Below are 57671 nucleotides of genomic sequence, written 5' to 3' on the forward strand. Positions count from 1 at the left end.
CATCCCGGTTAATAAGGACTACACCAGAAACGAAGGAGATGTTCGATATGAGTAATTCAACTGGCGACAAAATCAAAGCAGGCGTAAATAAAGCCAAAGGCGAAGTGAAGGATCAGATCGGTAATGCAACCAACAACAGATCCCTTCAGGCTGAGGGCAAAAAAGACAAAGCCAAAGGTGCTGTACAGGATAAAATTGCCGACATTAAAAAAGATCATCACTAGATCCTTTTAATGTGAGGTCCAACAGCACGAACATTTCGTGCAATAGATTATTTTAAAATAGCCTGACCGTCCGTGTTCGGAAGCTATCCGAAAATGAGACGGAGGCGCAAAAAAGCCAAGGAAGGTGTTACTCAATACACCCTTCCCTGGCTTTTTTTGTGCATTTTATACTGCTGGAACTGCGTATCTTGCCATATCGATAATGAAACTGCGCGTTTCCCTTGTTGTATGGTATTCACGGCTGAACTGTCTGACCCATTCGGGATGTTCCCGATACCAACGGAAGGTTTTTTCCAATCCCTTTTCCAACGTGGTTTGTGGTAACCAACCCAATTCCGCTCGCAATCTGCCTGAATGTACGACCAGACTGGACCCTCTGGACTGGGTTGGTTCTTGCTCCCGGATCTCTACTGCAGCTACGGATCGATCCATTGGTTTCAAGATCTCCCCGATCTCCTGCATGGTTGTTCCAAGCCCTGTTGATATGTTGTAGACCTGTCCGTCTTTGCCTTTCAGCATGATCTGTTCAATGGCCCGGAGGGCATCATCTACATACAAGAAATCACGCACTGCCGATCCCTGAATATCCAGAGGCAGTCCGTCCAACATCCGACCAAAATTTCGGGGAATAATACGGTCTGGCAACTGCCATGGACCATAGAGGTTGGTCAAACGAAAGAGTTTGACTGGAAGCTGGTAACATTGAGCATAGGAGTGAGCCAGCATTTCACACGCAACTTTGGACGCGGAATAAGGAGAGACGGGTGCATACGGATCTGATTCATGATAGACTCTGCCCCAATCGCCGCCATACACTTCAACGGATGAAGCCAGCAAGACTGGAATGTGATGTTCCGTAGCATATTGCAGGATAGACTGTGTGCTGAGTGTATTATTGCGGAAAACTTCCCCTGGCTGATGATACGAATAATCCACGTGTGGCATGGCAGCCAGATGGATAATGTAATCTGTTCCTGGAGGTAGATGAATCCGGTCCGATGCAAGGTCACAACAGATGAACGGCATCTCATGCAGAGGAGAGACATGAACAAGCCTCTGACAATAATCATCCCGATCCAGAAGGGTAATTCGATGCCCCTTTTGCGCCAAATACTGTGAAAGATTAAATCCCACAAATCCAGAAGCCCCTGTAATCACAATGTTCACACACGATTCCCCCTTGCGATTTATACAACCAGTGCATTGAAGAGAGTTTATGTACTGAGTATACCCTTAAAATGATACATTTTGTATCATTTTACAATTGTTTTTTGTTCGTCCTTGAGGTTATCGGGTAATTTATAGTGAGGTGATGTGAGATGAATGAACGGAAAAAGGACATAGAGACGTTATTCCTTCAGGATGACGGTGTAATTCCCAATCATCCGACCCTGCCTGTGCTTTTGTATAAGAATGTATGGGCTGAAGAGGCCCTTCACGCAGAATCGTTGCTGAACCGTAATGGATGGGGAAATAGCTGGTTGAATGGTGTGTTCAATTATCATCATTATCATAGTAATGCTCATGAGGCTCTTGCTGTGGTGAGTGGATTCGTGAAACTGATTTTAGGCGGAGAAAACGGTCAGAAAGTTTACCTTCAAACAGGCGACGTTGTCGTTCTTCCTGCTGGAACAGGGCATAAACGTCTGGAGTCCAGCACTGATTTTCGTATTGCAGGAGCTTATCCAGGCGGCATGAGTTACAACACACGCACAGGTGAGGAAGGCGACCGTGCCAAGGCTCTTCAGGAAATCCGAGAGGTTCCGATCCCGGTTACCGATCCGGTCTATGGACAGCACGGACCGCTACTAGAAATCTGGAATGGGAAGAAATCATAATACAAATGAAGATCATTAAGATGAATGTTATTGGACAATGCACTAGCGAAGCTGGTTCGGTACTTAACGAGAAAAAATAGACTGTTCCCCGGAAAAGTAGGAGTTACTCACCGATGGAACAGTCTATTTAAGTGTTAAGTCTGAACAGCTGGTATCGGGAACACTTCGTGATCATCTTACTATATGGGCAAGGAACTGCTCAAATTTTCCGTCTTATTTCAAACTTCGCGATCTCGTCGCTTGTTTTTCTATCCGTGCGTTTCAGCCTTAGTCCCTTTCAGCGCTCGGCAAGCCGAATACTGTAATACCTCATTGCAAGTGGCTTTCCATCCATTTCAAGTTGGCCTTGCAGCACCAGTTGTCGTAGACGGTACTCCACGAACGCATCACTTATATGCTGGCTACTTGTACCAATCACTTCACCCACAATACGAGCTGCTCGGATATACTTGCCTGGCTCCCAGTTCGGTGTCAGTTCCCTCACCTTCTGCATAATGTACTCGTCCAACGCATCTTCAGTTAAGCTCCGAATCACGCCATTCTCCATCATACGTAATAGCCCAGGCTGTACCGAAAGTTCCAGCCAATCCTGTTCCAGTTGGCGGCGTTCTCCCTTGGACAGCGGCTCTTGCTCAGAGCAGACGTGCCACATCGCCAGAAGCTTTTCCGGAAGAATCTCGCCTGTGTGGAGCACATCGTATTGAACGTCAGGTCTATCAAATAATTGCTTATATAAGCCACTCGTTTCGATAAGATATATGGGACTCTCGGTGTTCCGCAATAGATACATGGCATAGAGTAGTCCCGTCTTCTCCCGTGCATTATTCGCATACCAGATAATGATCGACGTCTTGGAATCAAAGGACTGTATTGTGGCGTTGAGCTCAAATAATGATTCCAGTTCATGCATGCCATATGCCTCACGGTCATTGAGACACATTCGTTCGGTCAGCCAGAGATGCCTGCGTTGCAAGTCTGCACGCCGGGTCAGATCACCTAACGGCCCTACCGCATAATTATCATCTATAGAAAAAAAACTCCGTTTTTCCTGATCAGGTAATGTACTCATTCCCATTTTCAGACTACTCAGAGGTGATTCTCCAAACGTAATATGAATTTCATTTGGCTTGTCGACCTCGGAGAGAGCTTGTTGTTCCAGACGCCCCAGATCAAAAGGGATATCCATATTCCGAAACAGTGACTGTACCGCTTCCGCAAAATCCACCTTTTCGCCTTGCTCTTCCTGCCGCTTGACCACTTGTGCTGATTTCATATAGAGCACACGCAGTACTGAACGAAGTTCATCTTCACTCATACGATTTATCGTTCGGCTGAATGCATAGATATTATCATTCATGCTGGGTCCTCCTTCGAGCTAACGAGATTACTGAAATCCTATATCTTCGCACTGATCATTCTTTTATTCATGAAGAAATCGATTTTCCAGCGGGTTGATTCAGATCATGTAGATCTTCACCATCTGACGATGACCGGGTAAAGTGTCGCTCCAGTTTGCGGCTTGCCCACAGGGATACCGCAATGAACAGTAATACGCCTACCCAGCGTATTGGGTGCTCCAGAAATTGTTCCACATTGGAACCGATATACGTAACAGAGAAGATCATGATCGCTTTACCACAGCCCACCGCAAGCAGGAAAGATAATAATCGCATTCGCGCGATACCTGCCGCCACATTAATAATGACAAACGGACCTACCGGGAAGATACTCAGCAGAAAAACATAACTGAATGCATTCCTACGAATCCATACCATGCTGCGTTGCACACGAGGTTTGCGTGCCCATCGCTCTACAAAAGCGGATTTCCCAATCTCCCGTACGATCAGGAACGTAACGGTACAACCGAGGACCATACCGATCCATGAATATATAAATCCTGCCCACAGACCGTATACCGCACCGTTTACGCCCACAATCAACAGCGTTGGAAGCGGTGGTACAAATGATTTCATAAACGTAAGCAAAATTCCCGGTAACGGGCCCAGGGAGCGAAACTTCTCCAGCCAGAAACGAATATTTTCTTCCGTAATATATGACATAATGTCTAATGCTGCCGGGGTCATCTGCATCCATCCAATCTATACAGTCTAAGTTCTCAGGCTTGATGCTCACTATACATTTCATCATTCATATGGATGATGAAGCTTCTTTAGTAACTCCCTCCCAGTATAACGTACATCTTCGATGAACACCGTTGTCAATTTGAAGAAATTATTGCACAGCGAACTGACTTCCCACCCAAATCAGAATTAAATCAAAAAAGCACACCTCGACCTCTGTGGTCTTGGTGTGCTCTTTATATCAAAACCCCGATTCCATCTTCGGGGCATTTATCCTTCTTCCAGCTGTGCTTCCTGCATGGCCAGTTCAATCAATTCTGCCTGGTGGGCAGCATTCCATTCGGGAATACCGGAACGCATGAACTCTTCGGCATCCATCGCTGCTTTGGACTGGTTGCACAGATTACAGGCGCAGACACAGTTGAGCGGAGTGGTATGTCCACCTTTAGCACGCGGCAGCAGATGGTCAATCGTATCTCCATACGATCCACAGAAGTAACAAGTGTACTGATCCCGGGTTAAAATATACCGCTTGAAATCCTTGTTGCTGAACAATCGGCGAATCGTGTACCGATTTACCACCACAGCGGCTTTTTCCTTGACCAGCGTGACCGCAAGCTCCATGTCCACTTCCTGATGCCAGCGTCTGCCCTTGTCCGTCTTGCCCCTCATCCGTACCATGCCTTGTCGGTTGGTCCGGAGCGAAGCCGGATCTTCCGGGTCGATGGCTACCGGGGCCGACGGCGTCTGACGGCGGGGACGGCCATCCGTGCCAGCACCGTGGCTGCGGCTGGCATGCGCGGGTCGCTGCCCGGATGCAACGCGGGCAGCGTCTTCGCCGCTCGCCTTGGGCGCACGCTCTTTGCGCGCCTGGCGCGGCTTAGACCCTGGCGAGCCAGGCTGGCGCACGGGCGCAGGAGGCCCTGCCTCCGTAGCGGCCCCCGGCGCTTGCCCAGGCTCGCGCCCGGTGGCGGCAGGCTGTGCCTCCGCCGCCGTAGGTGCAGCGACCGTGGTGGCATCGCCACGGTCGCTCAGGGCCGGCGCATGGGCCTCAGCAGCTACGCTGCGGGCCTGCCCTGCGCCCGGCGCTAGCGCGGCAGCACGCTTGCGGCGCCGCTTGCGCTTGCGTTTGGCTGCGGTCGGTTGATCCGCAGCCATGGGCTCTGCTGCCGGGCCTTGCGGCTCAGCCTGCAGCAGAGCCTGGTGGGCCGCCGCAGTCTGCTCGGCGGCCTGCACTGCAGCGGCTGCTCGCGCGCCAGCCCGCTGTGCACTGCCTTTTTCATTCGCAGCAGCATGCCCCTGCGAATGCCCTTCTTCCCCACGCCAGTGCTCACCTGGCTGTGGCTCATCTCCTACCTCACCCGCCAAACCATCATGCTCCAGACTCGTCTCTCTCAGCTCATTGCCCGTTATGCTCTCTGAACGCTTGCTCTTCCTCCGTCTTCTCCTCTTCTTCCGAATACCTGAAGAAGAGGGTGAAGAGGGTGAAGAAGTCACCAAGTCAGCACGTTCATCGTCATTCGAAGAATTCGAGTCTACTGAAGGTTGAGACACCAGACTTCTTTCAGACTCAGACACCGTAGCAGATCCCTGCTCCATACCATGGGAGGTAAGACCTGCTTCATTTCTCGCAGATGCAGAGGGTCTGGCAGTAACAGCACGTGTCTCCAAGCCATCCCGTTGATGCTCAATCCGTTCATTCGTTCGTCCGCTCACGCTTGAACCTGACTCGTGGTCAGCCTGTCCACCAAGCTGGCGACAGCTGCGGCAGGCTCCACGCCTGGCTCCGGGACCTGCCCGCTTTCCGGTTCTGCGCCGGAATTCGGACATCGGCCGCTGTTGTCCGCAATACATACACGTTTTGCTCAGTCGCGCTTCTTGTTCCGTCTTTCCTTGCCGGAAAGGGGCTGGACCCGTCTCCATGTTGTCACCTCGGTTCCGTATGAATCCGGTTTCTTTCTATTGTATCACATCTGCTCGTGAACACCCTCATGGCCATAGGCCTGATAATCTTTTGAGTTGTACTCCTGTGTCTGTTCACTGCATTCGTGAAGAATGTGTTCCACATATTCCAATATATCCTGCATCGGTCTCCCGCATTTTTCGCATGTTGTCATTATATTCACCTTAATCCTGTTATCCATAATGTATTATCGTTCCGCCTTATGATTACCCCTCTTACATGAAAAAGAAACACTCGTTCCCCATATTACACATATCTGCATACATCAAAAAAACCGCTTCCTGCTCTTCCCTAAGGTCGACCAAGAAACGGTTTATTATTCCTGTGTTGGAAATGTATCTTAACGAACGTCCAATTGCCCCGAGTTCTGTTGTGGGACGAGACGTGGTTTGGGTTTTGGCAGATTGCCAAAGATGACCCATGCATATGGAACAAACCTTGCCGTCAATCCAACGACGATCCACGAAGCGATTAGAGCTACACCGAATCCTCCGGCATACCATAGATGCACTAACCACGATACTCCTGTTTGAGGTGGATAATTCCGATACACCAACAGGAAGAATGGATGAATCAGATAGATGCCAAAGGACAATGCCCCAAGCCGATTCAGCGGCTTGACGATGAGTGACGGCCCTTTGCGATAGAGCAGATAGGCAATCTGGATAAGCACCAGCGCACAAGCAAAGGTATGCACATTCCAGAAGAATTCATACCACAGTGTGTTATACGTTGCGATCTTCAGACGCAGCAGGTAATAGATATACACATGGCCAAGTCCGGCAATGATCCATACCGCCCAGAGCAGAATCCATGAAGCTACGCGTCCTTTGGTTGCATTGGCTCGACTGATGACAAACCATTGCTTGATTTTAGGGAAATATACCCCGATAAAAGCACCCAGCATGAAATAGGAGAAGTACGAGAACGCCCAGCTTCCCTTGTTGGGTACCTGGAATCCATATTTATTACTTACGATGAATGCCCATTGAATCAATAGTCCAATCGGAACAGACCATTTCACCACAGAAGGATATTTCTTAAGCAACCATAACACCAATGGGAATAACAGATAAAATTGCATGTTAATAAACACAAAGTACAGATGTGTATAGGCCTTACCTGTAAACAATTTCGTGATAAAACTTACTGCCGATTCGCCGAAAGGTCGGCCCTGATAATGCGTGAAATGCAGCAACACAAAATACATTAATGAAAAAAGGAAATACGGAAGCAAAATATACACAAATCTTTTCTTGTAGAAGTTACTCACGAGTTTCTTATCCAGTGGACGGGAATAATAGTTATAGAACAGTACGAAACTGCTCATAAAAATAAAGGTTGGCGTACCATATTTCATAAAGATATTAATAAAGTTGTACAGCCAGTAGTAGCCTGAGCCCGTCATGTCCACCGTCGCGTAGGACGTAGAATGCACGCTGAGTACGCCGATAATTGCCAGGGCACGCACCAGATTCAGCTCTGGAATTCGCTCTCTTTTCAGTGTTTCACTCATGTTTACGTTTCTCCTTAATGTGTTCGTCAATATGTCAGATATGACTTAATACAATAAAGCTCTCTATCTATTAAAAGCCATAATGCTTAAGATGGATAGTCCATTTTCTTAACAATTCCTAAATTTCCAACACATTTCACACTATTTTCATGTCTATATATGTAAAAAAGACCGCGAGTACGCGGTCTGTGGAACATCCTGCTCTCAACCAAATGAATATTGGATCAACCGGATGAGAATGGTAAATTTGGGTTTGGGCATGCATCCCGCCCTGACTGAGTCTACTTCGCACGACTCGCCAGAATCTGTTTATACACGTCAATAGCTGCCTGTCTCGATGCCTTCAGATCAACAATGGCATCCTTGCGCGGCTGATGGATGTCCTTGCTATGCAGATCCTTCAATTCAGGCAACCACTTGCGAATATAATCACCTTGCGGATCATATTTCTCGGATTGTGTTACCGGATTGTTCACGCGAAAATACGGAGCCGCATTCTCACCAAGCGAGGCACACCATAACCAGTTACCACGGTTTTGAATGTTATCATAGTCACGCAGCTTACGCCTGAAATAAGCTTCGCCCAGGGTGAATGGGCATTGCAGGTTTTTGGTGAGAAACATCGCCGTGAGAATCCGCAGCCGGTTTGGCATATGTCCGGTTTCATTCAGTTCCGTCATCGCTGCATCAATAATCGGAATGCCTGTCTCCGCCTTGCACCACCGTTCAAAGTAATCATCATGGAGAGCCGAGAGATCGTACAGCTTTTCATATGTAAAATAGTGACTCTCATAGACCGCTCGATACAGATAGAAGTCGCGGAAGCACAACTGCCTGATCCATTCCCCAGCCTCAGCCGTGCGACTCGCCGCATCATACATTTTGCGAATGGATACAGCTCCCACAGCTACGTAAGAACTGAGATGACTCGGCTCGTACGCCTCATATTCATCCCGATGATCTCCGTATTCAGCAATTCGATCCGACAAAAATTGATCCAACAGCAGATGCGGGTCCTCGTCATTCGAACCACTGCCCTCCAGCAACTCCGGAGGTACCTGCATTGCATCCGGCCATTCAATCTGACGATCACTCACCTTCAACGCTGCAACCGTTGTTGCCGAAGGAGGGTTGGGATGTTCATTCATGAATTCCACCCACCGCCGATGGAAAGCCGCAAATACCTTATATGGCTCCGACTTGCCTGTAAAATTGGCAAATCCATTCAGATCCATCAGCAGATGATCCGTCAGTTGTGTGAACGTAACCTCGTGCGCCTCACTGACTTTGCGTATGGCCCTATCCCGCTCGATTGCATATGGCGTCATGTCCCGATGGACCACAATCTCGTTAATCTCACCTTTGAATTCGTTCAGGATGAATTTAACCACTTCAGCCGGTTTGCCATAAGCAACATGCAGTTTTCGATTGGCTTCAAGATACTGTCTGCCTAATTCCGCTGCGTGCTGCCTGAAATTCACACCGCTGTGTTCCTTCTCTCGGCCTTGCCGCAGGAGGAATGAATCATAGATGAGAACATGCACACTCTTTTCTTGGTGTTCCCGCAAATAATCGAATGCGGCCAGATCATCCGTACGCAAATCTTTGCGGTGTATAAATAGCTTCATGCTCACCCTCCTGTCTGAACTTACATTACATACGTTTATTTGTCCGTCAGGTTCTTATATAACCTGCTTGTTTCGGGCTCGGGCTGATACCCCAGATCCTCATTTAATGTCAATGTAAATGAATGATACAAACGAAGTATGCCTTGCTGATCATCCATGGATGCATACACTTCCATCATGAGTCGGCAGATCTCTTCCGAATAAGGCTCCCGTTCCTGTAATATCGTTAATTGCTCAATCGCTTCCTTGCCACGACCATGCTCCATGTCCCATCTCGCGATATCCATAACTAGCGCTGTATACTTGCGTCTGAGTTCCCTTGCTTTGGCCTGTGCCCAATGATAATCATGCTCTTCCAGATAATCGCCACGATAAAGCGGAATCATATGCCTCAAGTCATCGACATTGTCGGATGTGATGACATGGTAAACCATGGATTTTTCAAATTGATCCACATCACTTACCAGATTGCCTGATAACAGACGATAACGGTTCATATTGTACTCCAGCTTGCCTGTCATGTTCCATTCCTTAAGCAGCTTTCGAATCTGGTACACGGAAGTATGTAGATGGGTTAATCCCTTTTCCTGGGAAACATCACCCCATAGCTTATCCAGCAGAATCTCCTTGCTTACCCATTCTTCCCTGTGATGAAACAAAAAAGCAAACAATTCCTGTGATTTGGTTGTGCGCCACTTATGTTTCTTGGCTCCCTGATCCAGACTTCTGTAGATATCCAGATGTTTGAACGTAAGCAGCCCCGGAACTTCAGTATCCAACTCCACAGTTACAGGTTCCGATCCCTGTACCTCGGCGGTGGCTGCAACTTGGGAATTATGCGACATTATGCCCGCGATTCGATCAACGGTTTTGGCCAATCGAGTGGAACTTACCGGTTTTAGTACATAATCCAGTGCATGCAGCTCGAATGCTTCCACTGCATGGTCCGCATAAGCCGTAACAAAGATAATACGAATACTCTGATCCAATTGCTGTATATATTCAGCCGCTTCCAGGCCATTCATCTCGGGCATTCCAATGTCCAAAAATACAACATCTACACGTTCCTTTGCCAGAAAATGAAGACCATCACGAGCTGTTGAAAAACATTGCACGGGTGTAATTCGTCCGTCCGTTCGTAGTAGTCGCTCCAGATGAAGCTGCGCTGGCTTCTCATCATCGATCACAATGGCTCTCACCGTTCTTTCAGCCTCCTGCCATGAAAGATTCAATAGGAATACCGATTTTATCGGCACCCCCTAGTCTGTTAACCATAATTGCTTCACTCGGCACACTAATTGGAATAATCCACCTTTTGCACAGGAATACGGAATCGGATCTGCGTGCCTTTACCCACATGGCTATGAATCTCCAGTCCCTGTCCATAGAGAGACATCAGGCGACGGTTTATATTTTGCAGCCCCACACCTCCCGGACCTTCGGTGCGCCCAGACTTGACCTGAGCCATACGCTCAGGAGGGATACCTACACCATCATCCTGGACCTGGACGACTACATGCTCGCTCTCTTGGAAAATCCTAAGATGAACTGTCCCGCCAGCTGCCCGCTCCATCACGCCGTGGCGAATGGCATTCTCCACAAGAGGCTGAATACTGAGTGGTGGCAGATATAGATGCACGTCCGATTCCACCTCATACTCAACCGCCAGTCTTTCCTCAAATCTCGCCTGTTCCAGATGCACATAAGACTCCACCAATTCCAGCTCTTTGGTCAAAGGTACAAGCTGCTCCCTGTTCTGGAAGTCAAAACTTCCGCGCAGGTAATGACTCAATTCAATCAGCAGATCCGTTGCCTTGTCCGGATTCACTGCACAGGTCGCAATAATGACATTCAGTGCATTATATAGAAAGTGTGGCTTGATCTGGGCCTGCAAAAAGGCCATTTCGGTCCGAATAGCCTCCTGCACAGAACTCCGCATCTCAATTAACGTCCTAACCCGGGCACGCAATTCACCGGCATCCACCGGTTTGCTCAGGAAGTCATTGGCTCCCGCCTGGAATCCGTGTTTGATATCCTCAGGCAACCCGCGAGCGGTCAGCATCAGAATCGGTAACTCTGACAGGGAACTGTGCTCGCGCAGTTTGCGACATAACTCAAGCCCGGACATCTTAGGCATCATCCAGTCCGTAATAACAAGATCAATGGACGGGAACTCCTCACGGAGTTTCAACGCAGTGGACCCGCTGTCCGCTGCAATCACACGATACCGCTCCGTCGACAATAGGTTAAGCAATACCTGTCGATTCACGGGGTCATCGTCCACAATCAAAATCGTATACTCCGCTTCCGTAAGATCATCCTGCTCATCTGACTCTCTTGTAACAAGCTCCTTCGCCCCTGCCCCCTGTGCAGCAACATATCGGGCGGCAGCTGGTTTCGAATGAGTTTGCAGCAGCGGCATCTTCATAACAGGCAGGGTGAAATGAAAGGTCGAACCTTGCCCCGGCTCCGATTCAACCCAGATCTCACCACCGCCAAGCTCAACGAGTTTTCGCGTAATACTCAGACCCAGTCCGGTTCCATTATTCAATCGCTCAATCGTGCCGTTACTCTGCTCATACGCCTGGAAGATATCCTCCTGTTTGTCCAAGGCAATGCCTACCCCTGTATCAGCGACCGATACCTTCACCCAGTCCCCTTCAACGCTGGCGTACAATCGAATCTCACCCTGCTCAGTGTACTTATAGGCGTTACCCAGCAAGTTATACAGAACTTGCCTTAGGCGATCTTCGTCTGCCTCAACAAGTGGCAAGGACTGGGGCCATTGTTGAATCAATATAACCGGCTTGTCCTCAAACGTGAAACCCGAGACTTCAACCACAGTACGAGCAACGGATTCCAGATCGACAGCTACCCGTTTTAACTCGATCTCACTATTTTTTAATTTGGCAAAATCCAAAATATCGTTAACCAGCAGTGAAAGGCGCTTCCCGGTTGAAGTAATCATGGAGAGATTTTTCGCTTGCTTGGGCGTGACTGCTCCAGCCGCCCCTTCCAGCATGGATTGCGCAATATTAATGATGCCGTGCAGGGGCGTTCGCAGCTCATGAGACGTATTCGCCATGAACTCGTCCTTCAGGCTGTCGATGGCCAGCAAACGCTCCGACAGGGCTTCCACGTCTCGGAATGATTGTGCAAAGCGGAATGCGGTCACAATCATCTGGGCAAATACAAATAATAAAAGTTCAATCAGCGCAAAGAACGCTGTGTCTAGGGTAGTGAACGCACCAAGCGTATATAACACAACAACCATGAGTATGCTCATCATACTCACCAGTGCAAAGTGGCTGTCATTCGGCCGTCCTTTCAACCAATAGAAAATGGCTCGCAGCGTATAGAACATGACAACAAGTGAGATCAGCAACATGGGAAGCTCAAGAGACGAGAAAAGCGTTGGAGGAAGCGTAAGACCCACAATAGTCTGGGTAACGATTAGCACTACAGCCAGACGAACAAACCACTGATGAACTGCTCCTGGTACACGGGCATCCATATACCGAAGCAAAAAATAATAGGCAAAGGCTGAACTAAGGAGCTGAATCCGAAGTATCTCATTATTGGTCAGGAACGGTACAAACGTACCCAGTAACTTCTCCCCATGTGTCAGAGCGTACACCGCACCAGAAAGGCTGAATAATCCGAGAAAACGAAGTTCCTTCTCCGTACGTCGTAATCTGAACAGAAGTAGAAAAAAGGCGGCTGGCAAGATAAAACCAAATAAGGCCATCAGATCCTTGAGCCAACCTTGTTGCTGGCTTTTCAGAATACTATGCTCGTCTCCAAACAAAATGGGCGCTACAATGCCCCCAGACGAGTAACTATAATTCGATACCTGGATGATAATATCAGCCGTGTTGCCCTCAATGGACGTGAATCCTGTAAAGGGCAGATTTAATTGTATATCTGTCGCCTTGGTCTTTCCTGGCAGGCCTTTGCCGCCAATCTCTTTACCATCAATAAATACCCGGTGGGCCATGCGTATATTCTGCGTGCGTATACCATAATCGTTTTTCATCGTTTGGGGTGTAAGCTGAACTTGCAAATGATAGGTTCCATACCCATGGGCCTGCCCCAAAGATTTGTTCCATCGGGCAGGAACTTGAGTGCCCGACGAAGCCGGCAAAGGCTTGCGACCGGATACACTTGCTTCAATATCTGCCGGGCTCAGCAACTGCCCAGGGTAGAAATCCCAGACACCCTTTAGAGACGCTGCACCCTTGCGATCAAAGTCCCATTGGGTCAGGTCAATTTTCCCATCTGTAGCCTGGGGGTTAATCCGCTCGCTAATTAACGTCTGGGCGATCCAACCCAGTGGAACAATGACAATACATATGAAGCTTATGGTCAGCATAATCCAGTGTTTTCTCATCTATGTATTCCTTCCATCCACAATGGCGAGAGACGTCTAATTCTGTCGATTTATCACTATAATTCATGTTACACGTTTCTGGTGCTCACGGAAATAGTTTCCGTATCATAATCGGTCAAATTCGTTATAATTTGAAGGATCTCTATCTGTTTCCGTCAGCTCTTGGTACACCAAGGAACCCCATGCCGAATTTCACCGGAATGAACGGGCGAAATGGCCTGGGGTTGATTGAATGGAGATTTATTTAACAACTTGGGCAAGCTTCTGAACGATTCCGGCCCATCCCTGTTCCATACGTTCGCGTACGATAGCGTGGGCCTGTCCAAACTCGGTCAGTTTATCCGCATCCCAACCGCTGTGAATCAGTGTGAAATCCGTACCTTCGGGCTGTTCATTCAGTTCGAACGTCAACGTCCAGTCCTTCCCCCAGCGGAATGACAGCTTGTGCAGCGGAAGAACTTCCGTCACCTGACATGGTGATTGGCCGAAGGGGCCTGCTTCCAATATAAACTCGTGACCTTCCACGGGTTCCAGATTGCCTGGCATGAACCAGGTTCTCAGTCCCTGCTCGGTCGAGACCATCTCCCACACTTTCTCTACAGGTGCATGGAGCATAAGTTTCTGCCGGATATCTGGCAGTGCACTTGATGAACTTGATGATGAATCCATTCGAATCACCTCCTTATACATTTCATTTCGTATAACTACCCGAATAGAAGTTGACCTCCGCTTTATCCCCACCCTATAATTGGAACATATTACATAAAAGGTGCGTGATTCCTATGATAGTCTGCTCTGAAAATTCCAATTCCAACCGTTGTCGGAAGGGATAATCCTGCTCACTCCCCTTCCACGTTTTCATTTTAATACATTTACATGTGGGGGACACCTATACTATGTCATTCAGTTATTACGGTCCATTATGCACCGCCGTTTATGATCTCACGAAACCTGTGGGACACTCCTTGGGAGGAGACATTGAATTCTATCGCCATTATCTTCAGCGCTGCAATGGACGTATCCTTGAAGCCATGTCAGGATCAGGCCGAGTGCTCATTCCTTTGCTTGAAGCAGGCTTGAAGGTGGATGGAATTGATTATTCGACCGATATGATCAACTCTTGCCGTTCTCGTTGTATGGAGCGGGCATTACCCATGCCTGAGCTATTCGTTGCCGATCTGGAGAAGCTTGACCTTCCATATCGATACGAGGCAATTATCATTCCCGGAGGTTCTCTGCTCCTCATCCAAGACAGACAGGCATCGATTAACGCATTACGTAATCTATTTCAGCATTTAGAACCCGGCGGCAGGCTCGTGTTTGATCTGTTTCTGCCCGATGTGACACAACCCTCTTCTGTAGAAACATCAACCGTTTCATTACCCGATGGTGATACGATCACGGTAGAAGTGAAAACCATTGAAGTGAACCTTCTTCAACAGTACAAAGTAAGTCTCATTCGCTATGAGCAATGGCATCAGGGTGCTCTTGTTGCTACGGAACTGCAACAGCTTACCTTGCGCTGGTACGGCATAGAAGAGTTACGCCTAATTCTCGAACACATTGGTTTCTCTGACATTAAAGTGTACGCCGATTTCAACCCGAATCAGCCACCTACACAGTCGAATCAAAAATTCGTATACGAAGCGACTCGAAGAGCGTAGTCATCCGTAATCGGATGGATATGATTCTCAATATCCAAAATCAGGCCACAGCATGAGGTTTAACCCATGCTGTGGCCTATTTTACTGTATAAAATTTGCACTAACATTTACACGAAAACGAAGAGGACAGAAATAACTTGAAGAAGCGAAGCTACAAGCTTTCTGCAAGAAAGCTACATCGAAAGCATACACTTCGCCTTTATCCTCAGATCGGAAGGTTATTCTGTCATCGGAGTGGCAAGTGTAAATGTTAGTGCAAGTTAGTATCCACGAGAATATTGCTCCGCAATGGCAGCTTGATCCTTGCTGACACCCAGTTCCAGAGCGGCATGGTTCGCCCAGTACGGGTCACGCAGCATGCCTCTACCAACCGCGACCAGATCCGCATCGCCGTTGCCAATAACCGCTTGAGCCAATGCTGCATCCTCCAGCATACCCACTGCGATTACAGGAACGTTCAGTTCTTCACGGAAACGACGGGCAAATGGTACCTGATACCCCGGGTAGTTCCCCGGTTTCCGCTGTCCGGAAGGACCTTCGCCACCTGAACTGATATGGAACATGTCCACGCCTGCATCTTGGTAGGCACGAGCGATATTGATCGTGTGGTCGATATCGTATCCACCATCCGCGTATTCTACAGCCGAAATCCGCAAAATCAGCGGCATATCTGCGGGCATTTCTTTTTTCACTGCACGAATGACTTCTACGCCAAAACGGGACAGATCCTGCCCATATACATCCTCACGATGGTTCATCAGCGGGGAATGGAACTGGTGGATCAGGTATCCATGTGCACCGTGCAGCTCAATGGTATCTACTCCAGCCTGCACTGCGCGGCGAACACCGTCTGCGAACTTTTGCACCATAGCTTCTACTTCTTCCGTACTTAACGCGCGTGGTTCCTTGTACTTTTCTCCCGGGAATGTAACTACCGATGGGGCAACCGGCTGCGGAGCATCCTCTGCTTTTCGTCCCGCATGTGCGATCTGAATAGCTACTTTGGAGCCGTAGGCATGGATTCCATCTACAAGTTTGGTGAAGGCCGGCACATGCTCATCTGACCATATCCCCAAGTCATTGTCGGTAATGCGTCCATCCGGATCTACATCGGTCATCTCGATTACAATCAGTCCTGTCCCTCCAACCGCACGGCTCACATAGTGAACCTGATGCCAATCGTTCGGAATGCCATCCTTCGCAGTGACAGAATATTGGCACATCGGTGCCATGACGACACGGTTATTTAATTGCAGGCTCTTGAATTGATAGGGCGAAAATAATTGTTCAGTCATTAATGTTACATCTCCTGTTCCATGATCATGATATATATGAACCCTTACTTATTTGTCTAAGTCCGAAAACAGTTTTCCGTTCTTGCCGTAATTGTCCTTCTCCAAATCCTCAATGAAGATAAAGACTTTGCTCGGATCAACATCCAGTGTCTCACAAGCCACCTGAGTCATACGTTCAATCAACTGACGTTTCTGCTCGACCGACTTGCCTTCCAGTACCTTAACCGTGATAAATGGCATGTCTTGAACACATCCTTTCTTCATCATTTATTATGAACCTCAGTTATAGAAATACAAGTACGTACATTTTTGTGACCTAGTACCCTTTTTGATACCTAGAAATCCTCCTATTTCGGATCTTCCCCATTCTGGAAATGACCGCAAAACATGATATGATAACCGTAGAGAACCACAGGAAATACTATACCCCAAATGAAAAAAATCCAAGCTAGGGAGCGATAATAGATGAAAGATATTTTAATTCAAAGACTGAGTACTTATGTTCAGATGGATACCCAATCCGATGAAAATAGCGAGACATGCCCTTCCACACCCGGCCAACTGGCCTTGGGCAAACTGCTTGTTGAAGAATGTACCTCCATTGGTCTGCAAGATGTAACGATGGATGAGAACGGTTATGTCATGGCTACACTGCCATCCAATACCGACAAGGATGTTCCTGTAATTGGTTTCCTGGCTCACCTCGATACAGCGACCGACTTTACTGGCAAAAATGTCAAACCACAGGTTATCGATAACTATGACGGTGCTGATATTGTGCTGAACTCGGAACTGGATGTCGTACTGTCCAACAAGGATTTCCCGGAACTGCACGAGTATAAAGGCCATACGCTGATCACAACCGATGGTACAACGTTGCTTGGTGCTGACAATAAGGCAGGCATTGCCGAGATCATGACGGCGATGGCCTATCTGATTGAACACCCGGAAGTGAAACACGGTAAGATTCGGGTTGCTTTTACCCCGGATGAAGAGATTGGCCGTGGACCGCACAAGTTCGATGTAGCTGCTTTTGGAGCCAAATATGCTTACACAGTTGACGGTGGACCACTTGGTGAGCTGGAATACGAGAGCTTTAACGCAGCTGCCGCCAAAATTACCGTACGAGGCACCAATGTGCATCCCGGAACAGCGAAGGATAAGATGGTGAACTCTCTGAAAATTGCGCTGGAATTGAATCGACGCCTGCCTGTGGAGGAAGCTCCTGAATTCACGGACGGTTATGATGGTTTCTATCATCTATTGTCTTTGGAGGGTGACGTTGAGCTGACAAAGATGAGTTACATCATCCGTGATTTCGACCGGGAGAAGTTTGAAGAGCGCAAAACAAATCTGCTCCATATCGCAAACGAACTGAAGACCAAGTATGGAGAGAAAAGCATCACGGTTGAATTGAATGACCAGTACTATAACATGCGCGAGAAAATTGAACCCGTACGCCAGATCGTCGATATTGCCCATGAAGCCATGACCCGACTGGACATCGAACCTGTTATTCGTCCCATCCGGGGAGGAACAGATGGTTCCCAACTATCCTATATGGGCATGCCAACACCAAATATCTTCACTGGTGGTGAGAACTACCACGGCAAATTCGAGTATGTATCGGTAGACAATATGGTGAAGGCCACCCGTGTCATTGTAGAGATCGCTCAATTGTTTGAGCAACACGGAGATATCTAATCCACTTGAAGTACAGAGCAAAAAGAGCACCCCTCGGTATATTCGGGAGGGTGCTCTTTGTTATGCCGTATTGTATTTTATTGTGTCGCGTCATGTCGCTTAGATATGCAGGCTTGGTCTTTATTTTAAAATACCATCACTCATATATATTGCCTCCTGCGATGACACGCAACTGTTCCAGATCACAGATCACTAGCTTTCGCTGCACTTTACGAATAATATCTCGATTACACAGATCTTGAACGACTCTATTAAGATGTCTATAGCTAGTGCCCAGCATATCGGCCAGTTCGGTGAGCTTGGAGGTCTGTATCTCTTCCGAAGAAGAATCGTCCTGGCCCATTGTGGACAACAGATAGCTGGCAAATCGGCTCTCGACCGGATATAACATATTCAGACTCGACAGGTTGGAAAAGGTATACAATTTGTGCGTAACTTGACTCAGCATAAAGTGGAGAAACTTAGGGTTCTCTGCATACGTATTCTGGAGAGCGCGATAGCCGATACCCAGCAGCAGGCTTTTGCTCACAGACTCTACCGTATTCATAGCCTCCTTGCCATTCACCAGTTCCAAATCTCCCACAAGCGCAAGGGGTGTACTGAAACGAAGCAACAGAGACTTGCCGTTAGGCAGGGTGGTATAGATCTTGAGCTTGCCCTGCACGAGAAAATACAACCGCTCGGGTCGTTCACCTTTGGCACATATCATCTCGCCCTTCGCAGCCTCAAGTAGTCGCAACTCAGAGAGCGCAGGCTCGTCCAGCACCTGATCCAACCCATTCTCACGGGCGAGTTGCCGCACAAGTCCAAAGTCCATAATTTCTTTCATTCCGACTTCCCTCCGTTGCCCTATATAATGTACACAAAAGGACACATGTCCTATATTTGATATACATCCGTACAAATATCTTGATATAAAAATAGTTACAACTAACACTTATATCCAATAAATCATTTTAGATGGGAAATATTTTAAAATTTAATCATAAAATGTTCATTCTTTCATGCAAAATGCCGTTCACGAAAAGTCATTTCCGTCCGATGAAAGATAGAGCATTCCATAGATCGTTAAAAATAATACATTCAAATATTGAAAGGATGGTCCTCTTCCATGAACGTTGTAGATGCCCTGCTTAAAGTAATGCCTTATATCAGCCTGATCCTCAGAGAACCAGCTAGTTTAACTCTTTACGATCACGAAAAAGTATTAGATGTCATTATGACAGATAAATTTGATCTTGGTTTTGAAAAAGGAATGTCACTCTTGGAATCGTATCAAAACTTTGCCATCTTAAAAAATGGAAGAGAAGCGACCCTTGCTACTCTCTCCAAGGAAGTTTATGGTATCGAACTGGATATTCTGAACATTCCGATCTTTGATGATCACCAGAAAGTTGTTGCTGTTTTCTGTGTATCTTACGACCAATCTAACCAGAACCAACTTGAAGACATTATACAAGAAAATCAAACCATCAATGGTAACCTCGTTGATATGGTGCAACATGTCGCCGCTCATGCCGAAGAATTGCAAGCTACCAGTGAGCAGATCTTGCAGAACACCAGACTTGCTGTTCAGAACTCTTCCCAAATCAACAAAGTAGCCGGGTTCATTCGTGAAATCTCTGAGCAAACCAACTTGCTTGGCCTGAATGCCGCTATTGAAGCCGCTCGCGTTGGTGAAGCCGGTGCCGGCTTCGGTGTGGTTGCTTCCGAAGTACGCAAACTCTCTGTGGATGCCAAACAAGCTACAAGTGATATCGATACCAGTCTGAGAGATGTGCAACAGGTCATCAAACAGATGGAAGTTGAAGTCTCCCAGATTGCAGCCTCTTCACAGGAACAAGCAACGCTTGTAGCATCCTTTACGGATGTGATTGAGCAGCTTAATGAAACAGGGGAACGAATGAAAACTCTATCCGAACAACTGATCAGCTATTCCGTTAAAAATTAATCAAAATATATCTTTGATGAACTTTGGCTAGTGCAAAGATACATTTTATATGCAACAAACAGGACTCGGGTTGCCCATGATGGATAATCCAAGTCCTGTTATTTGTTGTGCCCATTTTATTTTTATATAACCAACTACGTTCAGATAAAACCTTAATTGGCTACATGTATTGATTTATCTCCAATAACTTCTTCTTCCGACTGCCAGCATTCCACTTCACCCGGAATATGAATCCGGTCCCGGGTAAAGACGGGATCACGACCTTCAGCCTTCTGTTTCTTGTAGTCCTTCAACGCTTCGAAAGTCACCTTGGACAGCATCAGAATTGCAATCAGGTTCACCACCACCATGAGCCCCATGAACAGGTCAGCCAAATCCCATACCAGCTGTACTTTGGCTACCGCTCCAAACACCACCATTGCGATAACGCAAATGCGGTATACCCACAGCCAAACTTTGTTGGATTTGATAAACTCAATGTTGGTTTCTCCATAGTAATAATTTCCGATTAGTGTACTGAAGGCAAACAGGAACACCATAACCGCCAGGAATCCCGATGCCCATGAACCAATATGTACACTTAATGCAGCCTGAGTTAATTCAATGCCACCCAGATTGGAACCTTTGTATACCCCGGATAACAAAATAATCATGGCTGTGCTTGTACATATCACTAACGTATCTGTCAGCACGCCAAACGCCTGAATAAGTCCCTGTTTCACCGGATGTGTTGTATCCGCCGTTGCAGCAGCATTCGGGGCGCTACCCATGCCCGCCTCATTGGAGAACAATCCGCGTTTCACACCGTTCATCAGTGCAGCGCCTAAAGTTCCGCCGGCCACCTGTTCGATGCCGAAGGCATTTTTGACGATCAACGCAATCATGGCCGGAAGCTGGGTAATATTCGCCAGCACCACAAAAGCCGCTACCCCAATGTACAATACGGCCAGTACAACAACGATGTATTCCGATGCTTTTGCAATCCGTTTGACACCGCCCATGATAATTCCTGCAAATATCACAGCCATAATGATACCCACCGTTAACCGATCCGTGCCAAATGAGTTCTCAAATGCAACAGTAATCGTGTTAGACTGCACCGCATTAAAGACCAAACCAAATGAAAGCGTAATGAGAATGGCAAATAAAATCCCCATCCAGCGTTTGCCCAACCCACGCTCCATATAATATGCAGGACCGCCGCGGAATCCGCCCTTATCCTTCACTTTATAGATCTGAGCCAGCGTACTCTCCACAAAACTGGAGGCTGATCCGATAATTGCAATGATCCACATCCAGAATATAGCCCCAGGTCCACCCAGTGCGATAGCCAGTGCAATACCCGTAATATTCCCTGTACCTACACGGGCCGCCATACTAATACAGAACGCCTGAAAAGGTGAAATTTTGCCTGGTTCCTTGCTTTTTGGCTCTCGAAGCACCTTTACCATATCTCCAATCATGCGGAATTGCATGAATCGGGTCTTGGTAGTGAAGTATATACCACATACTACCAATAATATAATTAACACTTTGGACCATAGAAAATCATTGAAAATGACGACAATATCTTGTATTGTTTGCTCCATCGGTATGCCCCTTTTTATGGTGTATTTCAAGCACAGAGATGGTTACGCGAAAAGTTTGTACCATTCTGCACAACACTAGCCCCAGACTTCGGGATGTTACTTATACTACAAGGGCATCTACGGAAATCGACAAATACCTACATGCAATTCCTACATTTATTTTAAAAACGGGCTTTGATCGCCCAATCATTGTCATTTAACCTGACATGTCAGGTTCTATGCAAGAAGGAAAGGAACGATTACACTGGAACGAGAGTTCATCGCGGCGTTAACCGCCTTTACCATAGATTTATCAATCACACCATTCGCAGAGAAAGGGAATGACTGACATGCGTTATTTTATCGTGGATGATGATCCTGGCGTTCGTTCCATGTTGATGGATATTATTGAGGATGAAGGCCTGGGCGATATTGCCGGGGAAGCTGAGGACGGAGCACATATTCACGCGGAACTATTGGAACTGCATAAGGTGGATGTACTGCTGATTGATCTGCTGATGCCCCAACGAGACGGGATTCAGACTGTGCGAGCACTTGAAGGAAGGTTCGAGGGCAAGATCGTCATGATCTCCCAGATCGAGTCGAAAAATATGATCGGAGAAGCCTATTCACTAGGCATTGAATATTATATTACGAAGCCGATTAACCGGCTGGAGATTCTATCTGTTCTGCGGCTGGTGAGCGAAAGGCTTCGGATGCAGCAGTCCATCGCAGATATTCAGCGGACATTGCAGGGATTGTCCGGTTTAAATTCTACCGAACGTGCTACGGCTCCGGTTCCGGACAAAACAATCACGACTGCAGGACATTTCCTGCTGTCCGAGATGGGCATGATCGGCGAAGCGGGCAGTAGGGATCTGCTGGACATGCTGGAATATCTGGAGCAGGTAGAGACAGATGAACATAAGCTGTCCCCCTATACGTTCCCATCCCTCAAAGACATCTTCCAGAATGTAGCGATACGTAAACTGGGAGAAGACGCCTCTCTCGCAGAGGTGAACAAGGAGATCAAGGCATCAGAACAACGTGTTCGCAGGGCCATCTTCCAGACTCTGAGCCATGTGGTTTCTCTGGGATTAACAGATTATACACATCCCAAGTTCGAGAACTATGCATCCAAATTTTTCGATTTTACCGAAATTCGCAAGAAAATGCTGGAGTTGCAAAACAACGTGGAGCCTTCCTTGTCCCAGACACGCATTAATACGAAAAAATTTGTGCAGGTCCTATATTTGGAAGCCAAACGATTGCTGCATTAAACAGATGCATGATGGATAAGATGCAAAAACAAACGGGCATGAATATTACGCCGGTAGGATACCACCTCTTCAACTGAGGCTGTCCATACCGGCTATATTCATGCCCGTCTGTACGATCAAGCGTTACAATCTATGTGATTTGTTCCGTGTATAAAATTAAAATCGCTTTGGGTTTAGGCCCGTGAATGGTTTCGGCTAATTCGGTTATACTCATTAATCAATTCGTCCAATGCCATAGACTGCCGAATCACATCGGGATGCCCAAGACCACCCTTGTTATGCTCTACCAGCATATGAAGGTTATGTCTGGCCTTCTCTATTTTATTTTTCAAATCCAAACTCATAACCATGACCCCTGATACCTCCTTATTCTGTGAACCATTTTAGTTTTTCCTGTCAATCTATAGTTGGATTAACATATGGCATAGGAGACAAGGATGTTTTGTATTCTTCTCCAAATTTTGATAAAGATTATTTTATCACACTAGAGCTTATCCGAAAATGGCTGATATGACGCAATTTTAGTGGTATCACCGAGGGTTGGATTCTAACGTCTGGCCTCATCATTCACGGCCAGAACGGATTGTGTCGTAAATGTGTATATTGAAAAAACAAAAAGTCTATTGGTTTAAAAGGTAATAAAATCCCTTTCCATAATGGGGTCATTCAGGTACAATAGGGCGATGTGTGTGTCCGGACCCGGCGGATACAAATGATGTAATGTAGAGGACGGCCAACGACGGCCATTGATCCTGATTTGATATTATTGGAGGCTTATCATCACCATGCAGACCGATTCACAGACTAAAGTCAAAATTGTTAACGCCGATCCCAGCGCAATGGGATTATTTGGGTTGGCTATCGTAACCCTGGTCGCTTCTTCCCAAAAGCTTGGCATTACAGAAGGACTTAGCTACGCTATTCCTTGGGCGATCTTCCTGGGTGCCTTTGCCCAGTTATTCGCATGTATTCAAGATTCCAAACGCAACAATACCTTTGGCACAACGGCTTTTGGCGCGTACGCATTCTTCTGGTTTGCCATGGCTGCCAACTGGATGATCAAAATGGGCGTATTTGGCTCTACTCTTGCTGAACAGGCCGATGGCAAGCAGCTCGGATTTGCTTTTGCCGGATACCTCGTATTCACCCTGTTCATGACGATTGGTGCTATTGAAGCGAATAAAGTGTTGCTTATCATCTTCATTCTGATTGACTTCCTGTTCCTTGGCTTGACCTTTGACGCTTTCGGCGTAGCTCCTCACATTTTCCACACCATTGCAGCATACGCTGAACTGGCGATCGGAATTGTGTCCCTGTATGGTACAGGTGCTTCGGTACTGAACGCTCACTTCGGTTATGCGTTCTTGCCGATCGGCAAACCGTCCGGCATTTTCAAACCCAAGGCTTAATATACAGTAGTAAACCGCCAGCGCGCCGGTCCGCGCCTGGCGGTTTTTTTGCAGTCCAACTTCATTTGAATATGTATCAGACCGACACCTATACTAGGGATAATAGATCAGAAGTAGACCCTGCAACACACGAAATGTCACAGCAGCCATACTGTCAGGAGGAAAAAAGCATGAGAGAGATACCGAAACCAACGGAGATGGATCAGGTGGAGAAAAAATATGTACGCGAAACACGTTGTTTCAAGACGGCACGGGTGTTCCCAACCGATGTCAACAATCATAATACGTTATTCGGCGGCAAGCTGATGTCCTACATCGATGATATTGCATCCATTGCCGCTTCCAAGCTATGCCGGGTCAATACTGTAACGGCTTCAACCGACTCTGTCGATTTCCTGTACCCGATTAATCCAACGGATTCGGTTACACTTGAATCGTTCGCGTCCTGGACAGGACGAAGTTCCATGGAGATTTTTGTGAAAGTGATTCGAGAGGATCTGAAGACCGGAGAGAAGAAAATTGCGGCGACTGCATTTCTGACCTTTGTGGCCTTGGACGAAAATAATCGCAAACTGATCGTACCCCGCATTATCCCGGAGACGGAAGAAGAGAAGAAACTATACGAGACCGCTCCGGATCGGGCGGCCATGCGGAAACAACGGCGGGAAGAGAGCAAGAAATTCGCTGACTTCCTGACCGTTACTTATCCTTGGGAATAAAAACACGCTAAACAATAACAAGATTGAACACCAGCATTACATTATCTGGTCGATGCCGGATAGATGGACACCGCTCTGCTATCCGGCAGTTCACCACCCATGGAGACACACCACTGCTGATAGATGCGATACGCTGCACCACTCTCCAGTAATCCCTGACACGTGTATATGCCCTCTTCGATGGAATTGACACGCCCCGCCGCATACAAGCGGAAACCTCCATTTAACAAGACCTGATTCACAAAAGCAATATGACCCTCACCGCTTAACACGCTTTCCGCCACTTCAAGCTGCTTCGCAGCCGTCCAGACCAGCTCCGGCACGGGCATATCCAGTTCATAGGCTGCAGGATCAACCAGTTCCAGCTTCATATCACCGTCTTCCACGGCGTATACGCGGGTTGGCCGATCAATATACAGATCCTCAGAACCTTCCATCCCCTGTACAACATAAGCACGCCGATAGTTAAACCGGGTGAGCAACTTCGCAATCCGATCCAGAAAGGTATTATGAAATACACCAAACACCAAATACGGTGAATGGTTATAATCAATCAGTTTCTCTGCTGTGTTAAACACCGTTCGAAAACCCAACTCTTCCCGTAACGGACGAAGCTTACGAAGAGGTTCGCACCAATCCTCGGAGGATACGTACATGACACCCGAACGCAATGCAGCGCTCCGTGCATCTTCCCGATCCATTTTACGTGTATCAATTCCTGCTTCCTTTAACAGAACCGACAGCGTAACTCCCCATTTGGGTGGTAAAGGATCACTCCCGTGCAAAGTCACCGGCAACCCGGCCGCCGCGAGTACAAATGCAACCGGAAACGTGGCCATGAACGACTTCGTCCGTCCATCATAAGGACCGGCACAGTCCAAACCGTCCTGAAATACGGAGAAACGTTCCGCACTGTTACGACATGCATGAACAAAAGCTTCCAGTTCCTCGACGTTTTCCATTTTCATACGTTCAGCCATTAGAAACGCAGCCGTCTGGGCAGGGGAAACCTCCTGTTTCAGGATTTTCTCTGCTACAGTCAGTGCCTCTGTATAATTCAGATCACGCGAGCCTCGTTTCCCACGTCCGACCTCTCGGAGTATCTGAGACATATCCATGGAGAATCCTCCTTCCAACTAAGACTGGAGCAGTTGATGGGCCTTCACAATCGCTGTGGCTACATCGACCATCCGTTTGCGTTCATCCATCGCTTTCTTGCGTAACAGGTCATAGGCTTCGGCCTCCGAGATCTGCTTCAGATCACTAAGGATAGCCTTCGCCATATCAATCCACTTCCGATCCTCCAGCCTGGATTGCAACTGCTTCCGTTCCTGCTCCCACTGTTTGCGTTCCATGTAGCGTCGGGCTGCAAAGTGAAGAGTCCAGTGAATCTCGGGCCCAGTCATGGACGGTGTAAGTATTCCATCAAATGAAGTTTCGACCTCGCAGGATTCTGCGGAGGAAGAGGCTGTATCTGGCGCGCACCACCAAAGCAGCGGTGAATCCGACTTCCCCTTTCCCAGGCAGTTCACCCAGTACTCCACATCAGCCAGCGACAGATGCAAAATGAACGCTTCGGCCACACGAGCTAGCTTCACCGCTTCCGCTTCACTGCCCACCACCTGTACATGGTACCCGTTTGCTCCCAGCAGCCTCTCCGGTGTCAGAGGGATTGCATCGGATGAGGCAGCTATCGTTGGTTGAACACGGATGACCAATAAAGATCGCATGATGGATCAATCCCTCCCCTATTGCTATAATCAGAGTCCACATCATTTAAGACGTTAATACATGAAAGCAATAAACATGTTACATTACCTAACAAAAATAAAGTAGTGACGATTATGCGTCTTATTTTTAACATTAGAATGATCTTTTCATGCCTCATCATATTGCAATTAAAAAGGGTGAAACTCTATACATGGCACCTTTTCTACAGTATTTATCGTATCCAGCGTGCTAACGTTATCTAGAAGCCTTTAAACTAAGAAGATATACTCGTAAAACTTCGTCGTCCATTCGATATTCCAATAAACTCATGTAAACATAATTAACTTTAAATTTCAAATACTTTTTTATGTTAACTATCTTGACATGATTAGATCGATCTTTTATAGTTAAGCCATAACAACTCCATATTTGAATCGATCACAGTTACAACGGCGTAGCTGGTTGAACCGGCAATGAAGCCTGTTTTGCAATCTCGGAGCAAGGGATGCGTATGTATATGCGCAGTCCTCCGAGGCATAACAGGCTTTTTCGATTTTAGAGACAAGGTTTTGAGGCAGTTTGCAGAATGGACCTAAGGGGGCTAATCATAATGAGTACAACGAAAAAACTGGTGCTGGTCGGCAATGGCATGGCGGGAATCCGCACAATCGAACATATCCTTAAGCTTGCTCCACACGCTTATGAAATTACAGTCTTCGGCGCAGAGCCGCATCCCAACTACAACCGGATCATGTTATCTTCCGTACTGGCTGGCGGAACATCCATCGAAGATATCGTAATCAATGAGTGGAGCTGGTACGAAGATAACGGCATTCGGGTGTACCCGGGTGACCCGGTCGTTCAGATCGATACCAAGCACAAGGAAGTTGTATCTCAAAATGGTGTACGCGCAGCCTATGATGAGCTGATTATGGCAACCGGTTCACAAGCGTTCATCCTCCCTCTTCCCGGAGCTAACAAGGAAGGCGTGATCGGTTTCCGCGATATTAAAGACTGCGAGACCATGATGGCAGCATCACAAAAGTATCGCAAAGCTGCCGTCCTTGGAGGTGGATTGCTAGGACTGGAAGCAGCGCGGGGGCTGCTCAATCTGGGCATGGACGTCACAGTCATCCATATTAACGGTCATCTGATGGACCGGAACCTAGATTTGCCGGCAGGTCTGATGCTCCAGCGTGAGCTTGAAGAACAGGGCATGAAGTTCCTTTTGAACAAACATACCGAAGAAATCACAGGCAAACAACGAGTAAAAGCCATTCGTTTTACTGATCAAACGGTGCTTGAAGCGGATCTGGTTGTCATGGCTGTCGGGATTCGCCCTCAGATTGAACTGGCTCGCAATACCGGCCTCGATGTGAATCGTGGAGTCATTGTAGATGATTATATGCATACCAGCATCCCTAGTATATCTGCCGTCGGCGAATGTGCAGAACACCGCGGTATTGCCTACGGACTGGTTGCTCCATTATATGAACAAGGTATGGTGCTCGCAAAACGCCTGGCTGGCGCGGCAACCGAAGGATACGAAGGTTCAGTCACTTCTACCAAACTGAAAGTATCCGGTGTGGACGTATTCTCTGCCGGACAATTCAAAGACGCTGCGGACACTCGCAGCATTCGTATTCAGGATGACGTTGATGGCGTGTACAAAAAGATGGTGATCAAAGACGGACAGCTGATCGGAGCTGTATTGTTCGGTGATACCACGGATGGCGCATCGCTGTTTTCCCTCATTAAGAGTGGTGAGAACATCAGTGGTCGGGAGAAAGAAATTTTACTCGGTGTACCTTCCGGTGGTTCAGGCTCGGGTCCATCTGTCGCAGAACGAATGGCGAGTATGCCGGATGACGAAATCGTCTGTGGTTGTAACGGTGTGACCAAATCTTCCATTGGAGACGCCGTTCTGAATAAAGGCTGTAATACACTCGGTGCAATCAAATCCTGTACCAAAGCTTCCGCTTCTTGCGGTGGGTGCAAACCTATTATCGAAAACCTGCTCACATATTATGCTGGTGATAATGTAGGCGAACAAACCAAAGAAGGCATCTGTGGCTGCACATCCTATGATCGGGATGAGATTGTTGCACAGATCAAGGAAATGGGTCTCAAAAGCGTTAAAGAAGTCATGAATGTTCTCGGTTGGAATGAACCGGAAGGTTGCTCCAAGTGCCGCCCTTCCCTCAACTATTATCTCGGGATGATCTGGCCGGCTGAATACACAGATGAGCGTGTATCCAAATTCACCAATGAACGTTATCACGCCAATATCCAGAAAGACGGTACCTACTCCGTTATTCCACGGATCTATGGTGGTGTCACTTCCCCGGCGGAATTGATCAAGATTGCAACTGTCGCAGAGAAATACGATGTGCCGTTGGTGAAATTCACGGGTGGGCAACGACTCGATCTGCTCGGTGTACAGAAAGAGAACCTGCCGAAGATCTGGGAGGAACTCGATATGCCTTCCGGTTTTGGTTATGGCAAGGCGCTGCGTACGGTGAAGACTTGTGTAGGTAATACGTTCTGCCGATTCGGCACACAGGATTCCATTGAGATGGGTATTCGTCTGGAGAAAAAACTCGACAAGATGGTGGCTCCAGCCAAAGTGAAACTCGCTGTCTCCGGATGTCCGCGGAACTGTGCTGAAGCGACCATCAAGGATCTGGGTGTTGTCGCCATTGATGGCGCTTGGGAGATTCATGTGGGCGGTAACGCGGGAGTCAAGGTTCGTGCAGCCGAGTTGCTCTGTACGGTGAAGACCGATGCGGAAGTGGAAGAGTGGACTTACTCTTACCTGCAATATTATAGAGAGAATGCAAAATGGAATGAGAGAACAGCGGCTTGGATTGAACGGGTTGGTCTGGATCATGTGAAGGAAGCATTGGCGGATCGGGATGTACGTCTCGCTCTGGTTGAACGTCTGGAAGTTACACTGGGTCATACGGTTGATCCTTGGAAAGAAATCATACAAGACGAGAAATTACGTAAAAATTTCACCCCACTGTCCGGTGCCGAGCCGGTAACCCACTAGAAGAGGAGGAACAGCGATGAACAAATTCCGGATTGGACACCTTGCAGATATTGATGAAAAGGGAGCACGGACCTTCCTGATACAGGATACCGAAATTGCAGTCTTCAAACTGAGCGACGGAAGTCTGCACGCCGTCGAGAATCGCTGCCCTCACAAGGGCGGCAAGCTGTCGGAAGGCATGGTGTGCGGGACAGCAGTTCATTGTCCTTTGCATGATTGGAAGATTGATCTGCGTAACGGTAAGGTACACGAGCCGGATGAAGGCTGCTTGAATACCTACAAAACAGAAGTAGACGGCAACAGCGGAGAAATCTTCATCACAATTGCGGGTTAAAGGCTAGAGATACCCTGACATCAAGGAGGCGTGCGCTATGGATTTTGTTAAACCTGCAGAAGTGCTGCAATCGATGGTCGAAGCTGGTGAGAGCAAAGCCAGAATGAGTCGGGTACAGATGCTGATCCGCGGTTTTCTGGCGGGGGCTATCCTTGCCTTTGCAACCACAATGGCATATACCGCTGTATCTCAAACTTCCGTTGGTTTGGCAGGTGCACTGATATTCCCGGCGGGATTTGTCATCATTATTCTGCTGGGTCTCGAATTGGTGACAGGAAACTTTGCGATGCTTCCACTCGCAGTGTTGAAACGTAGAATTACATGGATGGATATGCTCCGAAATTATTTTTGGGTGATCACAGGACATCTGCTCGGATGTGCATTCTATGCTCTCTTATACGGCCTGACCATTACCAAGATGGGTACGGATATGAGCAACCCTCTAATTCAAACGCTGATCCAGACCAGTGAAACCAAAACATTGGGATATCAGCACTTGGGTGGGGCTGGCATTGTACTGGTCACCATCAAAGCCATTCTATGTAACTGGATGGTCACACTCGGGGCAGTGATGGCAATGACGTCCACTTCCACACTGGGAAAAATCGTAGCGATGTGGCTGCCCATTACCATATTTTTCGCTCAGGGATTTGAGCATGCTGTGGTAAATATGTTTGTCATCCCGGCAGGCATGATGCTCGGTGCACAGGTCAGTATGGCTGACTGGTGGCTGTGGAATCAGATTCCGGTATTGCTGGGCAATCTCATTGGCGGAGCTGTATTTACAGGCCTCGGTCTATATGCCGCCCACCACTGGGGAAATCCAGTAAAGCTCTCGTCCAAACTGGCATCCATTCAGGGTGGTCGTTCAGGATTGGCAAGTTCCGATGTTGCACCGAAATTGGGGACACGATCATGAGCCGGGGCCTGGTTAGTATTGTTGGCGCTGGTCCTGGAGATCCGGATCTGATTACGGTAAAAGCCCTGAAACGTATTCAGTCCGCAGATGTCATTATGTATGATCGGCTTGTGAATGATCAATTGCTCGCTGAGGCTCGCGAAGGAGCACTCCGCATCTACTGCGGCAAGGCTCCAGGCCTTCATTCCATGAGTCAGGAGATGATTGGACGGATGCTTGCTGCACATGCGGCGGAAGGCAAACAAGTCGTAAGACTCAAAGGTGGCGATCCGTTCATCTTTGGCCGTGGTGGTGAAGAAGCGCTTGTGCTGGCGGAAGCAGGGATTGCATTTGAGATCATTCCTGGCATCACTTCAGCTGTAGGTACATCCGCTTCATCCCTTATTCCGTTAACTCATCGCGGGATTGCTTCATCCTTCGCATGTGTCACCGGAACCGGCAGTGATGGAAGTGTATCTTCGGTCCGCTGGGATCTACTCGCCCATAGTGTGGATACACTGGTCATCTACATGGGCATTAGCCAACTGCCCCAGATTCAACATGAATTGCTTCACCATGGCAAAAGTGGACACACCCCTGCGGCTTTAATCGAACGGGGAACCACCTCGGAGGAACGGATTATTACCGGCACACTTGCCGAACTCCATTCCCTCGCCAAGTCGCATCAAGTGAATAATCCGGCATTAATCATGATCGGCGAGTCCGTCCTGATCCGCGAACAGCTGCTTCAGATGCAACAGGCCGCGAACGCCTCCATGACCGGATAATCGAATTGGATTTCTTCATCTATATCAATTGAACTAAACATTTACACAAAACGGAGAGGACAGAAACGACCTGAAGAAGCGGAGCGTTCGCCTTTATCCCCGGATTTACCCTTTATAAAAGGAATCAAAAAAATCTGGGGATAACAGCGATCGGAAGGTTGTTCTGTCATCGGAGTGTGCAGTGTAAATATTCTTTAGTTCAATTGATATAGAACAAAACTCTCATTCGACCTTTAATCCAACAGCATACGCTCGTGAATAGTCCGACCCTTCTGCCCTGGTTCAATCAGCAGACGGGTCGGTTTGATGTTAATCAGCGCCGTAAGCTGCTCTCCCATATAATGCGCAGAATATTTGAATCCAATCTCCGCCCAATGCATGATTACACCTACCGTTGCAGATACCAGATAACTTAACATGATGTCGTAATTAATCGTCCACTCACTATCCTCGGTCACCAATACAAAATCTTCGGTTAGATACGTTCTAAACATATTGCATAGCCGAGAGCTCATATCTGAATGCATTGTTATTAACGAACGAAAGATATCCTGATGGGCTTCAATATATTCGAATACAGGCATCGTGGATGGTAGCAATGCAGTCATGTCCACTTCTGTAAGCTGTACGTATGGTTCTGCATAAGCTCGCCCCACTCCCTGCATGAAATCATCCAGAATGAACTGCAACAACTCCGGTTTGCCGGGAAAATGTAAATAGAAGGTTCCACGGTTGTAATCCGCCCGTTCCGTAATATCCCGGATTGTGAGGGCATCCGCTCCCTTCTCTAATATCAAAGAAACCGCCGCAGCGATGATCGCATCCTGCGTTCTTCGTGCTCTCCGGTCCTGTGGATGTTCAATAATCAACATTTTCGCCTCCTTTGTTCATTATTGTAATATAAATGAACACCGCTTACACCTCTGTCCGATAGCTGACATATGCGATGTCAATGATTATTGTCACATTGCTATGTATATCTTAACATTGAGACAGGAAAGATAGACGACAGGTTGAAACTTTTTTTGAGAAATACCTGCCAATAATGAATAAGGAGCGGATAGTTCATGAGTACATCTTATACACATACAGCCGTTATTACAGGAGCAGCTGGAGGCATTGGTAAAGAATTGGCACGCCGCCTGGCTGAGCGCAAAATCAACTTGGTTCTAGTGGACCTCAATGAAGAAGCCATCCAACAGACGATCAATGATCTGAACCTCGACAAAGAGCACGTCATCGCCGTAAAAGCGAACGTATCCCAAGAAGCAGACGTGAAAAACTATGTGCAAAAAGCATTGGATGCTTTTGGTCGAATCGATTATTTTGCCAACAATGCCGGAATTGAAGGTCCAACAGGGCTGATCGAAGACCTGAGTGTTGAAGCACTCGACACCGTATATAACGTCAACATTCGTGGAGTATTCCTGGGTCTGCAAAATGTCATTCCAGTGATGAAAAAACAAAAATCCGGTGCGATTCTTAATACCTCTTCCCTCGCGGGTCTGATGGGTGCACCTGCTGTATCTCCATATATTATGTCCAAACATGCCGTAGTTGGTCTCACGCGTACCGCTGCAAATGAACTGGCACCTTATAATATCCGGGTTAACGCTGTATTGCCAGGTACAATCAATACACGCATGATGCGTCAGATCGAAGCTAATTCCGGTAACGTGGAAGACTATCAATCAGCAACCGTGTCCAGCATTCCAATGGGCCGTTACGGTGAACCGGAAGAAGTCGCTGCGGTAATGAACTTCCTGTTGTCCGAAGAAGCATCTTATGTAACAGCTTCCCTTTACACCGTAGATGGCGGTATGGTTGGTCAATAAGAAGCTATAAACGGTGGGATTGATAGGGATTGGGTCGATAGAACTTCAAGTCCATTCTTAGAAAAGTTATACCGACAGGTGTTCCCGAAGGGATGCCTGGTCACTACAATCTAAAAAAGACCTCAACACCACAGTATTGTGGAGTTGAGGTCTTTTTGACAGTACAACACTTGCCATGCATTAGGCTGCATCTGTGAGATTTCACTTTTGAAACAGCCATTTAATGTCTCGTTGCACCATGTGATCACTCTAAGTTACTCTAACGAACCTAGGGCACCTTATTTCGGCAAAAAGCGCTTATTTCCCGAACTAACGAATCTCAGACACGCTAATTCCGCGGAAATGCTTTAACTGCATGGGAAAGTTCTAAAATCCATAGAATAACGTGTCTGAGATTCGTTACATTCCCAAACGAGCGAGAAATACTCGAATAGCGCGTGTGAGATTCGTTAGATTTTGCCCACGCTTAACTTAATCGACGTATCCCGCATGACCCTTGTCCATCAGATAGTCCATCTCAGCATCCAGGATGCTTTCCACGGTCAACTCATCCAGCTTCACATCTTTACGACTAAGGATGTAGTCAGCCAGATCATCGCCGTCAATGTCCACATCATTGCCTTTGGAATTCTCATGCGCCTTGTTAATGTACGCTTGCTCATGCTTCAGCACAAGGGCGATATTCGCCTGGCTTGCCTTCGTTTTATCTGCAATATATTGCATCATTTCTTGTTCATTAATTGCGTTTGCTTCTGCCACGTTCAGTCATCTCCTTGATTCATACATACTGTTGCCATTGTAGCATAGGTTAACCCATTACAGGCAGAACTTATGCCTGAAGAACGATTATATAGCGGTAGCGAAGGTTAGTGTGGAGCCGGCTCATCACTCTGCCCCTACGACAACCGCACGTAAAATGTAGCACCCTCTCCGACTACACTTCGAGCGTATAGCTCTCCTTTGTGCTGATCCACAATGGAACGAGCAATCGCCAGACCCAGACCATGCCCACCATGCTTGCGGGCTCTTGAAGAATCCGTACGATAGAATCGATCGAAGATCCGATCCAGATGTTCGGGTGCAATGCCTTCACCTGTATTGGACACGGCCAGCATGACATCATTATTCTGTTTCTGGAGCGTGACGTTTACGGCGCCTTTTGGACCGGAATACTTCACAGCATTATCGAGTAGGATCAGAATGACCTGTTTGATCTGCTCACTGTTCCCATGAACCGTAAGATTCGGCTCAATGTTGTAATCGAGGGAGATGTTTTTCTCAAAAATAACGGCCTCCATCGGCAAAATAATACTCTCCACCGCATCGCTCATATTGAACTTCGCATGAATCATCGTGGAGCGTGAGTCATCCATCTGTGTCAGATAGAGCAGATCATTCGTAAGTCCCGTCATGCGCTCGGTTTCCGACTTGATATAGTGCAGCCACTTCGCTTGGTTTGCTATAGTATCCTCCTGATTGGCAAGCAGTACGTCGGCATTGGTATTGATGATCGCCAGCGGCGTCTTCAACTCATGCGAAGCATCACCGATGAATTGTTTTTGCTTCTCAAACGCTTCTCTGACTGGTGCAATGGAACGATTGGCAAAATAACGGCTCAGGAAGTAGATCACAATCAACATGACCAGTCCAACAATAGCAAAGGTATAGATCAGATTCGTCAGAATGCCTTGTTGTGCCGTCACATCAATAAATACGATCATGTGCCCGGCACCACTCGGATCAACCACATAGGCCCAGTCCGTTCCATCCAGCGCAAATTGCCCCGTCTGCCGTTCCGAATCACCAACCTTATTCTGGTCAACCTTTTGCAGCGCCTCGGTATAGAACGTATCTTCCATATCAAATCGGGAATGTGTATCCGTAATCTTCCACTGATCATCCGTCTTAATCATGAACGAAACGGAACGTGCCGGAGGTGAGTTGGGATCCCCTCCCGGTCCTCCATTATCACCACCCATGGTATCAGAAGGAAACGAATCTGAACCGGAACTTGAACTTGAACCTGAGCCTGTATTACCACCTGTACCGGAACCCTGCCCTTCCCCGCGCGGCATCTTGGATGAATTATAAGGACTGTGATAGAAATCAGACACCTTGTACAACTCCATATTGGTCTCACGTTGCACATTCTGATAAGTAATCGTATAGATCGTCGCAAATGCCACCAGCATCATAATGGAGATGGACACCAGATTCACGATCAAGAATCGATTTCGAAGTTTCTTGAACATCAGGACGTCACCTCAAGCACATACCCCACACCCCGAATCGTGTTAATGCGGACGGCAGAGTTCAGGAAGGTTAATTTTTTGCGTAAAAAAGAGATATATACTTCCACATTGTTATACTCCACTTCCGAATCAAAGCCCCATAACTTCTCAATAATCTGCTCTTTGGAGGTAATCGCCTGTTTGCGGGCAATCAACAGCTCCAGCAGTTCATTCTCCTTCAGATTCAGCTTGATCTCCTTCCCCTGAACGCTCAGCTTCAACTGAGTTGTATTCAGCTCAATATCACCGAATTTCAGTCCATCCTCGGGAACCACTTCGCCCTTCCGTCGTAAGGCTGCACGAATCCGGGCCAGCAATTCCTCTGTGGCAAAAGGCTTGGCGATATAATCATCGGCACCATAATCGAGGCCTGTGACTTTGTCCGATAGTTCACCTTTCGCAGTAAGCAGAATGACAGGCGTATGATTGCCTTCACTGCGAAGTTTCTTCAGGACGGTGATCCCGTCCATCTCCGGCATCATGATGTCGAGTAGTAACAGGTCGTAGATGCCGCTCTGCGCATAATCGAGTCCTGATCTGCCGTCGTGGACCATATCCACGGAGTAATTGTTTTTTTTCAAAATCTGCGATACAGCCTCTGCCAAATGAACCTCATCTTCCGCAATTAATATTCTCATCATCTATTCATTCCTCTGCTTGAATTATTTCTCTCAATGGACTTGTTTTATATGTTCTTATTCTATCAATCAAACCTTGAATCAATCTTAATTCATTTTGTGTATGCGCACTATTATAGGAAGGTAAAAAAATGTTAACGCAATGTAAAACCATTTAAGATTCATTCAAGGTTGGGGCTCTAAGATACAGACATGGAAGCAATACACGATGCAACAAAACATACAACCCACCAACGAAAGGACTGAGTCCCACATGGCTATTGAAGTATTCAACCGATATGAGAGCAAGTATCTTCTGACGGATGAACAGTACGCACATTTCTACAATGACCTGCTGAAATACATGGAGCTGGATGCCTACAACAAGAAACATGAGTACTACTCCATCAGTAACCTGTACTTCGACACTCCGCAAGATTCGCTGATCCGCGCCAGTCTCTCCAAACCAAAATACAAGGAGAAGCTGAGACTGCGGGCTTATGGAATCCCTGAAGAGAACGCCAAAGTGTATCTGGAGATCAAAAAGAAAGTATTTGGCCTGGTGAACAAGCGCAGAACAGCTTTGAAGCTGGATGAAGCATATGAATTCGTCCGTTCGGGACAGGCGCCAGAGCTCGCGGATTACATGAACAAACAAGTTGTCGAAGAGATCAAATATTTCCTTCGGGTATACGATCTGGAACCGAAAGTGTATCTGGCGTATGAACGCAAAGCACTCTTCGACAAGAACAGCCGCGATCTCCGCATTACCTTTGACACCAACATTCGCAGCCGCAGATACGATCTGAAGCTGGAACAGGGAGATTACGGTGAACCGCTGGTGAAGGACGGTCGTTGGCTGATGGAAGTGAAAGCCGAGAAAACCGTTCCGCTATGGCTATCGCAACTGCTTTGTGAGCATGGTCTCTACCGCACCGGATTCTCCAAATACGGCAACGAGTTCAGACACCTGGCGAGAACAACCAACCTGAATTACCAGACGGAGCGCATTCTTGTACCAGGTACCGATTTCAACCCATCCATAGAACAAGATAAAACGATTATAGAAAGAGAGCGTGTCCTATATGCTTGATTCACTGTTCAGTTCAGCCCTAACCGATACCAACCTGACGTTTAACAACGCAGTCATAACCATTGGTCTTGCCATTATTCTGGGATTAATCATCAGCCTCACGTACATGAAGACTAACCAAAGCACATACTCCCAGAGCTTCACCTTAACGATGGTTGTTCTGCCCGTTATTGTCGCCATTATCATCCTGCTCATCGGCAGCAACATCGCTCGAGCATTCAGCTTGGCAGGTGCCTTCTCGATCATCCGATTCCGAAGTGCCCCTGGTGATCCAAAAGACATTGCTTACGTATTGTTCACGATGGCTTCCGGTCTTGCCTGCGGTGTAGGCGCTTTTGGATACGCGGTGCTGTTCACCATTATCCTGTGTGTACTCATGTTTGTTCTGAGTCGCTTCAACTTTGGTGGCAAGAAAAGTCAGCTGAAAACGCTGAAAGTCACCATTCCCGAAAACTTGAGTTATGAAGAAGCTCTTAATGAAGTGTTCCATACATTCAACGTACCTTTTGATCTGAAAAAAATCAGAACGACCGAACTCGGTAGTCTGTATGAGCTGGTCTACAGTGTAACCATTCACGAAAGTGTTAGCCAAAAGGAATTTCTCGATGCGATCCGCACACGGAACGGCAACCTGGATATCTCATTAACCATGAGTCCAACAACGGAATATTAATTTATAATTCGAAGGGAACGATCTAATATGAAGAAAAACATGATAACAGGTAGCAAACTTTGGTCCATCGCCATGATTACCAGCCTACTCGCCGCATGCAGTTCACCAGCAACCACAAGCACAACGGCCAATGCCGCAACGTCAACGACAGGAACAACCAAAACGGTATCTGTCAGCGAGCAAACTTCAGTAAAATATGCAGATCTGGTCTCTCTGGATGCTGACGATACCAACATTAGCTGGAGTGAGGCGGATTCCACAGCGATTAAGTTGAACGGAACAACTGCAACGGTGACCGGTTCGGGCGCTAAAGCCGCGAATGGTTCGGTAACCATCTCGGAAGCAGGCACTTATGTACTTAGCGGTGAGCTAACGGATGGACAGATCGTGGTTAACGTTGCCGATAAGGGTACTGTGCATCTCGTATTAAACGGAGCAAACATTCATGATAACGACAGTGCCGCGATCTACATTCAGAAGGCTGGTAAAGCGGTGATTACACTCGAAAAAGGAACCAAGAATACCGTTTCCGATGGTAAAACGTATGTGTACGCCGACGCTACGACAGATGAGCCTGATGCTGCAATCTTCAGCAAAGCAGATCTTACATTCAATGGTGCAGGTCAATTGACCGTCACAGGTAACTATAATGAAGGTATTACGAGCAAGGATGATCTGAAAATCATTAGTGGTAACATCAGTGTCAAAGCAGCCGATGACGGCATCAAAGGTAAAGATATGGTCGCTATCCAAGCGGGTACGATTACCATTGAAGCCGAAGGCGACGGTATTAAATCAACCAATGACACAGATACCACCAAAGGTTACGTTGCTATCGCAGGAGGTACTTTCGATATCCAAAGTGGCAATGATGGCATTCAAGCTGAAACCGCACTTGTTACGGATGGCGGCACATACAACATTGTAACGGGCGGCGGTAGCGCCAATGCACCAGCCAAAGTAGAAGAAGGTCCATTTGGCGGCGGTGGATGGGGTGGCGGCACACCTCCAACGGATATGGGCACACCACCGGATGGCGAACCTCCTGCAGATATGCCGGAGATGCCTACTAACAGCGGTACGAATACCGGAACTAACACGAACGGCGCAGCAGCATCCAACTCTGCCAACACAACAACAACGGATAACAATGCCGATGCGGACACAGCTACAACAGCAACAGAGTCCACAAGTGCCAAAGCACTGAAAGCAGGTACAGACCTTACGGTTAATGGTGGTACTTATACCATTGATTCCATGGATGATTCCCTCCACAGCAACAATAACGTGACAGTTAACGACGGAACATTCAACATTGAATCCGGTGATGATGGCATTCATGCCGATCAGGCCCTTACGATTAACGGCGGAACCATCACGATTGCGAAGAGCTATGAAGGACTTGAAGGTGCAATCATCACCCTGAACGATGGGGATGTGGATGTAACGGCATCCGATGATGGCGTCAATGCTGCAGGTGGCGAGACGGAAACAGCTGCGAATCCAGCGGCAAGTACAGATAGCGCGACTACAGCAACCGATGCAACAACGACATCGAACATCTCTGTAACCGAAACGACAGGCACAACATCGACTACCGATCAGGCATCCCAAGGTACAGCTGTTAATCAGCAAGGACGTGGACCGGGCGGTATGGGTGGTGCAGCAGCAAGCAATAACGAGTTCCACATTAACGGCGGTTCCCTCACCGTGAACGCAGGTGGTGACGGGCTGGATTCCAATGGTTCCATTAATATGACTGGCGGAACGGTTATTGTGAACGGACCGACGGATAGCGGCAACGGAGCATTGGATTATGACGGTACATTTGAAATCAGTGGTGGATACTTGGTAGCTGCTGGCAGCTCGGGTATGGCACAAGGAACATCCGATGCGTCTACGCAAAATACCATTGTGATGACATTCCCTGCAACGCAAAAAGCTGGAACACTTGTACATGTACAAGATAGCGAAGGCAACAACATTCTGACGTTTGCACCAGCAAAAGATTATCAAACCGTGGTTGTCAGCTCCCCGGATCTTGCGAAAGATGGTTCATACGTGATCTACTCCGGTGGTACGTCTACAGGTAAAGCGGTGGATGGACTCTATACAGACGGTACCTATAGTGGTGGAACTCAAGTGGTTGCCTTCCAATCGACCAGTAATGTGACTTGGGTGAATGAATCTGGTGTAACCACTGCCAATACAGGTATGGGCGGTCCTGGTGGCGGCGGACAAGGCGGATTTGGAGGCGGCAGAAACAGATCCCAATCCGGTACAACCACGGACACAACAGGCACCACCGATTCTGCAAAGTAATACGTGCGGTAAGCAATAATCAAGCAATCTCTTGCCCTAACTCAAAGCCGAGACAAAAAGGCCCCGAATCACTTCATAGTGAGTTCGGGGCCTTTTTCGTATCCTCGTTCTTACGTGGTATCTGCATTACTATGATATGGAGCACACTCTTTCATCCATTCACGTTATGGCAGAAGGTTTGCAGCACTCCAGCCGAGCAAACCTGGTGATCACTTTCCTGTTCTTTTCTTTAAAAGGAATACACATACACCTTGGTACGCAGGGCATCCCGGCATGTTATGGTGCGTAGCGGTTCTTTTCCTGGCAGGGCAAAACAGACGCTAATCACCTTGGCACCCGGCGGAAGCTCTCGACTGAACTTGTCCAGAAGCTTAATCATGGCACCCGGGAACAGATAACAGATCACACAATCCGCATGTTCATAGGAACTGGTGTAGATATCCCCGCGCATGAAGCGCAGCCTGCCCTTGAGAGAGTGCTTTTTTCCCTTGGCTCGACGTAAGCGAACACTGAAATAGGCAATCAGTTGGGAAGACCATAAGGGAATGATCGAATTCTCAATCCCGGTCAGCCTTTTGCCAGGGCAGTGTCTTATAACATCCAGTCCCAATGTGCCCCATCCAGAGCCCGCTTCGAGCACATCCCCGTACCCTGGAATACGGTTCACTTCCTGAATGACCACCTGTCTGACACGACTGGATGTGGGCATCGGGGAAATCCCGTTTTTCCAACTCACGAGTACGATCGATATGACACCGATCAATGTCACCACGGCAATCAGCCATGGAATCAGGTAAATGATGAACATGAACTCATCCCTTTGTTATCACTCATTCATTCCGGCACATGAGACTTCATATATACACCCTTTTTATAAACGGACTTGATGGTAAAGTGTACACCCAGCTTGCGATTCGTCCGATAGATTAGCGAGTTAATCTCGTCGATCCCTACCGCTTCACTCTCCAGCATGCTCCGCTCCGGCCATACCTGAGCCACAATCTGTTCCCTTGTCACAAAGTGGTCCAGTTGACTATACAGCAACTTGAACAGCTGGTACTCCTTCTTGGACAGTGGAATCTCCACTTCACCGATCTGTACGGTTTGCAGGTGATCCTGTAACCGTACACCCTCACCGAACAGATCCGACACACGATATTCCCTTGTCTCTCCAAGATCCCCTTCAACGCGAAGCTGGATCAAGCCGTTGACCAACGTCAGGCTGTCTCCTTCGCCAAACGGATATTTCTCATAGGGAACGAGGCGCTGCCCGTTCAGTTCGGTTCCATTTTTGCTATCCAGATCCTCGATCCATAACTGTTGCTGTACATCATAATGAATGCGGCAATGCCGCTTCGATATCATCTGATTATAAACAGACAAGTCCAATTCACTACCGCCTGTGTAACGTCCCACCGTAATGGAGCGACCTTGGCTTACATAAGCGAATGAGCCGTCACTTTCCTGTCCTGGCGTACGAATGACGATTTTTGCCGTCTCCCGCATGTTATTCTCCCACCTTCAATGATCACTCAATCGATCTCTATAAACATTTCATAACAATAATGATAAATTCATCAGATTTGTTCCATTGTTTGCACCGCTATAGTTCAATATAGTGGGTATACAGGAACGATTTTTGTTCGGTTCTACTTACTCTACTATACCAGACGTTGTGCTTTTTTTCTCATGGCGGCCGGATGTCTACTTAAGCTCATTCAACAAGAGAGGTACCTTCCTATGAACAAAAAAAATATTTTCATATACGTGTTGCTCGCCTTTGCCCTGTCCATGACATTAACCGTGCTCTCCCGTATGAATGATGATGGCGGAGAATCACTGAAAGGCACATCAGCTGCCGAAACCTCATGGTTACAAATGAAGATCCAGCCCTAGTCTACTCTATTATAACGTGATCTCTGCGCAAAACGTTTCACGAATGTCATATTAGGCTAAGCCATAGACTAACATCAATAAGGCCCCAGATTGCTGTTTACAGCAGCCCGGAGCCTCATTTTAATCCAAAAAATCTATATTACACGACTTATTTCCCAAAGCGAAGTGAAGTGGACAGCGGACATTCCCGCCATCTCACCCACACTCACGTCATTGACGCTTCTTTCTCGCGCCGAATTTCCTCCAGCCATGCATCACAAGAGCTACAGGGCCAGCAAGCCATAACAGTTGCCAAAGCATAACTTTCAGGTCGAATCCCATCTTAAGAATCCCTCCCCATATGATCCCAAAGGTCACTACAGTCGTTCAAAACCCAAATCAATCTTGGTCTTCCTCCGGTACAGTCGGCTCGTCGTCAGGCTTCGCTGTCACTCTGGACTGTACTTCCTCCATCCGGCTGGACACCTTCTGATACAGGTAAGAGATCCCCAGCAATAGTACGCCGAAGCTGAAATAGGCAAAGATTTTGCTACCCGAGGTAAGCATCCCCACATCATAGAACACCATCTTCCCCGTAGCGAACAACGTTAGGCCAAGGCCGAGGCGCCGAATCATGACATATTTTCTACGGAATCCATAGGCAATATAGAGAATCGCCAGCAGCAGATAGATCAGGCTGAACATCAGCCCCACATCGCCCCATTGGAACTGAATCGTCAGGAATACGGTGATGACACCGAGCAGATACACCCCTGCGATAACCGGATACCATTCAATGCTCTTGAACTGCCCGCGGATGCCTGCAATCAGCAGATCCCTTCCTGCAAAGAATACCCCTACGTTAAAGATAATTAACACCAGCAAACCAACAATCTCTGCCGCTGTATGCTGTTGAACTTCCGGCTGAAGCGCTGGCATGGTTAAGGTTACGGCCAGTGCAATACAGCAGCCAATAGCATGCAAGAAAGTGGTATACACCTGCACGTATCGATCACGCAGCAACATGACCTTGTTCAGTCCATAGGCTAACGCAATGGTGAGCGCTGCGAACATGAGCAACTTGTAGAACATGTATAACAGGAACGTCCCATCGACAGCTCTGGTATACAATTCATTCGACTCATACAGCACGTATAACCACAGATTCGCAAGTGTCACATACTTGAATCCGTTCAGGAAACCCAGCTCCAGCGGGCTGTAATTGAATCTCTCTCTGGAAGATGAGTTGCTGTGAACAGCCCAGGCATAATACAGTGTAATAAGCAAGGTTCCCAGCGTGATACTGGAGTATTTTAACATGAAGTAAGAACGTTCCCCGATGAAGAATAGCGCCAGCAGATCATAGTACACAAAAGTGATTAGACATAGAAGAACAATGCCCCATCCGGCACGTTCCACCGACTTGAGCCGTTTCAGATGTCCAAGCGTAACCAACAAAACTCCTTCGATCAACCAGCCCATCGATAACCACTTGGCCCCGAATTGGAACGGAATAATCAGAATGGCAAAGGTCAGGGAAGTGACATAGAAGAGTAATATCGTCTGTTTCTCCTGAGCCATATGGCGCTGGACGAATCGTGCGAGGCCCAGATACACCACGCAGAAGATCAACGCCAGCAAGCCCTGAGCATCATTCCAACCCGCCACATCAAATAACACATATAACATCAGACAACTAATGCTCGTATTCATGGCGAGTAGAGCGAAATCCCACCAGGTTAACTTCATTCGGTGTTTGAATGGATATGCCAGCGTAATGCCCAGATATAATGCAAACGTCACAATGGAATACAACATGCCAATTTTCTCACTTGGCGACAGCCATAAGAGGATGAGCATGGATGGTGTGTTAAACAGGAAACTGATATAGTGCACCACCGGCCACCGTTTGCCAAACGAAATGAACACAATAATGCCGTTTAAGAGCAGCAGATAGATCATGGCTACATAGACAGCCGGACCTTCAAGTCCGAACGAGAACATGTAGGAGAATAGCGGAAGATATCCGCCTACCAAACCTAGTGAACAGATGGTCTTCGACTGGTATCTCAAGGACAACAATACGGAGATTGCCGATACCAATACAGACAGGGCAAGTCCCGTATATAACCCAATAATATGCAGTAAAAAGTAACTATAGAAGACGGAGCCGAACAACACGGATATCCCACCGCCGAGCAGCCCCATCGCAAACGTCTGCCTTTTGCGGCGGAACAGCCACTCTCCTCCAGCGAGCATCAGTGCACCGAGCAGGAAAAATGCTCCGCTCTTCATCTCGTCATTGAACCAGGTCGAGTACGAGTATTGAAACGCTGCTCCAACCCCCAGAATGAGGAGCAAGATGGCTACTTTGTTGATCCAGCTGAGTCCAATTTTCATCTCCATGCGATTCTGCTTGATCCGGCGTTGAATAGTCTCTTCGCTCAACCCTTCCTCCGCCATATGCTCATATCCACGTTCCATGTGCCCACGCAGAGCCTCTTCTCTATCCCGAACGGCTCGTCTGTGCGATTCAATACGCTCATTCACCTCTGCCGCAAGGTAAGCAATCCTCTCCTTCACCTCATCGGAATCCTCTTGCAACTCCTGTGCTGCCTGGTTGTACAGCGCGTTTAGATTGGATTTGGTTCGATGTTCATGGAATGCAATTCGATCATTATGTACTGCTGTTTTCCCTTGAAAATAGGTCTCCATCTTCTCTCGCGATACCCGGATCAGATTCAGCTTCTCATCCAGCATCTGTTCGGATAACGCCATGCGAAGACGTGCATTCTCTTCTTCCATCTTGCGCGAGCGAATTTCGAGCTGTTGCAGCTTGAGTTTGTGAGCTTCATACTGTTCCTGTAACTGTTCATTCTGAACGATCAGGTCATCGGACTGGTACTCCTGGAGCAAGGCGTGATACTCCTTCGCCAGCTGTTTCTGTTGCTCCTGAACCTGTTGAAGCCGATCCTTAAACTCCTTCATGAGCTTCCTCCGTTGGTTGATGTTTAATTTTTTCCCTATATTTTACTATATGTATGCCATAAAAAGAGGTTTAAACATTAGATATATCTGTGCAATATTTCATCCGCAGGATCTCAAACGCAAAAAAGCCGGGAAGCAACTGCTTCGCCGGACTTATATTCATATGAGCATTTGCACAAGAATGGATGCTTATGCCGCATCACTCGTCTCTGATTGGTCCGCTGACTCGGGCTCAATTATCTCGGTCGCATCCGGGTCCAGCCAACTGGCGATCATGCCACGCACATACTGCAGATCGTCCTCCGACAGATCGTAGTACCATGTGCCACTGCGCGTTGCACCCTCACCCTTCAGCATGTAATTGCTGATCGTTGGTATGCTATCTTTCATATATAAGGACTCGGCAAATTTCACGATAAAGTCCGAGGTCATGTTGGTTGTAAAATTCGATCCGGCAATCTGGATTACGTCCGGGATCTTGGTCAGATTTTTGACTTCCAGCGCACGATTCATGAAGGCACTTAGGAAAATCCGGTGACGCATCGTCCGATTGAAATCGGAGTCCTCCCGGTAACGCACATAACCAAGCGCTTCTTCGCCGCTATAGATCGGTTTATTGGCTTCAACAAACAGCTTCTCATGAATTTTGAGTTTGTTCTCAATATTCTTTTTGATTGGCAGTTCAACGCCACCCACCGCATCAACAATATCCTTGAGCCCGTTAAAATTAATCGCGGCATAGAAATCCACTTTGTTCCCCAGCAAATTCTCCACCGTATCCATCGCCATCTTGGCTTCACCATGGGCATACGCTGAGTTGATCTTTGACTTCACATCCCGGCCGACAATCTCGGTATAGGAATCACGTGGAATGGACAGCAGCAGCACTTTATTGTCTTCTGGACGCACAACGGAATAGATGATGGTATCCGAACGGCTTGGTTCGTTATCGCGTTGGTCAATCCCTAGCAGCAAGAGCGAGAACGGGTCCGTATGTTCCACAACAGGGGCATCCTTATCACCAGCTGGTACAAAGGAGTCATCCAAGGCTTCCTTCACCGTAGCTGAAGCGAACAAATTAAAGGCAAACACGACGAGTTGCTTTTGATAGATAAATCCGAGTCCTCCCAACACAAGCAGCACACTTAGGGTGATGATCAATGGCTTCTTCCATTTCTTCTTCGGTTTCTTCGGCTTCCGTCTTGTTAAATGTGCGGCACTGTTTTCCATCATATCTCCTTTAATAACGGGTTCTTAGATTCATTTAACTATATTAATAACACGTTTTCAATAGATTACGTTATAATCTGCTATACAAATGCATGTTCAAAAAGTCTGATTTTCAGTACCGAGAAGATGGAATGAAGCTAGAAATGGAGTAGCGGAGCGTAGGGAAAACTACGTGAGCAACTAAAATGTTTCCGAAGGAAACATACTTCGTAAGCATATGCTTATTCGGCTGAATTTCATATTCGATGCTGATGATGCCACCAGGCATCATTCGTAATCAAAAGTGGACTTTTTGAACTACCTCTATAAGATGTACATAAAGGGAGCGATGAATGATGGAGTATCGACGTTTGGGCAATAGTGGTTTGCGTGTGTCGGCACTGGGGCTCGGCACCAATGCGTTTGGCAAACGCGCGAATGAAGCAGCTTCTACCCGCATTATTCATGCAGCGATGGATCAGGGCATCAACTTTATCGATACCGCCAATATCTACGCAGGCACGGAATCGGAACGCATTATTGGACAGGCTCTCACAGGTCGACGGGATAACGCGGTGCTTGCTACCAAGGCCGGATTACCCCGGCATGATGGTCCTCATGGGCGGGGTTCCTCCCGCTACCATCTGCAACAAGAGCTGGAACATAGCCTGCGGCGCCTGCAAACGGATTATGTCGATCTGTACCAGATCCATACTTTTGATCCGCATACACCGCTGGATGAGACACTGCGCACACTGGATGATATGGTTACTTCCGGCAAAGTCCGCTACATCGGAGCCTCCAACTACGCAGCTTGGGAGCTGATGAAAGCTCTGGGCATCAGTGAACAGAAAGGTTATGTGCGCTACATCTCCACCCAAACCAGCTACTCCCTGGCAGACCGTACACCCGAGCTTGAACTGGTACCGATGTGTCTCGATCAGGGTGTAGGCATTATCCCGTATTTCCCGCTGGCAGGTGGTATTCTGACCGGTAAATATAACGGACAGACCCGTGTGCCTTCTGGTTCCAGAGCAGACACCGATCCGTCCTTCAACCGTTTCCTGCTGGAGCATAATATCCAACTGAGTGAACAAGTGAGTGCTAAAGCTGCCTCATATGGATGCTCCCCGAGTGTGCTGTCACTCGCATGGCTACTGACACGTCCAGCTGTATGCACAGTGATTGTGGGCGCTACACGCACCGAACAGCTGGAACATAATCTGGCTAGTCTGGACATGTCACTGCCTGATGAGCTGTTGGCCGATCTGGACCAGATTAGTGACTCTTTCCGTCGCCGCGAGCCGTTTGCGTCCTATCGAATCGATTGAGCAACCCAAATAGACCTCCCGACAAGATGAAGTCAGGAGGTCTATTTGTATTTTTACAGAGGTGTTACAATTATTAATAATCAGAAAATTTTCCAGTTCCACTACATTCTGTAGTTTAATACATTAAAAAAAGATACATTACGGATCAACTCTCTGTTTTTTGGCGAAGAAACTCCTGCATGATCTCCAAATACTCTCCCTTACGTTCATCCAAAGTTTCGAAAAATGCCTTGTCCGATTCCTCGACCAGATGGATTCCCTCCACAGCCAATCGGGTTCCTTCTTCCGTTGTTGTGATAATATTGGCACGCGTATCTGTCTGATGACGAGCGCGGGTAATTAATCCCCTTTTTTCAAGCGCACGTAGAACCTGAGAAGTCACGTTAACATCCACCTTGGCAAACTGAGCAATTTGAACCTGAGTCACTCCCTTGCCTTCCTCATCGTGTTCATTGAGCCATAAACAGGCGTGCAATAATACAAATTGAGGTTGTGTCAGTTCGAGGGGCTCCAGCACCCTGCGTACTTCCTTTTGCCACATGGCTGTAACCTGCCATAACAGATATCCCGGACTTTCTTGTGCGTTTTTATACCGTGAGCTTGTCATCTCATACCTCCATGATGTGCGACCTTATGCAACAGAATATATACCCGTCAGTCAATGAAGTAAATCCATTATTCATATAACGATGATGGAAACATATCCGTTGCAACTCTGTGTGTTCTTTCTCAAAAAAATAATTAGCGCGCAGGGATAAACTGCTTCACCCATTGTCCGAATCCTTGCGGATTGCGGCTCTGTATAAGAATGGTTCCTTCTCCCCGGAACCGACATACCAGTCCTTCTCCACTTGTTACACTGGATAACCAGCCCTGTGAAGCTTTCTCAATACGGTATTCTACATAATGAGGCCATGCCACCAAATGGGCGTTATCCACGATCATTTCTTCACCTGCTGCCAGATTAATCGCATGGATGGCACCATAGGAAGACAGAAATACAGTTCCACGTCCGCTGATCTCAATAATGAAGAAACCTTCTCCCGAAAAGAGACCTTTTTTCAGGTTTTGCATTTTGGTATTCACCTGAATGCCCTCGGTTCCTGCCAGAAATCCGTCTTTCTGCACATAAAGTGAATAGGAACCGTCCAATTCAACAGCTTCTACATCGCCCATGCTTGAAGGTGAGAGCAGAATCTCTGCCGATCCGCCCGTAGCCGTCAGTTCCTGAAAGAAAAACTTCTCCCCGCTCAGCATCCGACCGAACCCGGCAAACATCCCACCTTCTGCTGAACCCTTCAGTTCAACCGTAGGAGTCATAGATACCATCGCACCACTCTCGGCCTTGAACCGCTCTCCCCGCTGCAAATGTACCTTGAGCATCGCAAAAGCACCATCATATAAAATCTCATAGTTCACGGTTGCACCAGCTCCCTATTGTCAGAGTTAAAATCATTGAGTCCATTATCTTCCAGAACTGCTGATTTGTCTCCGTATTCCTTCACAATATGTTGATCTCCCCAATTACAGAGCGCATTGAGAATCGGTTCAAGACTTCTCCCGTAATCACTCAATTCGTATTCTACTTTAGGAGGGACCTGATTATATACGATGCGGTTTACGATTCCGTCGTTTTCAAGCTCTCTCAGCTGCTGTGTTAACATTTTCTGTGTAATTGCGGGCATAATACGCTTGAGATCACTGGTTCGTCTTTTCCCATGTGTCAGATGACAGAGAATGACGCATTTCCACTTGCCACCGATCACTTCTAAGGTCGCTTCAACCGAGATGTTATATTTTTTTCTAACCATAACTTGCTTCCTCCCTGATGAATTGAATTACATCCGTCGCATGCTGTATAGGCACCAAAAAGTACGTAGGGTACTAAAAAGTACGTACTATTCAATCTATACCGAATAACTCATAATAGCATTTGCCGGTACGTAAATCTACATTCTGGGGAGTGGAGCAAGAAATGTTACAAGATTCAAAACGCAGCACGTGGGCGCTGCTGGCGCTGGCTATCAGTGCGTTCGCTATCGGTACCACAGAGTTTATCAGCGTTGGTCTACTGCCCCTCATTGCAGAAGACCTGGGCATTTCCGTAACTACTGCGGGACTGACCGTTACTTTATATGCATTAGGCGTTACCTTTGGGGCTCCTGTTCTGACCTCACTGACGTCTACCATATCACGCAAAACGCTATTGCTTGCCATCATGATTGTCTTCATTGCGGGTAACACGATGGCTGCACTATCTACGGGCATCACCATGTTACTCATTGCACGAGTAGTATCCGCTCTGGCACACGGGGTGTTCATGTCCATTGGCTCCACGATTGCAGCCGATCTGGTGCCTGCCAACCGTAGGGCGAGTGCTATTGCCATCATGTTCTCCGGTCTTACCATTGCCACAGTAACCGGTGTACCTCTCGGTACACTCATCGGCCAACATTGGGGCTGGCGCGCTGCCTTTATCCTGATTGTTGGGGTTGGCATCATTGCAATGATCGGGAACCTGATACTCGTGCCATCCACGTTGAAGCGAGGAACACGGACGGCATTTCGGGATCAGCTGAAGCTCGTTACAGGTGGACGCTTGCTGCTTGCTTTTGCCATCACGGCTGTTGGGTACGGAGGAACATTTGTTGTCTTTACGTATCTGTCCCCGTTGTTGCATGATATTAGCGGTTATTCCGAGAAAACAGTAGCGTTCATTCTGTTGTTGTACGGAATAGTCATCGCTATTGGCAACATCATCGGTGGCAGAGCAGCCAATCGCAACCCGCTCAAGGCGCTCTTCTACATGTTCATCATTCAGACCATCATTCTCGGCGTGATGTACTTCACCGTCCCGTTTAAGTTGGCAGCACTGCTCACCATTATGGGTATGGGCCTGCTCGCCTTCATGAATGTGCCTGGTCTTCAGATGTACGTTGTAACCTTGGCTGAACGATATGCACCACAGGCCAAGGATGTAGCCTCAGCCTTTAACATCGCCGCATTTAATGCAGGGATCGCTATAGGTGCCTATTTGGGTGGAGTGATCAATGATTCCATCGGTTTGATTCACACGACATGGGTCGGAGCCTTGATGGTTCTCGTAGCTGTAATCCTGACCGCATGGGCTAAAATGCTGGAAAGCAAAGATCAACATGCATCAGTCGAAATGGAGAAAGCTTCGTGCTAATTTCCATCCGACCATAGGTCTCACTCTTATATATATATCAGTTCCAGCCTTCGAGGGGAACCGGTTTCATATGGTATTTTATTATACTATAATACGTTGAACCCAATTTGATCTACTATGATTTAATTTTGTATGATAAAACAACAAAAATTCAGCTTAATATGACTGATTTTTACACACTTTAAGGAGGAAATCTCATGACAACAGCTCAAACCGCACAACATTTACAATCCACAGTAACTCTGCATAATGGTGTTTCTATGCCTTGGTTCGGACTTGGGGTATTTAAGGTAGAAGAAGGATCTGAACTGATTGAAGCCGTGAAAAATGCGATTAAACATGGATACCGCAGCATTGATACTGCTGCAATATACGGCAATGAAGCCGGTGTTGGTCAAGCGATTGCAGAAGCTTTGCAAGAAAACAACCTGAAACGCGAAGAACTGTTTGTTACATCTAAAGTATGGAATGCAGACCTCGGATATGAAGAGACACTTGCGGCTTTTGATACAACCTTGAACAAACTGGGACTGGAATACCTGGACCTGTATCTGATTCACTGGCCTAAGGCAGGCAAATACAAAGCAGCCTGGAAAGCAATCGAGGAACTGTACGCGGCTGGTCGCATTAAAGCTATTGGTGTAAGCAACTTCCAGATTCATCATCTCGAAGACCTGATGCAGGATGCCAAAGTGAAACCGATGGTCAATCAGGTGGAATACCACCCTCGCCTGACTCAGGTTGAGCTTAAGGCTTTCTGTGAGAAGCATGGTATCCAGCTTGAAGCTTGGTCTCCTCTAATGCAAGGTCAACTGTTGGACAACCCAGTGCTTACGGCGATTGCTTCAGACAAAGGCAAATCGGTTGCACAAGTCATCCTGCGTTGGGATCTGCAAAATGGAGTCATTACTATTCCGAAGTCCACCAAGGAAAACCGGATTATCGAGAATTCCTCCATCTTCGACTTTGAACTTTCAAATGAAGAGATGGATCTGATCAGTGCTCTGAACGAAGATGTACGCGTTGGACCTGATCCGGACAACTTCGATTTCTAAATTGAATCGACTTGCTGTTATTCTGTGCTGATTTGCAGGTAAAATAAAACAGTGAAAAGCCTCCAGACTTCTCGTTACGTACGAGAGTTGGAGGTTTTTCACTGTTTTTTGTTTCTCAACAGATGACATTGTCACTTCTAAAATTCTGAAACCTCAATCTCTATAATCAATCAGCTTAACTTTCAATTTGATCCGCAACAAATTCATTCTCGCATTGTCAAATTTATAAGTGACATTGAATTCACACACATATGTGGTGGTAGACCGGCCAACAGATCCCCTGAGGTTCAATTTTTTCCAAAAAAAATAAATGTATACACCACCAAACCCAAGGCTATCTTGCTCGTGATAATCCGGAACTGGATCAAATTCATAATTGAAGTTGTATTCTTTTCCTTGCACTTTAACCGAAAGATGTTTTTGTTTGACTGCTAGTGTATTTAAAAGAGTAAAATAGCATCTACTTTTTCGTTTAGTTTAAAATTTTCAAAATTATTCCTTTTTTTCTAGTAGATCGCAACCTTTTGTTGAAGTATGACGTTAAGTATATGTGGAAGAATTTTCCAAACCACTCAGAAAACAAAAGCAAGAATAAAAAAACTATGAGGTGATAATGAATGAAGGTTAATTACGTAAAAAATGGTATTATCACATTAGCTCTCGCTGTACCACTTATGTTCAGTTTTAACCTTACAACAAGCGCAGAACTTACTAACTCCGGTAGTCCAGACGCAGGAATTAGCGTAAAGTCTCCAGATAACCTGAATGATACCTGGAAGACACCAATCAATGAAGGAATTATTGCTTGGAACGGTACTCCTACTCCAGTTACAATTGGATACTTGAGTTCATCAACCAACACAATTACAGCGGCTTCTTATCCAGATACCTGGTATGGCCTAAATTCACAGTGGTTTTCCCCAAAGTATAGATACACAATTCAATTAAACTCAAGAACAATTGTCAGAGACGCCACTAATTTCTCCAATTTTGTTAAAGGAGCGACCGTTCATGAATTTGGGCATTCCTTCTTCTTGAAAGATAACCCGAATACAACTAAGGCGTCTATTATGAAATATAGCAATGATTTTAACACAGTCACTACCCCTAGGCAGTATGATATTGACGATGTAAATACTGCTTACTAATTTAAAAGGATTGGGAGGAAGATAGCATGAAGAATTTTACATCTGTAGCTTCAGCATTTTGTATCACTGCAATGTTACTCGCCGGATGTGGAACAGCAGAGCCATCAAAAGAAGGATCCGCTGCAACAGAAACAGCAAAAAAAGAAGTGGTGCTGATGGATGCCTCTTTTCCAACTTACAACAACATTGATGAGTTGGCTAACCAGGCGGATTTAATTATTGAAGGAAAGATTTTAAAATCATCTTTTAAACTTATAAATATCGCAGAAGAACCTGCTGATCCTAATGATGAAAAATTAAACCCAGGTGGGGATATATCAGACAGCCCCGCTATTCCATATACGATCTATGATGTTGAAGTACAAAAAAACTATAAAGGGGAAGCAGCCGAAAAAGAAATCATTCAAGTCAAACAAGTAGGGGGAGAGGATCAAGAACATACATTTAAGGTAGAAGATTCTGAAGAACTCAAAACGAATGAAAACTACGTTATGTTCCTAGCGACGTTTGAAAATTCACCGGCATCACTGTTAAATCCAGTTCAAGGTTCATACACGGTAGAAGATGATGGTACGATTAAAGGGAATGAAAAAAACCAAATCAAAATTGAAATGAACAATTTGTTGAAGTTAGAACAACAGTAAATACTCGAAAGAAGGCACTGACTGGATTAATTTCAGCGCCTTCTTTTTATCCCTCTACTAGCCATTATTTTTCGAAAAACAATAATGGCGTATCGCGCTTGAACAACATTATAATCATCATGATCGGCAATAATGCGAACTTCCGGATTTTGCTCTTAATGAGTTTGGACGTACTGGTATACCTCCGCTACCGTTTCTAATGGATCTGGCGGAAGATACTTTCGCCACGCTTTAAAAATCTGTACGCCTTAAACATCAAATTTCCCCAATTTAACAAAACCATGATGTGAAAGATACACTTCTATAAATCTAACTTCCATTTTGGAATCATTATTATATGAATCGTTCTTGAATCCCCTCTCTAGAAATAGATCGGTAGTATAATCATTGCTCATTATGAAAATGCCATCTTCGGCACTACTTTTAAGCAGTTCCACATTCAAATTCTCCCACAAAAATTTTTACGATTAATACAACTAGTGTTACCTGAGCGCCAATGTAAGACGTTATAACCTGTAACGCCTACATTAACGTTGAAGCAATCTAGGCCAGCGTCACCGAGTCTACTGTTACGCCTGTAGAACAATCGCGTTGGAGGCGTTACAGCGATAAGGCCCCTTGGCAAGTATCGTTCCAGTACCCCGTGTATCAGTTTTTGTTAATGTAAGCCCACAAAAAAGGCCATCCACCAAGTCCATAAGAGATTCGAAAGACAACCTTTCATTATAAATATCGCAAAGTAAATATACTTGGCTTAATGCCGATTAATCCCTCTCTCCCCAAAAGGCTGCCACCCGTCCTCACCAGACAAAATAAGCGGCAACGCATATTCGGCGGCTTCCTGTTCGCTCAGCACTTTTGCCCATGAAACTCTCGTTGTCGCTTTTCCCGCCCCAGGCCCGAAACTGTTATATTCCACATACTGAACGGTCTGCTCTGCATCTGTCTTGTTCCAGTTGTGCCATCCCTCCCGCTTCACATGAGCGCCGATCCAGCAGTTCACTTGTCCATCCGCATCCTCCGCTTCAGTCAGGCGATGCTTCGTAACGATCTCGTAGCCCTTAAACACCACCGTAGCCGAGCCAAGAATAAAATCGATATCACCTTCGATGTAACAGTCCTCGAAATACTACCGAAGTTTGCGCCGCACTGAACGAAGATGTATGCATTGGACCTGATCCGGACAACTTCGATTTTTAATGAATAGCCTTTTTGGAGCCTGCTTTGTTTGACATAGCATAACGAAAAACCACCGGACCAGGTGAAGTGACCCCGTAAAGTTAGACAGATTATAACGTTAAACAACTTGTTGGGCATTAGTCCGGTACCGTACCGGACTAATGCCTTTTAGTTTTGCCTTGATGCGTTTGTTGATGTAATAATCGATGTATTTGGATAGCTCTTGTTTAATATGTGAGATATTTTCAAATTTCTTTAAAAACAAGAACTCGGATTAATGATGCCAAAGAAGTTCTCCATGACGGCGTTATCGTAACAGTTACCTTTCCGGGACATACTTGCGTGATGCCAACTTCTTTAAGGGTATGACGATATGTTCTCATCTAGTAGTGCCAGCTTGGTCCGAATGAATAAGGAGTTTATCTTCATTTGTTAAACTGCAAAATGGTCGGTCTAACATCGTGGAAACAAGCGAGTAGACCGGTCTTGAACCAATCGTATATGTAATGATTTCTACGTTATACAGATCAAGTATGGGAGATAAATATAGTTTTTCTCCGAACAATTTAAACTCTGTAATGTCCGTTAACCCACTTCTCGTTTGGCCTTTCAGCGCGGAAATTGCGTTCTAATAGGTTCGGTGCAATCTTGCCAATCGAATCTTTATACGAACGATATTTCTTCATATGTACCAAATACTTTAATCCCAATACTTTCATCAAACGCTGTACCTTTTTATGATTCACATGGTGTCCACGATTGATTAACTCATCGCGATTACGACGATAACCATAGCGTCCCTTATGCTCCTCATAAATCGCTTGTATCATGTCTTTTAGCTCTAATTCTTGTCTACCGTACCAAATGCTTTTACCACGTAATAATACGTGCTACGAGGGATATCTGCTAGTTGTAGAAGTGCTTTCACCGAAAATTCGTTCCTTAGTTCATAGACTACTTGCGCTTTGTCTTATTTGGTGAGTTTTCCTTGTTTCGAACTAAGGCATTCAACTTTTTTTTAAATAAGCATTCTCCATTTTCAAACGCTCTACCTCTGCTTGTAAAGCCTCTACAGATCCTTCTGTGCTTTATATCCTTTTTTCATGGATGGGCGCCCCTTTTTCTTTGGTTGAAGGGCGTCTAGTTTAATCTGTGTAGGATATGATGTATAGCCCTTTATAAAAAACTTTTTCCCTATGATGCTCATATTGTCTAATCCAGTTTAAAAAGACAGAATCGTGAAGCCCGCTCGATTTTGCAATGCTTTTCAAGCTTTCTGATCCCTTTTCATAACGCATAACGGCTTGTATTTTTTCATCTGAACTGAATTTAGTCATAAAAAAACTGCACCTCCAATTGGTAGTTGTGTCTAACAATTGGGGTGCAGTTCAACCAGAAACCGGTGTTTTTTCGTTATGTTCTCTTCCCTATAGCCAAGCCTCGCTAAAACTGCACGTTTCAATTCAAAATGTGGTAACCATTTTTTAACTATTGAACCTGCCACAATGCAGGGACATTGGATGGTTCCCACCCAGACAAGGATGTGTGGGACTGCAAACATTTATACGTCTTGTTGCTATAGGTGACCAGCTGCCCTACAGTATAGGCTGTATTCGCCTGCCAGGCGGAAACGCCCGGATTTGTCGTTCCTGCTGCCGTTTTCACAGTCACCGCATTGCTCGCAGCAGAACCATTACCCGCCGCATCCTTTGCTTTTACCGTAAATGTATACGAGGTATCCGTTGCAAGCCCGCTGATGGTTGCTGTCGTTCCGGTCACGGATGTCGCCAGTGCCGTGCCGTTGTACACATCATAACCCGTCACACCCACGTTATCCGTGGATGCCGCCCAGCTCAGCGTTATGCTGGATGTTGTTTGCGCCGTTGATGCCAGGTTCGTTGGTGCAGTAGGCGCTTGCGTATCACCTCCCGGCTGAGTGGTAGTACTTACGGTTACAGCATTACTGGCGGCAGACAAATTGCCTGCCGCATCTTTTGCTTTGATCGTGAAAGTATAAGAAGTACCTGCGGTAAGTCCACTGATCGTTGCTGTCGTTCCAGTGGCGGATGTTGCAAGATTATTGCCATGATAGACGTTATAACCGGTAACCCCTACATTATCCGTTGAAGCATTCCAAGCCAGTGTAACCGAGTTTGCCGTCACGCCTGTCGAACGGGCATTACCGGGTACGCTTGGCGCCGTCGTATCT

General features: G+C 46.8%; 50 protein-coding genes and 2 pseudogenes (1 of these 52 cut by a window edge). 22 read left to right on the plus strand and 30 right to left on the minus strand.

Annotated elements, in window-relative coordinates:
- Positions 1-47: 47 nt before the first annotated feature.
- The gene (locus MHI55_RS29860; RefSeq protein ID WP_074092719.1) at positions 48-224 is read left to right on the plus strand and encodes a CsbD family protein; all 177 of its coding nucleotides are present in this window, start codon (positions 48-50) and stop codon (positions 222-224) included.
- A 165-nt stretch (positions 225-389) separates the two neighbouring features.
- Here MHI55_RS29860 and MHI55_RS29865 read toward each other — a convergent pair whose 3' ends face one another.
- Positions 390-1391 carry an NAD-dependent epimerase/dehydratase family protein gene (locus tag MHI55_RS29865; RefSeq protein WP_340387995.1) on the minus strand — a complete coding sequence of 334 codons (1002 nt, stop codon included), beginning with the start codon at positions 1389-1391 and terminating at the stop codon, positions 390-392.
- 152 nt (positions 1392-1543) lie between these two features.
- Here MHI55_RS29865 and MHI55_RS29870 point away from each other — a divergent pair, with 152 nt between their 5' ends.
- Positions 1544-2062, plus strand: a complete 519-nt coding sequence (locus tag MHI55_RS29870) for a cupin domain-containing protein (RefSeq protein WP_100528211.1) — start codon at positions 1544-1546, stop codon at positions 2060-2062.
- Positions 2063-2339: 277 nt separating this feature from the next.
- On the opposite strand, the gene MHI55_RS29875 is transcribed toward MHI55_RS29870, so the two are convergent.
- From MHI55_RS29875 to MHI55_RS29910, 8 genes and pseudogenes are all read right to left on the minus strand, one after another.
- Positions 2340-3419: a DUF1835 domain-containing protein gene (locus tag MHI55_RS29875; protein WP_282319922.1), complete on the minus strand. Its 1080-nt coding sequence runs from the start codon at positions 3417-3419 to the stop codon at positions 2340-2342.
- A gap of 67 nt (positions 3420-3486) precedes the next feature.
- Entirely contained in the window at positions 3487-4122 is a 636-nt protein-coding gene (locus MHI55_RS29880) for a TVP38/TMEM64 family protein (protein WP_245838419.1), read from the minus strand.
- A gap of 291 nt (positions 4123-4413) precedes the next feature.
- Positions 4414-4848, minus strand: a pseudogene (locus tag MHI55_RS29885) (HNH endonuclease); the annotation flags it as partial.
- Between the two features lie 1598 nt (positions 4849-6446).
- The gene (locus MHI55_RS29890) at positions 6447-7622 is read right to left on the minus strand and encodes an acyltransferase (protein WP_047840877.1); all 1176 of its coding nucleotides are present in this window, start codon (positions 7620-7622) and stop codon (positions 6447-6449) included.
- 281 nt (positions 7623-7903) lie between these two features.
- Positions 7904-9250 carry a deoxyribodipyrimidine photo-lyase gene (locus tag MHI55_RS29895; RefSeq protein WP_340387997.1) on the minus strand — a complete coding sequence of 449 codons (1347 nt, stop codon included), beginning with the start codon at positions 9248-9250 and terminating at the stop codon, positions 7904-7906.
- 35 nt (positions 9251-9285) lie between these two features.
- Positions 9286-10482, minus strand: a complete 1197-nt coding sequence (locus MHI55_RS29900) for a response regulator (protein ID WP_340387999.1) — start codon at positions 10480-10482, stop codon at positions 9286-9288.
- 62 nt (positions 10483-10544) lie between these two features.
- A complete protein-coding gene (locus MHI55_RS29905; RefSeq protein WP_340388001.1) occupies positions 10545-13640 on the minus strand; it encodes an ATP-binding protein in 3096 nt (1031 codons plus the stop codon).
- A gap of 240 nt (positions 13641-13880) precedes the next feature.
- Positions 13881-14309: an SRPBCC domain-containing protein gene (locus MHI55_RS29910; protein ID WP_253504157.1), complete on the minus strand. Its 429-nt coding sequence runs from the start codon at positions 14307-14309 to the stop codon at positions 13881-13883.
- 227 nt (positions 14310-14536) lie between these two features.
- On the opposite strand from MHI55_RS29910, the gene MHI55_RS29915 reads away from it, so the two are divergent.
- Positions 14537-15304: a class I SAM-dependent methyltransferase gene (locus tag MHI55_RS29915; RefSeq protein WP_253504161.1), complete on the plus strand. Its 768-nt coding sequence runs from the start codon at positions 14537-14539 to the stop codon at positions 15302-15304.
- A 260-nt stretch (positions 15305-15564) separates the two neighbouring features.
- On the opposite strand, the gene MHI55_RS29920 is transcribed toward MHI55_RS29915, so the two are convergent.
- A complete protein-coding gene (locus MHI55_RS29920) occupies positions 15565-16599 on the minus strand; it encodes an NADH:flavin oxidoreductase/NADH oxidase (RefSeq protein WP_017691643.1) in 1035 nt (344 codons plus the stop codon).
- Between the two features lie 48 nt (positions 16600-16647).
- Positions 16648-16839: a 2-hydroxymuconate tautomerase family protein gene (locus MHI55_RS29925; RefSeq protein ID WP_017691642.1), complete on the minus strand. Its 192-nt coding sequence runs from the start codon at positions 16837-16839 to the stop codon at positions 16648-16650.
- Positions 16840-17064: 225 nt separating this feature from the next.
- Between MHI55_RS29925 and pepT the strand changes: the two genes are divergently transcribed.
- Entirely contained in the window at positions 17065-18303 is a 1239-nt protein-coding gene (gene pepT / locus MHI55_RS29930; RefSeq protein WP_340388003.1) for a peptidase T, read from the plus strand.
- A gap of 136 nt (positions 18304-18439) precedes the next feature.
- Here the strand turns inward: pepT and MHI55_RS29935 are convergent, their stop codons facing one another.
- Complete coding sequence (locus MHI55_RS29935) at positions 18440-19132, minus strand: cyclic nucleotide-binding domain-containing protein (RefSeq protein ID WP_340388005.1); 693 nt, start codon at positions 19130-19132, stop codon at positions 18440-18442.
- A 282-nt stretch (positions 19133-19414) separates the two neighbouring features.
- Here MHI55_RS29935 and MHI55_RS29940 point away from each other — a divergent pair, with 282 nt between their 5' ends.
- Positions 19415-20254: a methyl-accepting chemotaxis protein gene (locus tag MHI55_RS29940; protein WP_339190667.1), complete on the plus strand. Its 840-nt coding sequence runs from the start codon at positions 19415-19417 to the stop codon at positions 20252-20254.
- A gap of 152 nt (positions 20255-20406) precedes the next feature.
- Here the strand turns inward: MHI55_RS29940 and MHI55_RS29945 are convergent, their stop codons facing one another.
- Positions 20407-21843: an alanine/glycine:cation symporter family protein gene (locus MHI55_RS29945; RefSeq protein WP_076251914.1), complete on the minus strand. Its 1437-nt coding sequence runs from the start codon at positions 21841-21843 to the stop codon at positions 20407-20409.
- A gap of 329 nt (positions 21844-22172) precedes the next feature.
- On the opposite strand from MHI55_RS29945, the gene MHI55_RS29950 reads away from it, so the two are divergent.
- Complete coding sequence (locus MHI55_RS29950) at positions 22173-23102, plus strand: response regulator (protein WP_340390658.1); 930 nt, start codon at positions 22173-22175, stop codon at positions 23100-23102.
- Between the two features lie 173 nt (positions 23103-23275).
- Here the strand turns inward: MHI55_RS29950 and MHI55_RS29955 are convergent, their stop codons facing one another.
- Positions 23276-23452 carry an aspartyl-phosphate phosphatase Spo0E family protein gene (locus tag MHI55_RS29955; protein WP_017691636.1) on the minus strand — a complete coding sequence of 59 codons (177 nt, stop codon included), beginning with the start codon at positions 23450-23452 and terminating at the stop codon, positions 23276-23278.
- Between the two features lie 435 nt (positions 23453-23887).
- On the opposite strand from MHI55_RS29955, the gene MHI55_RS29960 reads away from it, so the two are divergent.
- Both MHI55_RS29960 and MHI55_RS29965 read left to right on the plus strand, forming a co-directional pair.
- Positions 23888-24511, plus strand: a complete 624-nt coding sequence (locus tag MHI55_RS29960) for a GPR1/FUN34/YaaH family transporter (protein ID WP_036671640.1) — start codon at positions 23888-23890, stop codon at positions 24509-24511.
- 206 nt (positions 24512-24717) lie between these two features.
- On the plus strand, positions 24718-25230 hold the full coding sequence (locus tag MHI55_RS29965; RefSeq protein ID WP_026081401.1) for an acyl-CoA thioesterase: 513 nt from the start codon (positions 24718-24720) through the stop codon (positions 25228-25230).
- Between the two features lie 41 nt (positions 25231-25271).
- Here MHI55_RS29965 and MHI55_RS29970 read toward each other — a convergent pair whose 3' ends face one another.
- On the minus strand, positions 25272-26348 hold the full coding sequence (locus MHI55_RS29970) for an anthranilate phosphoribosyltransferase (RefSeq protein WP_036671643.1): 1077 nt from the start codon (positions 26346-26348) through the stop codon (positions 25272-25274).
- A gap of 18 nt (positions 26349-26366) precedes the next feature.
- On the minus strand, positions 26367-26960 hold the full coding sequence (locus MHI55_RS29975; protein ID WP_340388007.1) for an ANTAR domain-containing protein: 594 nt from the start codon (positions 26958-26960) through the stop codon (positions 26367-26369).
- Positions 26961-27550: 590 nt separating this feature from the next.
- On the opposite strand from MHI55_RS29975, the gene nirB reads away from it, so the two are divergent.
- The 4 genes from nirB to cobA are packed head-to-tail and all read left to right on the plus strand — an operon-like array spanning position 27551 to position 32012.
- Positions 27551-29992: a nitrite reductase large subunit NirB gene (nirB, locus tag MHI55_RS29980; protein ID WP_340388010.1), complete on the plus strand. Its 2442-nt coding sequence runs from the start codon at positions 27551-27553 to the stop codon at positions 29990-29992.
- Between the two features lie 16 nt (positions 29993-30008).
- Positions 30009-30326 carry a nitrite reductase small subunit NirD gene (gene nirD / locus MHI55_RS29985; protein WP_036612155.1) on the plus strand — a complete coding sequence of 106 codons (318 nt, stop codon included), beginning with the start codon at positions 30009-30011 and terminating at the stop codon, positions 30324-30326.
- A gap of 37 nt (positions 30327-30363) precedes the next feature.
- Positions 30364-31245, plus strand: coding sequence for a formate/nitrite transporter family protein (locus MHI55_RS29990; RefSeq protein ID WP_340388012.1), 882 nt, complete (start codon positions 30364-30366; stop codon positions 31243-31245).
- Positions 31242-32012 (plus strand): uroporphyrinogen-III C-methyltransferase, encoded by a 771-nt coding sequence (gene cobA, locus MHI55_RS29995; protein ID WP_076213931.1) that lies wholly within the window; start codon positions 31242-31244, stop codon positions 32010-32012. The genes MHI55_RS29990 and cobA overlap by 4 nt, the downstream gene beginning before the upstream one ends.
- Before the next feature lie 233 nt (positions 32013-32245).
- On the opposite strand, the gene MHI55_RS30000 is transcribed toward cobA, so the two are convergent.
- Complete coding sequence (locus MHI55_RS30000) at positions 32246-32884, minus strand: TetR/AcrR family transcriptional regulator (RefSeq protein ID WP_340388014.1); 639 nt, start codon at positions 32882-32884, stop codon at positions 32246-32248.
- A 195-nt stretch (positions 32885-33079) separates the two neighbouring features.
- Here MHI55_RS30000 and MHI55_RS30005 point away from each other — a divergent pair, with 195 nt between their 5' ends.
- Positions 33080-33847 (plus strand): SDR family oxidoreductase, encoded by a 768-nt coding sequence (locus tag MHI55_RS30005; protein ID WP_047840892.1) that lies wholly within the window; start codon positions 33080-33082, stop codon positions 33845-33847.
- 471 nt (positions 33848-34318) lie between these two features.
- Here MHI55_RS30005 and MHI55_RS30010 read toward each other — a convergent pair whose 3' ends face one another.
- The 3 genes from MHI55_RS30010 to MHI55_RS30020 all read right to left on the minus strand — a co-directional run bounded on the left by MHI55_RS30010 (position 34319) and on the right by MHI55_RS30020 (position 36776).
- On the minus strand, positions 34319-34573 hold the full coding sequence (locus MHI55_RS30010; protein WP_047841084.1) for a hypothetical protein: 255 nt from the start codon (positions 34571-34573) through the stop codon (positions 34319-34321).
- Between the two features lie 170 nt (positions 34574-34743).
- Positions 34744-36099, minus strand: coding sequence for a HAMP domain-containing sensor histidine kinase (locus tag MHI55_RS30015; protein ID WP_340388016.1), 1356 nt, complete (start codon positions 36097-36099; stop codon positions 34744-34746).
- Positions 36099-36776 (minus strand): response regulator transcription factor, encoded by a 678-nt coding sequence (locus MHI55_RS30020; protein ID WP_036612327.1) that lies wholly within the window; start codon positions 36774-36776, stop codon positions 36099-36101. The genes MHI55_RS30015 and MHI55_RS30020 overlap by 1 nt, the downstream gene beginning before the upstream one ends.
- A 253-nt stretch (positions 36777-37029) precedes the next feature.
- On the opposite strand from MHI55_RS30020, the gene MHI55_RS30025 reads away from it, so the two are divergent.
- From MHI55_RS30025 to MHI55_RS30035, 3 genes are read left to right on the plus strand one after another with little or no spacing between them, the layout of a single operon-like run.
- Positions 37030-37848 carry a polyphosphate polymerase domain-containing protein gene (locus MHI55_RS30025; RefSeq protein ID WP_047841086.1) on the plus strand — a complete coding sequence of 273 codons (819 nt, stop codon included), beginning with the start codon at positions 37030-37032 and terminating at the stop codon, positions 37846-37848.
- Positions 37841-38521, plus strand: coding sequence for a DUF4956 domain-containing protein (locus tag MHI55_RS30030; RefSeq protein ID WP_100528189.1), 681 nt, complete (start codon positions 37841-37843; stop codon positions 38519-38521). Before MHI55_RS30025 ends, MHI55_RS30030 begins: the two co-directional genes overlap by 8 nt.
- Positions 38522-38548: 27 nt before the next feature.
- Complete coding sequence (locus MHI55_RS30035; protein ID WP_340388018.1) at positions 38549-40843, plus strand: carbohydrate-binding domain-containing protein; 2295 nt, start codon at positions 38549-38551, stop codon at positions 40841-40843.
- A 229-nt stretch (positions 40844-41072) separates the two neighbouring features.
- Here MHI55_RS30035 and MHI55_RS30040 read toward each other — a convergent pair whose 3' ends face one another.
- Both MHI55_RS30040 and MHI55_RS30045 read right to left on the minus strand, forming a co-directional pair.
- Positions 41073-41651: a class I SAM-dependent methyltransferase gene (locus MHI55_RS30040; protein WP_340388020.1), complete on the minus strand. Its 579-nt coding sequence runs from the start codon at positions 41649-41651 to the stop codon at positions 41073-41075.
- Positions 41652-41677: 26 nt separating this feature from the next.
- Entirely contained in the window at positions 41678-42349 is a 672-nt protein-coding gene (locus MHI55_RS30045) for an FHA domain-containing protein (RefSeq protein WP_315370846.1), read from the minus strand.
- A gap of 234 nt (positions 42350-42583) precedes the next feature.
- Here MHI55_RS30045 and MHI55_RS30050 point away from each other — a divergent pair, with 234 nt between their 5' ends.
- Complete coding sequence (locus MHI55_RS30050; RefSeq protein WP_017691624.1) at positions 42584-42739, plus strand: hypothetical protein; 156 nt, start codon at positions 42584-42586, stop codon at positions 42737-42739.
- A 378-nt stretch (positions 42740-43117) separates the two neighbouring features.
- On the opposite strand, the gene MHI55_RS30055 is transcribed toward MHI55_RS30050, so the two are convergent.
- Positions 43118-45706, minus strand: a complete 2589-nt coding sequence (locus tag MHI55_RS30055) for a DUF2339 domain-containing protein (RefSeq protein ID WP_340388022.1) — start codon at positions 45704-45706, stop codon at positions 43118-43120.
- A gap of 189 nt (positions 45707-45895) precedes the next feature.
- Positions 45896-46939 carry an LCP family protein gene (locus MHI55_RS30060; protein ID WP_308737350.1) on the minus strand — a complete coding sequence of 348 codons (1044 nt, stop codon included), beginning with the start codon at positions 46937-46939 and terminating at the stop codon, positions 45896-45898.
- A 332-nt stretch (positions 46940-47271) separates the two neighbouring features.
- Between MHI55_RS30060 and MHI55_RS30065 the strand changes: the two genes are divergently transcribed.
- Positions 47272-48246, plus strand: a complete 975-nt coding sequence (locus MHI55_RS30065; RefSeq protein ID WP_340390659.1) for an aldo/keto reductase — start codon at positions 47272-47274, stop codon at positions 48244-48246.
- Between the two features lie 145 nt (positions 48247-48391).
- On the opposite strand, the gene MHI55_RS30070 is transcribed toward MHI55_RS30065, so the two are convergent.
- From MHI55_RS30070 to MHI55_RS30080, 3 genes are all read right to left on the minus strand, one after another.
- Positions 48392-48853: a MarR family transcriptional regulator gene (locus tag MHI55_RS30070; protein ID WP_036612197.1), complete on the minus strand. Its 462-nt coding sequence runs from the start codon at positions 48851-48853 to the stop codon at positions 48392-48394.
- A gap of 134 nt (positions 48854-48987) precedes the next feature.
- Positions 48988-49665, minus strand: coding sequence for a TIGR00266 family protein (locus MHI55_RS30075; protein WP_340388024.1), 678 nt, complete (start codon positions 49663-49665; stop codon positions 48988-48990).
- Positions 49662-50057 (minus strand): winged helix-turn-helix transcriptional regulator, encoded by a 396-nt coding sequence (locus tag MHI55_RS30080; protein WP_017691613.1) that lies wholly within the window; start codon positions 50055-50057, stop codon positions 49662-49664. The genes MHI55_RS30075 and MHI55_RS30080 overlap by 4 nt, the downstream gene beginning before the upstream one ends.
- A gap of 164 nt (positions 50058-50221) precedes the next feature.
- Between MHI55_RS30080 and MHI55_RS30085 the strand changes: the two genes are divergently transcribed.
- The 4 genes from MHI55_RS30085 (at position 50222) to MHI55_RS30100 (ending at position 54283) form a co-directional block, all read left to right on the plus strand.
- Positions 50222-51436, plus strand: a complete 1215-nt coding sequence (locus MHI55_RS30085) for an MFS transporter (protein WP_340388026.1) — start codon at positions 50222-50224, stop codon at positions 51434-51436.
- A gap of 197 nt (positions 51437-51633) precedes the next feature.
- Positions 51634-52491 carry an aldo/keto reductase gene (locus MHI55_RS30090; protein WP_076251938.1) on the plus strand — a complete coding sequence of 286 codons (858 nt, stop codon included), beginning with the start codon at positions 51634-51636 and terminating at the stop codon, positions 52489-52491.
- Between the two features lie 617 nt (positions 52492-53108).
- Positions 53109-53639 (plus strand): hypothetical protein, encoded by a 531-nt coding sequence (locus MHI55_RS30095; protein WP_051447254.1) that lies wholly within the window; start codon positions 53109-53111, stop codon positions 53637-53639.
- Between the two features lie 26 nt (positions 53640-53665).
- Positions 53666-54283 carry a hypothetical protein gene (locus tag MHI55_RS30100; protein ID WP_036612205.1) on the plus strand — a complete coding sequence of 206 codons (618 nt, stop codon included), beginning with the start codon at positions 53666-53668 and terminating at the stop codon, positions 54281-54283.
- 754 nt (positions 54284-55037) lie between these two features.
- Here the strand turns inward: MHI55_RS30100 and MHI55_RS30105 are convergent.
- The 3 genes and pseudogenes from MHI55_RS30105 to MHI55_RS30115 all read right to left on the minus strand — a co-directional run.
- Complete coding sequence (locus tag MHI55_RS30105) at positions 55038-55355, minus strand: pectinesterase family protein (RefSeq protein WP_036612209.1); 318 nt, start codon at positions 55353-55355, stop codon at positions 55038-55040.
- A 225-nt stretch (positions 55356-55580) separates the two neighbouring features.
- Positions 55581-56799 (minus strand): annotated as a pseudogene (locus MHI55_RS30110) (IS3 family transposase).
- A gap of 151 nt (positions 56800-56950) precedes the next feature.
- Positions 56951-57671, minus strand: the 3' end of a protein-coding gene (locus tag MHI55_RS30115; protein WP_340388029.1) for a glycosyl hydrolase family 18 protein. 1379 nt of this gene lie beyond the right edge of the window; only the last 721 of its 2100 coding nucleotides appear in the window; its start codon lies beyond the right edge, outside the window; the stop codon is at positions 56951-56953.

This window comes from Paenibacillus sp. FSL E2-0151, from assembly GCF_037993015.1.
Lineage (GTDB): Bacteria > Bacillota > Bacilli > Paenibacillales > Paenibacillaceae > Paenibacillus > Paenibacillus amylolyticus.

Coding starts and splice junctions, on each gene's coding strand:
- MHI55_RS29860 (WP_074092719.1), top strand. CDS start 48: ATGAGTAATTCAACTGGCGACAAAATCAAAGCAGGCGTAAATAAAGCC.
- MHI55_RS29870 (WP_100528211.1), top strand. CDS start 1,544: ATGAATGAACGGAAAAAGGACATAGAGACGTTATTCCTTCAGGATGAC.
- MHI55_RS29875 (WP_282319922.1), bottom strand. CDS start 3,419: ATGAATGATAATATCTATGCATTCAGCCGAACGATAAATCGTATGAGT.
- MHI55_RS29880 (WP_245838419.1), bottom strand. CDS start 4,122: ATGTCATATATTACGGAAGAAAATATTCGTTTCTGGCTGGAGAAGTTT.
- MHI55_RS29890 (WP_047840877.1), bottom strand. CDS start 7,622: ATGAGTGAAACACTGAAAAGAGAGCGAATTCCAGAGCTGAATCTGGTG.
- MHI55_RS29895 (WP_340387997.1), bottom strand. CDS start 9,250: ATGAAGCTATTTATACACCGCAAAGATTTGCGTACGGATGATCTGGCC.
- MHI55_RS29905 (WP_340388001.1), bottom strand. CDS start 13,640: ATGAGAAAACACTGGATTATGCTGACCATAAGCTTCATATGTATTGTC.
- MHI55_RS29910 (WP_253504157.1), bottom strand. CDS start 14,309: ATGGATTCATCATCAAGTTCATCAAGTGCACTGCCAGATATCCGGCAG.
- MHI55_RS29915 (WP_253504161.1), top strand. CDS start 14,537: ATGTCATTCAGTTATTACGGTCCATTATGCACCGCCGTTTATGATCTC.
- MHI55_RS29920 (WP_017691643.1), bottom strand. CDS start 16,599: ATGACTGAACAATTATTTTCGCCCTATCAATTCAAGAGCCTGCAATTA.
- MHI55_RS29925 (WP_017691642.1), bottom strand. CDS start 16,839: ATGCCATTTATCACGGTTAAGGTACTGGAAGGCAAGTCGGTCGAGCAG.
- pepT (WP_340388003.1), top strand. CDS start 17,065: ATGAAAGATATTTTAATTCAAAGACTGAGTACTTATGTTCAGATGGAT.
- MHI55_RS29935 (WP_340388005.1), bottom strand. CDS start 19,132: ATGAAAGAAATTATGGACTTTGGACTTGTGCGGCAACTCGCCCGTGAG.
- MHI55_RS29940 (WP_339190667.1), top strand. CDS start 19,415: ATGAACGTTGTAGATGCCCTGCTTAAAGTAATGCCTTATATCAGCCTG.
- MHI55_RS29945 (WP_076251914.1), bottom strand. CDS start 21,843: ATGGAGCAAACAATACAAGATATTGTCGTCATTTTCAATGATTTTCTA.
- MHI55_RS29950 (WP_340390658.1), top strand. CDS start 22,173: ATGCGTTATTTTATCGTGGATGATGATCCTGGCGTTCGTTCCATGTTG.
- MHI55_RS29955 (WP_017691636.1), bottom strand. CDS start 23,452: ATGGTTATGAGTTTGGATTTGAAAAATAAAATAGAGAAGGCCAGACAT.
- MHI55_RS29960 (WP_036671640.1), top strand. CDS start 23,888: ATGCAGACCGATTCACAGACTAAAGTCAAAATTGTTAACGCCGATCCC.
- MHI55_RS29970 (WP_036671643.1), bottom strand. CDS start 26,348: ATGGATATGTCTCAGATACTCCGAGAGGTCGGACGTGGGAAACGAGGC.
- MHI55_RS29975 (WP_340388007.1), bottom strand. CDS start 26,960: ATGCGATCTTTATTGGTCATCCGTGTTCAACCAACGATAGCTGCCTCA.
- nirB (WP_340388010.1), top strand. CDS start 27,551: ATGAGTACAACGAAAAAACTGGTGCTGGTCGGCAATGGCATGGCGGGA.
- nirD (WP_036612155.1), top strand. CDS start 30,009: ATGAACAAATTCCGGATTGGACACCTTGCAGATATTGATGAAAAGGGA.
- MHI55_RS29990 (WP_340388012.1), top strand. CDS start 30,364: ATGGATTTTGTTAAACCTGCAGAAGTGCTGCAATCGATGGTCGAAGCT.
- cobA (WP_076213931.1), top strand. CDS start 31,242: ATGAGCCGGGGCCTGGTTAGTATTGTTGGCGCTGGTCCTGGAGATCCG.
- MHI55_RS30000 (WP_340388014.1), bottom strand. CDS start 32,884: ATGTTGATTATTGAACATCCACAGGACCGGAGAGCACGAAGAACGCAG.
- MHI55_RS30005 (WP_047840892.1), top strand. CDS start 33,080: ATGAGTACATCTTATACACATACAGCCGTTATTACAGGAGCAGCTGGA.
- MHI55_RS30010 (WP_047841084.1), bottom strand. CDS start 34,573: ATGATGCAATATATTGCAGATAAAACGAAGGCAAGCCAGGCGAATATC.
- MHI55_RS30015 (WP_340388016.1), bottom strand. CDS start 36,099: ATGTTCAAGAAACTTCGAAATCGATTCTTGATCGTGAATCTGGTGTCC.
- MHI55_RS30020 (WP_036612327.1), bottom strand. CDS start 36,776: ATGAGAATATTAATTGCGGAAGATGAGGTTCATTTGGCAGAGGCTGTA.
- MHI55_RS30025 (WP_047841086.1), top strand. CDS start 37,030: ATGGCTATTGAAGTATTCAACCGATATGAGAGCAAGTATCTTCTGACG.
- MHI55_RS30030 (WP_100528189.1), top strand. CDS start 37,841: ATGCTTGATTCACTGTTCAGTTCAGCCCTAACCGATACCAACCTGACG.
- MHI55_RS30035 (WP_340388018.1), top strand. CDS start 38,549: ATGAAGAAAAACATGATAACAGGTAGCAAACTTTGGTCCATCGCCATG.
- MHI55_RS30040 (WP_340388020.1), bottom strand. CDS start 41,651: ATGTTCATCATTTACCTGATTCCATGGCTGATTGCCGTGGTGACATTG.
- MHI55_RS30045 (WP_315370846.1), bottom strand. CDS start 42,349: ATGCGGGAGACGGCAAAAATCGTCATTCGTACGCCAGGACAGGAAAGT.
- MHI55_RS30050 (WP_017691624.1), top strand. CDS start 42,584: ATGAACAAAAAAAATATTTTCATATACGTGTTGCTCGCCTTTGCCCTG.
- MHI55_RS30055 (WP_340388022.1), bottom strand. CDS start 45,706: ATGAAGGAGTTTAAGGATCGGCTTCAACAGGTTCAGGAGCAACAGAAA.
- MHI55_RS30060 (WP_308737350.1), bottom strand. CDS start 46,939: ATGATGGAAAACAGTGCCGCACATTTAACAAGACGGAAGCCGAAGAAA.
- MHI55_RS30065 (WP_340390659.1), top strand. CDS start 47,272: ATGGAGTATCGACGTTTGGGCAATAGTGGTTTGCGTGTGTCGGCACTG.
- MHI55_RS30070 (WP_036612197.1), bottom strand. CDS start 48,853: ATGACAAGCTCACGGTATAAAAACGCACAAGAAAGTCCGGGATATCTG.
- MHI55_RS30080 (WP_017691613.1), bottom strand. CDS start 50,057: ATGGTTAGAAAAAAATATAACATCTCGGTTGAAGCGACCTTAGAAGTG.
- MHI55_RS30085 (WP_340388026.1), top strand. CDS start 50,222: ATGTTACAAGATTCAAAACGCAGCACGTGGGCGCTGCTGGCGCTGGCT.
- MHI55_RS30090 (WP_076251938.1), top strand. CDS start 51,634: ATGACAACAGCTCAAACCGCACAACATTTACAATCCACAGTAACTCTG.
- MHI55_RS30095 (WP_051447254.1), top strand. CDS start 53,109: ATGAAGGTTAATTACGTAAAAAATGGTATTATCACATTAGCTCTCGCT.
- MHI55_RS30100 (WP_036612205.1), top strand. CDS start 53,666: ATGAAGAATTTTACATCTGTAGCTTCAGCATTTTGTATCACTGCAATG.